Annotated in this window: 44 protein-coding genes (1 of these 44 running past the window's edge); 22 read left to right on the plus strand and 22 right to left on the minus strand. The window is 69.7% G+C overall.

The annotated features are described in order from the left end of the window. Positions 1-297: 297 nt before the first annotated feature. Positions 298-885 carry a DUF4124 domain-containing protein gene (locus M0G41_RS07965; RefSeq protein WP_248207400.1) on the minus strand — a complete coding sequence of 196 codons (588 nt, stop codon included), beginning with the start codon at positions 883-885 and terminating at the stop codon, positions 298-300. Between the two features lie 34 nt (positions 886-919). Further along, on the minus strand, positions 920-1,741 hold the full coding sequence (gene metF / locus M0G41_RS07970; protein WP_248207403.1) for a methylenetetrahydrofolate reductase [NAD(P)H]: 822 nt from the start codon (positions 1,739-1,741) through the stop codon (positions 920-922). 134 nt (positions 1,742-1,875) lie between these two features. Here metF and M0G41_RS07975 point away from each other — a divergent pair, with 134 nt between their 5' ends. The 6 genes from M0G41_RS07975 to M0G41_RS18795 all read left to right on the plus strand — a co-directional run bounded on the left by M0G41_RS07975 (position 1,876) and on the right by M0G41_RS18795 (position 11,436). Next, positions 1,876-3,684, plus strand: a complete 1,809-nt coding sequence (locus M0G41_RS07975; protein WP_248207406.1) for a Kelch repeat-containing protein — start codon at positions 1,876-1,878, stop codon at positions 3,682-3,684. A 278-nt stretch (positions 3,685-3,962) separates the two neighbouring features. Next, positions 3,963-5,792 carry an assimilatory sulfite reductase (NADPH) flavoprotein subunit gene (locus tag M0G41_RS07980; protein ID WP_248207408.1) on the plus strand — a complete coding sequence of 610 codons (1,830 nt, stop codon included), beginning with the start codon at positions 3,963-3,965 and terminating at the stop codon, positions 5,790-5,792. A 160-nt stretch (positions 5,793-5,952) separates the two neighbouring features. Next, positions 5,953-7,641 (plus strand): assimilatory sulfite reductase (NADPH) hemoprotein subunit, encoded by a 1,689-nt coding sequence (cysI, locus tag M0G41_RS07985; protein WP_248207411.1) that lies wholly within the window; start codon positions 5,953-5,955, stop codon positions 7,639-7,641. Next, positions 7,638-8,363 (plus strand): phosphoadenylyl-sulfate reductase, encoded by a 726-nt coding sequence (locus M0G41_RS07990; protein ID WP_248207412.1) that lies wholly within the window; start codon positions 7,638-7,640, stop codon positions 8,361-8,363. The genes cysI and M0G41_RS07990 overlap by 4 nt, the downstream gene beginning before the upstream one ends. Positions 8,364-8,449: 86 nt before the next feature. Then, complete coding sequence (locus M0G41_RS07995) at positions 8,450-9,814, plus strand: GGDEF domain-containing protein (protein ID WP_248207429.1); 1,365 nt, start codon at positions 8,450-8,452, stop codon at positions 9,812-9,814. Positions 9,815-10,284: 470 nt separating this feature from the next. Beyond that, a complete protein-coding gene (locus tag M0G41_RS18795; RefSeq protein WP_248207430.1) occupies positions 10,285-11,436 on the plus strand; it encodes a GGDEF domain-containing protein in 1,152 nt (383 codons plus the stop codon). Here M0G41_RS18795 and M0G41_RS08005 read toward each other — a convergent pair. Next, positions 11,412-11,999: a GNAT family N-acetyltransferase gene (locus M0G41_RS08005; protein ID WP_248207436.1), complete on the minus strand. Its 588-nt coding sequence runs from the start codon at positions 11,997-11,999 to the stop codon at positions 11,412-11,414. The two genes, M0G41_RS18795 and M0G41_RS08005, sit on opposite strands and share 25 nt — an antisense overlap. A gap of 160 nt (positions 12,000-12,159) precedes the next feature. Here M0G41_RS08005 and pyk point away from each other — a divergent pair, with 160 nt between their 5' ends. Genes pyk through M0G41_RS08020 form a run of 3 tightly spaced genes read left to right on the plus strand, consistent with a single transcriptional unit; the run spans position 12,160 to position 15,956 of the window. Continuing rightward, a complete protein-coding gene (pyk, locus tag M0G41_RS08010) occupies positions 12,160-13,626 on the plus strand; it encodes a pyruvate kinase (protein ID WP_248207452.1) in 1,467 nt (488 codons plus the stop codon). Between the two features lie 18 nt (positions 13,627-13,644). After that, positions 13,645-14,745, plus strand: a complete 1,101-nt coding sequence (locus tag M0G41_RS08015; protein ID WP_248207456.1) for an acyltransferase family protein — start codon at positions 13,645-13,647, stop codon at positions 14,743-14,745. Further along, entirely contained in the window at positions 14,742-15,956 is a 1,215-nt protein-coding gene (locus tag M0G41_RS08020; RefSeq protein WP_248207459.1) for a hypothetical protein, read from the plus strand. Before M0G41_RS08015 ends, M0G41_RS08020 begins: the two co-directional genes overlap by 4 nt. On the opposite strand, the gene ilvN is transcribed toward M0G41_RS08020, so the two are convergent. From ilvN to M0G41_RS08035, 3 genes are all read right to left on the minus strand, one after another. After that, positions 15,953-16,495 (minus strand): acetolactate synthase small subunit, encoded by a 543-nt coding sequence (gene ilvN / locus M0G41_RS08025; protein ID WP_248207469.1) that lies wholly within the window; start codon positions 16,493-16,495, stop codon positions 15,953-15,955. The two genes, M0G41_RS08020 and ilvN, sit on opposite strands and share 4 nt — an antisense overlap. Positions 16,496-16,659: 164 nt before the next feature. Then, a complete protein-coding gene (locus M0G41_RS08030; protein WP_248207472.1) occupies positions 16,660-18,423 on the minus strand; it encodes an acetolactate synthase 3 large subunit in 1,764 nt (587 codons plus the stop codon). Positions 18,424-18,549: 126 nt separating this feature from the next. Beyond that, positions 18,550-22,092, minus strand: coding sequence for a hypothetical protein (locus M0G41_RS08035; protein ID WP_248207476.1), 3,543 nt, complete (start codon positions 22,090-22,092; stop codon positions 18,550-18,552). Between the two features lie 184 nt (positions 22,093-22,276). On the opposite strand from M0G41_RS08035, the gene M0G41_RS08040 reads away from it, so the two are divergent. From M0G41_RS08040 to M0G41_RS08075, 8 genes are all read left to right on the plus strand, one after another. After that, on the plus strand, positions 22,277-23,287 hold the full coding sequence (locus M0G41_RS08040; protein ID WP_248207478.1) for a class I fructose-bisphosphate aldolase: 1,011 nt from the start codon (positions 22,277-22,279) through the stop codon (positions 23,285-23,287). A gap of 303 nt (positions 23,288-23,590) precedes the next feature. After that, a complete protein-coding gene (locus tag M0G41_RS08045; protein WP_248207480.1) occupies positions 23,591-24,643 on the plus strand; it encodes an efflux RND transporter periplasmic adaptor subunit in 1,053 nt (350 codons plus the stop codon). Position 24,644: 1 nt separating this feature from the next. Further along, on the plus strand, positions 24,645-27,767 hold the full coding sequence (locus M0G41_RS08050) for an efflux RND transporter permease subunit (RefSeq protein WP_248207481.1): 3,123 nt from the start codon (positions 24,645-24,647) through the stop codon (positions 27,765-27,767). Positions 27,768-27,789: 22 nt separating this feature from the next. Continuing rightward, entirely contained in the window at positions 27,790-28,635 is an 846-nt protein-coding gene (locus tag M0G41_RS08055) for a TrmH family RNA methyltransferase (RefSeq protein ID WP_248207483.1), read from the plus strand. A gap of 304 nt (positions 28,636-28,939) precedes the next feature. Continuing rightward, positions 28,940-30,889 carry a putative bifunctional diguanylate cyclase/phosphodiesterase gene (locus M0G41_RS08060; protein WP_248207484.1) on the plus strand — a complete coding sequence of 650 codons (1,950 nt, stop codon included), beginning with the start codon at positions 28,940-28,942 and terminating at the stop codon, positions 30,887-30,889. Positions 30,890-31,368: 479 nt separating this feature from the next. Continuing rightward, positions 31,369-32,661 (plus strand): phospholipase D-like domain-containing protein, encoded by a 1,293-nt coding sequence (locus tag M0G41_RS08065; RefSeq protein ID WP_425511239.1) that lies wholly within the window; start codon positions 31,369-31,371, stop codon positions 32,659-32,661. Positions 32,662-32,818: 157 nt separating this feature from the next. After that, complete coding sequence (locus tag M0G41_RS08070) at positions 32,819-33,817, plus strand: hypothetical protein (protein WP_248207487.1); 999 nt, start codon at positions 32,819-32,821, stop codon at positions 33,815-33,817. Positions 33,818-34,018: 201 nt separating this feature from the next. Continuing rightward, positions 34,019-34,522: a CIA30 family protein gene (locus M0G41_RS08075; protein ID WP_248207488.1), complete on the plus strand. Its 504-nt coding sequence runs from the start codon at positions 34,019-34,021 to the stop codon at positions 34,520-34,522. 12 nt (positions 34,523-34,534) lie between these two features. Here M0G41_RS08075 and msrA read toward each other — a convergent pair whose 3' ends face one another. The 11 genes from msrA to M0G41_RS08130 form a co-directional block, all read right to left on the minus strand. After that, positions 34,535-35,188, minus strand: a complete 654-nt coding sequence (msrA, locus tag M0G41_RS08080) for a peptide-methionine (S)-S-oxide reductase MsrA (protein ID WP_248207490.1) — start codon at positions 35,186-35,188, stop codon at positions 34,535-34,537. 15 nt (positions 35,189-35,203) lie between these two features. Next, the gene (gene msrB / locus M0G41_RS08085) at positions 35,204-35,710 is read right to left on the minus strand and encodes a peptide-methionine (R)-S-oxide reductase MsrB (protein WP_248207491.1); all 507 of its coding nucleotides are present in this window, start codon (positions 35,708-35,710) and stop codon (positions 35,204-35,206) included. 523 nt (positions 35,711-36,233) lie between these two features. Next, complete coding sequence (locus tag M0G41_RS08090) at positions 36,234-37,430, minus strand: toprim domain-containing protein (RefSeq protein ID WP_248207494.1); 1,197 nt, start codon at positions 37,428-37,430, stop codon at positions 36,234-36,236. Further along, positions 37,430-40,228, minus strand: a complete 2,799-nt coding sequence (locus tag M0G41_RS08095) for an AAA family ATPase (protein ID WP_248207496.1) — start codon at positions 40,226-40,228, stop codon at positions 37,430-37,432. Before M0G41_RS08095 ends, M0G41_RS08090 begins: the two co-directional genes overlap by 1 nt. A 137-nt stretch (positions 40,229-40,365) precedes the next feature. Continuing rightward, positions 40,366-41,034, minus strand: a complete 669-nt coding sequence (locus M0G41_RS08100; protein ID WP_248207505.1) for a hypothetical protein — start codon at positions 41,032-41,034, stop codon at positions 40,366-40,368. Further along, positions 41,031-42,308 carry a hypothetical protein gene (locus tag M0G41_RS08105; protein WP_248207510.1) on the minus strand — a complete coding sequence of 426 codons (1,278 nt, stop codon included), beginning with the start codon at positions 42,306-42,308 and terminating at the stop codon, positions 41,031-41,033. The genes M0G41_RS08100 and M0G41_RS08105 overlap by 4 nt, the downstream gene beginning before the upstream one ends. A gap of 293 nt (positions 42,309-42,601) precedes the next feature. Continuing rightward, positions 42,602-43,090 carry a ribosomal protein S18-alanine N-acetyltransferase gene (rimI, locus tag M0G41_RS08110; protein WP_248207527.1) on the minus strand — a complete coding sequence of 163 codons (489 nt, stop codon included), beginning with the start codon at positions 43,088-43,090 and terminating at the stop codon, positions 42,602-42,604. Further along, complete coding sequence (locus M0G41_RS08115; RefSeq protein WP_248207529.1) at positions 43,087-43,485, minus strand: hypothetical protein; 399 nt, start codon at positions 43,483-43,485, stop codon at positions 43,087-43,089. The genes rimI and M0G41_RS08115 overlap by 4 nt, the downstream gene beginning before the upstream one ends. Continuing rightward, positions 43,478-44,086: an ABC-type transport auxiliary lipoprotein family protein gene (locus M0G41_RS08120; protein ID WP_248207533.1), complete on the minus strand. Its 609-nt coding sequence runs from the start codon at positions 44,084-44,086 to the stop codon at positions 43,478-43,480. The genes M0G41_RS08115 and M0G41_RS08120 overlap by 8 nt, the downstream gene beginning before the upstream one ends. After that, entirely contained in the window at positions 44,083-45,000 is a 918-nt protein-coding gene (locus tag M0G41_RS08125; protein ID WP_248207547.1) for an MlaD family protein, read from the minus strand. The genes M0G41_RS08120 and M0G41_RS08125 overlap by 4 nt, the downstream gene beginning before the upstream one ends. A gap of 86 nt (positions 45,001-45,086) precedes the next feature. Then, positions 45,087-45,530 (minus strand): RDD family protein, encoded by a 444-nt coding sequence (locus M0G41_RS08130; RefSeq protein ID WP_248207550.1) that lies wholly within the window; start codon positions 45,528-45,530, stop codon positions 45,087-45,089. Positions 45,531-45,581: 51 nt separating this feature from the next. Between M0G41_RS08130 and xerD the strand changes: the two genes are divergently transcribed. Then, entirely contained in the window at positions 45,582-46,544 is a 963-nt protein-coding gene (xerD, locus tag M0G41_RS08135) for a site-specific tyrosine recombinase XerD (protein ID WP_248207558.1), read from the plus strand. A 333-nt stretch (positions 46,545-46,877) separates the two neighbouring features. Here xerD and M0G41_RS08140 read toward each other — a convergent pair whose 3' ends face one another. Together M0G41_RS08140 and hemN are read right to left on the minus strand one after the other, a co-directional pair. Continuing rightward, positions 46,878-47,297, minus strand: coding sequence for a VOC family protein (locus tag M0G41_RS08140; protein WP_248207565.1), 420 nt, complete (start codon positions 47,295-47,297; stop codon positions 46,878-46,880). A 234-nt stretch (positions 47,298-47,531) separates the two neighbouring features. After that, on the minus strand, positions 47,532-48,920 hold the full coding sequence (gene hemN / locus M0G41_RS08145) for an oxygen-independent coproporphyrinogen III oxidase (protein ID WP_248207569.1): 1,389 nt from the start codon (positions 48,918-48,920) through the stop codon (positions 47,532-47,534). Between the two features lie 127 nt (positions 48,921-49,047). Here hemN and M0G41_RS08150 point away from each other — a divergent pair, with 127 nt between their 5' ends. After that, a complete protein-coding gene (locus tag M0G41_RS08150) occupies positions 49,048-50,220 on the plus strand; it encodes a phosphoglycerate kinase (RefSeq protein WP_248207573.1) in 1,173 nt (390 codons plus the stop codon). A 42-nt stretch (positions 50,221-50,262) separates the two neighbouring features. On the opposite strand, the gene M0G41_RS08155 is transcribed toward M0G41_RS08150, so the two are convergent. After that, a complete protein-coding gene (locus tag M0G41_RS08155) occupies positions 50,263-51,069 on the minus strand; it encodes a BPSS1780 family membrane protein (RefSeq protein WP_248207576.1) in 807 nt (268 codons plus the stop codon). Positions 51,070-51,240: 171 nt separating this feature from the next. Between M0G41_RS08155 and M0G41_RS08160 the strand changes: the two genes are divergently transcribed. Then, complete coding sequence (locus tag M0G41_RS08160) at positions 51,241-52,266, plus strand: GGDEF domain-containing protein (RefSeq protein ID WP_248207579.1); 1,026 nt, start codon at positions 51,241-51,243, stop codon at positions 52,264-52,266. Here M0G41_RS08160 and M0G41_RS08165 read toward each other — a convergent pair. Together M0G41_RS08165 and M0G41_RS08170 are read right to left on the minus strand one after the other, a co-directional pair. Next, positions 52,263-52,997, minus strand: coding sequence for a glutamine amidotransferase (locus tag M0G41_RS08165; protein ID WP_248207582.1), 735 nt, complete (start codon positions 52,995-52,997; stop codon positions 52,263-52,265). The two genes, M0G41_RS08160 and M0G41_RS08165, sit on opposite strands and share 4 nt — an antisense overlap. Further along, positions 52,994-54,808, minus strand: coding sequence for a GspE/PulE family protein (locus M0G41_RS08170; RefSeq protein ID WP_425511243.1), 1,815 nt, complete (start codon positions 54,806-54,808; stop codon positions 52,994-52,996). The genes M0G41_RS08165 and M0G41_RS08170 overlap by 4 nt, the downstream gene beginning before the upstream one ends. A gap of 143 nt (positions 54,809-54,951) precedes the next feature. Between M0G41_RS08170 and glyQ the strand changes: the two genes are divergently transcribed. Both glyQ and glyS read left to right on the plus strand, forming a co-directional pair. Beyond that, complete coding sequence (glyQ, locus tag M0G41_RS08175; protein ID WP_248207586.1) at positions 54,952-55,851, plus strand: glycine--tRNA ligase subunit alpha; 900 nt, start codon at positions 54,952-54,954, stop codon at positions 55,849-55,851. Continuing rightward, positions 55,851-57,671 carry the 5' portion of a glycine--tRNA ligase subunit beta gene (gene glyS, locus M0G41_RS08180; RefSeq protein ID WP_248207588.1) on the plus strand. Its footprint extends 321 nt past the window's final position, so the window shows 1,821 of its 2,142 coding nt (coding positions 1-1,821); it begins with the start codon at positions 55,851-55,853; its stop codon lies off the right edge, out of view. Before glyQ ends, glyS begins: the two co-directional genes overlap by 1 nt.

The following is a 57,671-nucleotide window of genomic DNA, read 5'->3' on the forward strand; positions in this document are numbered from 1 at the left end:
GTCTCGACGCACACGGTCGAACGCCCGAACAGCAACCGCCACGCCAGACATCAGGAAAGCAAAGAAGCAAGCAACCAGAGGTTGACAGTGGACGGCACATAGAAGGAGCGCACATGGGCGCGAGCGCGGCATGACGTGTTCTCCACAGGCCGTGGCCAGAGCGAAGCTCCGCGGTCGCGGCCATGTCCGCTCCTACGAAGAGCCCGCCCGATCGGGGTCAGTTGCGAAGGTCCGATTTGCGCCCAGCCCTGCCGTTGAACCGCCGGAGGCTGCCTCGCCTTCCCGTCGCCGGCCGAGCTACGGCGGCAGCCAGTAGCAGCCTGCGTGGGCGACCAGGGCGTAGCGGGCGATGGGTCGGTCGCTTGATCTGCCGACGGAAACCAGCAGCTCCGGCGGCAGGCTGCGCGGCCTGTCGGGCGGGGGTTCGCCGGACCAGAGCCAGCTGTCGTCCTGGCGCGAGGGGAGCACCTCGAAGGAGAGCGGCGCTGCCGAGGACAGGCGTCGGGCTTCCGCGAATACCCGGCTTGCGGCGCCTCGGCCGGCCGCCGGCCAGTGGTACATCCCGGCGATGGCATTGAGGTCGCCGCGCCCCGCCGCCGTGGCCAGCGCTTCGCCGAGCAGGGTCGGCGTGGGTCCCGGACAGCCGGATGCCGCCGGCGGCGGGCTCAGGTCCGGCTCCTCGGCTGCGCCGCCGGCCACCGCCGCGGTATCGGCGGAGGGCGGTGGCAGGTCGCGGGCCGAGGGCAGTGGCAGGGCCCCGATGGCCCGGCACGGGCGATCGGTGAAGACCTGCCTGCCTGCGCTGTCCTCGCAGCGATAGATCTCGGCCGCGGAAACGCGCGCTCCCAGGCAGGCCAGCAACAGGAGCAGCAGGATGGGACGCATGGCCCCATTCTGCCCGCGGACAGTGCGATCGGGACTACAGCCGGTCGAGAACCGCGAGGGTCGCTTTGGCGCGATTCAGGGTGTAGAGATGGAGACTGGGCGCGCCGCCTTCGACCAGGCGTCGGCACAGTGCGCCGACCACCTCGGCGCCGAATTCGCGGATGCCGCCCAGGTCATCGCCCAGCGCCTGCAGGCGGCGCGCGATCCAGCGCGGGATCTCGGCGCCGCACATTTCGGAGAAGCGGCGCAGCTGCGAGTAGTTGGTGATCGGCATGATGCCCGGAACGATCGGCACCTTGACGCCAAGCCGGTGGGCGTCGTCGACAAAGCGAAAGTAGGCGTCGGGGTTGAAGAAGTACTGGGTGATGATGCCGTTCGCGCCGGCCTCGACCTTTTCGACCAGGCGGCGGAGGTCGCTGCTGGCATCCTCGGCCTGCGGGTGGACCTCGGGGTAGCCGGCCACCTCGATGTGGAAGAAATCTCCGGTCTCTTCTCGGACGAAGCGCACCAGGTCGCTCGCGTAACGGAAATCTCCGAAGGCTGCCATGCCCGAAGGCAGGTCGCCGCGCAGGGCCACGATCCGACGGCAGCCGATGTCGCGATAGAGGTCGAGCAGCTCGCGGATCTCGCGCCGGGTGCCGCCCATGCAGGACAGGTGCGGTACGGCCTCGAGGCCGTGGTCCTCGTGCAGGCGACGCACGGTGTCCGGCGTGTAGCTGAGCGTCGAGCCGCCGGCGCCGAAGGTCACCGAGACGTACTCCGGACCGCGCTGCTTGAGCGCCGTCGCCGCTGCGTCCAGCTGGGCGCGCTGCTCGTCGGTCTTGGGCGGAAAGAACTCGAAGCTGATGGGAACCATGGGCGGGGCGGTCTCGACGGGGTGGAAACACTAACTATATCGCTTTGTGCGGATGAAGCGATGGATGCCTCCGGGCTGCTGGCAAGACTACGATAGCTGTCGTAGTCTTGACCGGTCGATGGGAGGGCCGTGTCATGCGTGGATCGAGGATGTACCTGGTGGCCGCACTGCTGGCCGTGGCTGGCGTCGGCCTGGCCTGCGATCTGCGGCACCCGGTGGCCCAGCCGCGCCTGAAGCTCGCGGCGGGCGCCTCTGACTACTGGATCGGCCCCGGAGTCAGCGGCTCCTGGTTCGATCCGGCGCGCAGCGGCGAGGGCATCATTCTGCAGGTCCTGCCCGATGGCCGCGCCTTCGCCATCTGGTTCACCTTTCCGGCAACCGGCGAGACCGACCCGGCCGCCTGGCTGTTGGCCACGGATGGCGTGCGGGACGGCAACACCCTGCGTTTCGCCGAGGTGCTGCAGCCACGCGGCGCCCGCTTCGGCGAGGCCTTCGATCCGGACGATGTCGACTACGCCCGCTGGGGCGGCCTGGTGCTGCGCTTCGAGCATTGCGGGGCGATGACCGCCAGCTGGGAGGGACCGGCCGGCTATGGCAGTGGCAGCCGGGCGATGCAGCGGCTTTCTGTGGTCGACCAGATCGATTGCGGCGGCCAGCGCCTGCTCAATGAAAGCGGGTCGCGGGCGGCGGAAGGCCTGCGTTCGCGCAGCGGGGCCTGGTTCGTTTCCGACCGCCCGGGCGAGGGTTGGCTGGTCGAGGACCTGGCCGATGGCCAGAGCCTTGTCTACTGGTTTTCCTTCGATGGCGAGGGCCGGCAGGCCTGGCTGGTCGGCCAGGGGCAAAGAGCGGGCAGCCGGATCGAGGTCGAGCAGATGCTTCTGGGCGGGGGTACCCGGTTCGGCGACGACTTCGATCCCGACGCGGTGAGCCTGACGCCCTGGGGCAGTTTCACCCTCGAGTACGACCACTGCGAGGGCGGACGCGTCCGCTATGCATCGACCCTGCCCGGCTTCGGCTCCGCCGAGCGGCCGATCCAGCGGTTGACCCGCCTGGGTGGAGCGCCCTGTATCGATCCTTCCACCGCCAGCCCGGCCGGCGCCTGGCAGGAGCGCCGCACCTCGCCGCTGCCGGCTCAGTCCGAGCACGCGGTCACCGCGAACGAAGGGCTGCTCTATGCCCTCGGCGGGTTCGGGGCGCCGCGGGCCTTCCGCCGCTATGACCCCTCGGGCGACGTCTGGAGCGTGCTGCCCGATCTGCCGGCCGGGCGCGACCACCTTTCCGCCTTCGCCCTGGATGGCGCGATCTACATGGCCGGCGGGGCACCGCTGGGCGGTGGCAACCAGGACACGCCGGCCTTCCGCTATCGGCTCGCCACGGGCAGCTGGGAGCCGGTGCCGGCCCTGGCCAGCAGTTTCGGCAGCCACTCCACGGTGCTCGGCGGCTATGCCTATGTCGGGGATGCGTCGGGCCGCCTGCAGCAGTTCGACCCCATGGGCGATCGCGTGCGGATCATCGACGCGCCGGATTTCACACCCCGCGACCACTCCCAGGTGGTCGCCTTCCTTGATGAGATCTGGGTCATCGCCGGACGCTCACCGGAGAACACCGCAGTGCGGATCTACGACCCGGTCAGCGAGCGCTGGCGGGTCGGGCCCCCCATACGCCACCCACGTGGAGGCTTCGCAGCCGCGGCGGGCGATCGCACCTTGGTGCTCACCGGCGGCGAGGTCATCGGTGGCGCGCTCTACAACGAGCCACGCAGCGAGTGGATCCGCGCCGGCGAGGCCAGCTGGAGCAGCGCACCGGAGTATCCGGTCGCCGTCCATGGCACGGCGGGCGCGGTGGTCGATGGCCGCTTCATCGTGGTCAGCGGCTCGACACGGCCGGGCGAGATCGCCGGGGCCAGTGGCCGCACCTTCGCGCTGGATCTGGGCGAGGATTGAGCCTGAGCCTGTGCGCGTCGGGCGCCATGCCGCCACCACCACCCCCGCCGCAGGAGGGCAGGCCTTGCCGTTCAAGCTTCTGACGGGGCTCGGGAAAGCGGCGCATCCGCCCGCGCGGCGATGCTGACCTGCGCGGAACTTGCCGGCTCCCGGCGTCCTGAACGACACGCTTCGCCGTGCGCGGACCGGTCGGCCCGCATGACTGCATAACCGCTGGTTGTTTCCGTCGCCGCTCGGCGATGACCATGATCGACGGCGTCTTCCCAGCGAGCGACGCCATGTCCGCCCTGCCGCGACTGCCCGAACTTCTACCGGCCGAGAATGCCGAGGCACTCTCCCGTGCGGTGGCCGGGCTGGAGGCGCCGGCACTGTGGTGGCTGTCCGGCTACGCCGCTGGTCTGGCCCACGCCCGCGGCGGCGCGCACGCCGCGCTGCCGGCGCCGGGCGCCGCCGAGCTGCCGCTGGCGGCCGAGCCCCAGGCCGAAAGCGTCCCCAGCCAGCGGCTGAGCATCGTCTACGGCAGCCAGACCGGCAACGCCAAGCGCGCCGCCGAGGCCCTGGCCGCCGAGGCCGAGGCCAGTGGCCTTGCGGTTCGGCTGTTCCGCGCCGACGCCTATCCGCTGCGCGAGCTCAAGGATGAGCGGCTGATGAGCTTCGTGTTCAGCACCCAGGGTGAGGGCGACCCCTCCGATGACGCGCTGGGATTCTTCGAGTTCCTCGACGGGCGCCGCGCCCCGCAGCTGCCGCAGCTGAAGTACTCGGTGCTGGCGCTGGGCGACTCCAGCTACGCCAAGTTCTGCGAGATCGGCCGGCGTCTCGACGCGCGGCTGGCCGCGCTGGGCGCGAGCGCCGTGCTGCCAAGGGCCGAAGCCGATGTCGACATCGACGCGGTGGCGACGCCCTGGCGCGGCGAACTGCTCGGCGCACTTCGCGCGCTGCAGCCCTCGGGCCTGGGCCCCGCGCGCGCCACGGTGACCCCGCTGCGCCGCGCTGCGACGCCAAAAGCGTCCCGCGAGGCGCCTTTTGTGGCCGAGCTGCTCGCCAACCAGCGGATCAGCGGCCGCGACAGCGAGAAGGACGTCCGTCATGTCGAGCTGGACCTCGCCGAGTCCGGCCTGCACTACGAGCCGGGCGACGCGCTGGGCGTCTGGGCCGAGAACCCGCCGGCCCTGGTCGAGGCGGTGCTTGCTGCCAGCCGGCTGGACGGCGAACAGGTCGTTTCGCTGAAGGACCGCAGCCTGCCGCTGCGCGACTGGCTGGCCAGCCAGCGCGAGATCACCCGCAGCGCGCGCGGCGTGCTGGCCGCGCTGGCCGAGCGCAGCGGCGATGCCGGACTGGCCGACTCGTTGGCCGTACCTGAGCGGACCGCGGCCCTGCTCGGCGAGCTGCCGCTGGTCGAGGCGCTGCGTCGCTGGCCGGTGGAATGGGATGCGCAGGGCCTGGTGGAGGCATTGAAGCCGATGAGCCCGCGCCTTTACTCGATCGCTTCCAGCCGCGCCGAGGTCGGCGAGGAGGCCCACCTTACCGTCGACGTCCTGCGCTACGCGGTCGGGGAGGGCATCCATGTCGGCGCGGCCTCCAGCCATATCGCACGGCGCTCGCCTGGCGGGTCGCTGCGGGTCTATGTCGAACCCAACGAGCGCTTCCGCCTGCCGGCCGATGGCGCCCGCGACCTGATCATGATCGGGGCCGGTACCGGCATCGCCCCCTACCGTGGCTTCCTCCAGCAGCGCATTGCCGAAGGCGCCCGTGGGCGCCACTGGCTGGTTTTCGGCGCCCAGCGCTTCGCCAGCGACTTCCTCTACCAGGCCGAGTGGCTGAAGGCGCGCAAGGACGGTCGGCTGGCCCGCATCGACCTCGCCTTCTCCCGCGACCAGGCGCAGAAGGTCTACGTGCAGCAGCGCCTGCGCGAGGAGGGCAGGGTCCTGCTCGACTGGGTCCGCGGCGGCGCTCACCTCTACGTCTGCGGTGCGATCCAGATGGGCAAGGACGTGCATGCCGCGCTGGTCGAGGTGTTCAGCACCCATGGCGGCCTGTCGCGCGAGGACGCCGAGGCCGAGCTGCGCGCCCTGCAGCAGGCGGGGCGGTATGCGCGGGATGTTTATTGAGGCAGGGCTCAGGGACTAGGGCTCAGGGCTCAGAAGGGCAGGTCGAGGCAAGCAGTTGCTCTCCGCCATTCCTGAGCCCGGGTCCCTGAGCCCTCGCTTCCAACCTCTGAGCCCTAGCCCCTAGCCCCTGAGCCCTTTGAAATAAGCACCGGACCGAAAAGTGAGCGCATCCATACCCGTCGAAGACATCAAGCTGGCCAGCCGGCATCTGCGTGGAACGCTGGTGGAAAGCCTGGCGGATCAGGCGACGGGCGCGATCGCCGAAAGCGACCAGGTCCTGATCAAGTTCCATGGCAGCTATCAGCAGGACCACCGCGATCTGCGCGAGGAGCGTCGCCAGCAGAAGCTGGAGCCGGCCTACAGCTTCATGATCCGCACCCGCACGCCGGGCGGCGTGGTCAGCCCGGAGCAGTGGCTGAAGCTGGACGCCATCGCCACCGGTTTTGCCAACGGAACGCTGCGCATCACCACCCGCCAGGCCTTCCAGTTCCACGGCGTCATCAAGCGCGAGCTCAAGGCCACCATGCAGGCGATCAACGCCGCGCTGATCGACACCCTGGCGGCCTGTGGCGACGTCAATCGCAATGTCATGGTTGGCGCCAACCCGCTGCAGTCGGACGTGCATGCCGCGGTGCATGCGGATGCCGCCGCGCTCTCCGAGCACCTGCTGCCGAATACCCGCGCCTACTACGAGATCTGGCTGGACGAGGAGAAGGTTGCCGGCAGCGAGGACGAGCCGATCTACGGCGAGCGCTACCTGCCGCGCAAGTTCAAGACCGCGTTTGCCATCCCGCCGATCAACGACGTCGACGTGTTCGCCCACGATCTGGGCTACATCGCCGTCATCGAGGACGGCGATCTGGTCGGCTACAACGTCACCGTTGGCGGCGGCATGGGCGCCACCCACGGCGATCCTGAGACCTATCCGCTGCTGGCCCAGGTGCTCGGTTTCGTCCGCTGCGATCAGGTGCTGGCCGTGGGCGAGGCGGTGGTCACCGCCCAGCGCGACTTCGGCAATCGCGAGGTGCGCAAGCGTGCGCGCCTTAAGTACACCATCGACGATCGTGGCCTCGACTGGTTCCGGGACGAGGTCGAACGGCGCGCCGGATTCCGGCTGGAGCCGGCGCGTCCGTTCGGCTTCGAGCACAACGGCGACCGCTACGGCTGGGTTGACGGCGAGGACGGCCGCGCCCACCTGACCCTGCAGGTGCCTGCCGGGCGCATCGCCGACACCGCCGAGGCCAGTTTCCTGCTCGGTCTGCGCGAGATCGCCCGGGTCCACCGCGGCGAGTTCCGTCTGACCCCGAACCAGAACGTGGTCATCGCCGGCGTGCCGGCCGGTGAGCGCCGACGGATCGAAGCACTGGTGGTCAAGCACGGACTGGATGGCTATCGCCACGGCAGCGCCCTGCGCCGTCTGGCCCTGGCCTGCGTCGCCCTGCCGACCTGTGGCCTCGCCATGGCCGAGGCCGAGCGCTACCTGCCGGACTTCGTCGGCCGCGTCGAGGCCCTGCTCGAGCGCCATGGCCTGCTGGACGCTCCGATCCTGCTGCGCCTGTCCGGCTGCCCGAACGGCTGCTCGCGGCCTTATTTTGGCGAGATCGCCTTGGTCGGCAAGGCCCCTGGCCGCTACAACCTGATGCTCGGGGCCGACCATCGCGGACAGCGCCTGAACACCCTGTTCCGCGAGAACATCGATGAGGCGGAGATCCTTGCCGAGCTGGATCCCCTGTTCGCCGGCTACGCCGCCGAGCGCGAGCCGGACGAGGGCTTTGGCGACTACCTGATCCGCAGCGGGCGGGTCAGCGCCAATCCGCGGCAGATCGCGTCCGTGCTGGTGGCGGCATGAGCCTGAGCGAGACCACCGCCGAGGCCGCCCGCGATCCGCGGGCCCTGTCCGAACTGAACCGCTTCCTCGAGCGGGGCTCGGCGGAACAGCGGGTGGAGTGGGCGCTGGCCCACTGCGAGGGGGCCCACGTGCTCTCCAGCAGCTTCGGGGCCCAGGCCGCGGTCTCCCTGCACCTGCTGTCCAGCCTGCGTCCCGACATCCCGGTGATTCTGGTCGACACCGGTTATCTCTTTCCCGAGACCTATGCCTTCGTCGACCAGCTGACCGAGCGACTGCGGCTCAACCTGCACGTGGTCCGCCCGGGCCTGTCCCGGGCCTGGATGGAGGCCCGCCACGGCCGGCTCTGGGAGCAGGGCGTCGAAGGCATCGAGCGCTACAACCAGCTGCGCAAGGTCGAGCCGATGCAGCGCGCCCTGAACGAGCTTGGCGCTGGCACCTGGTTCTCCGGCCTGCGCCGGCAGCAGGCCGAGACCCGCGCCGCCACGCCGATCGCCGAGCGCCGCAACGGGCGCTGGAAGATCCATCCGATCGCCGACTGGAGCGATCGCGAGGTTGGCCATTACCTGACCCGCCATGAGCTGCCCTATCACCCGCTCTGGGAGCAGGGCTTTGTTTCGATTGGCGATGTGCACACCACCCGGCGCTGGGAGCCCGGCATGCGCGAGGAGGACACGCGCTTCTTCGGCCTGAAGCGGGAGTGCGGTCTGCACCTGGACGTCTGAGGATGCAGCGCCAGGGTGATTCGGCACCATCGTTGCATCGCCCCGGCGCTTTGCGCAGACTCGGGCCTTTCCTGTCCCTTGATCCCATGCGCCAGGCAGTGGTCCCGACGTCGCTGGAACCGTCTGATCGCGAGGTGCTCGACGCGCTCCCGGCCGCCGTGCTGGTCTGCGATGCCTCGGGCCTGGCGCTGCGCGGCAACGCTGCGGCCGAAAGCTTTCTGGCCGCCCGGCATTGCGCCCTGGACGGCTTGCGCCTGTGGCAGGGAAGTCCCTATGCCTCGGCTGACGGGCGCTTCTGCTGGCGCCTGCCGGACGGCCGTGAGCAGGCGGGGATCGCCCGCCCCCTGAGCGACGGGGGCTGGGTCGTCCAGCTGCTGCCCGGCGGTGAGCCGGTGGACGGCGCCGCGGTGCTCGAACGGCGCCTGGAGTTCGAGCGCACGGTGGTCGCCATTTCCGCGGCCCTGATGCGCGCGCAGCGCGGCGCCCTCGATGCCTGTATCGACAGCTGTCTGGGCGCGCTCGGCCAGTTCTTCGAAGTCGACCGCTGCTACCTGTTCCGCATGTCCGACGATGGCCAGCGGATGAGCAACACGCATGAATGGGTCGCTCCCGGCATCTCGCGCGAGATGGCCAACCTGCAGCGGGTGCCGGCGACGCGTTTTCCCTGGTTGATGCGCGAGCTGCAGGCCGATCGCGCGGTCATCGTGCCGCGGGTCGCAGACCTGCCGCCCGAGGCCGCCTCCGAGCGCCTCGAGTTCGAGCGCGAGCAGATCCAGTCGATTGTCCTGGTGCCGATCCCCAGCGGCATCTCGCTGTGGGGCTTCGCCGGCTTCGACGGCGTGCGGCGCCCCGTGGACTGGACCGAGGATTTCGAACTGGGCCTGCGCCTGGCGGCCAAGATGCTGGCCAGCGCCCTGCAGTCGCGCGAGCTGTCCGACCGGCTCACCAATTTGGCCTTCCATGATCCGCTGACCGGCCTTGCCAATCGGGCTCTGCTGGAGGATCGCCTGCACCGCGCCCAGGCCCGGGCCCGGCGCAGCGATGGCTGGATCAGCGTGCTGCTGATCGACCTCGACGATTTCAAGCAGGTCAACGATGATCTGGGGCACGCCGCCGGTGACCAGCTGCTGCGCGAGGTCGGTCAACGGCTGCAGTCCGTGGTGCGCGACAGCGATACCGTCGTCCGACTTGGCGGCGACGAGTTCGTGCTGCTGTTGGAGGAGGCCGACGAGCCCACCGCCGCCGAGATCGCGCGCCGCGCCCAGGAGGCCCTGGCGCGCCCCTGGACCGCCGAGGGCGAATCCGAGCCGCGACATATCGGCGCCAGCATCGGACTTGCCTCGGCCCGCGCCGATTCCATCGACCCCGGCACGCTGCTGCGCGAGTCCGACCGCGCCATGTACGTCGCCAAGTACGGCGGCAAGAACCGCATCGCCCGGCCGCCGGCCTGAGCCAGCGGTTTCGCCGCGGGCCTGAGTGCTGCGAGTCCTGCAGATGGCGGGCCATCGGCCGTTCCGGAAGGCGCGTGGTGGGCGCAAGGAAGACATCCATAGGGTGCGGCTGGCTGCACCGGGCGTGCCGTCCGAACGCCCGTTTCGGCGCGTCCAGGACGCACCCTATGGGCCTTCGCCGACGTGCAGCGAAGCCCGACTGTGGGAGCGCCCTTGGGAGCGACCGCAGCGCTACGGATTCACCACAGACCGCGGCCAGAGCGAACCTCCACGGTCGCGGCCATGTCCGCTTTGAGGAGCCTGCCTATCCGAGGCCGCTGCGAACGGCCAGTTCCCGCCCTGAGGGCGCTTCCGGGCCGCGCCCCGAGGGGCCGGGCATTTTCCGGTCATCGACATGCCCGGGCCCGGCACGATTGACGCTGGGCTCCGGCCTGCCCAGCATGGCCCGCAGTTCACGAGGTCGAGTTGCCGTGCCACAGTCTGCCGAGCGCGTCGCGCCGGATGTCGAATCGCTGCGCATCGAGGTCGCGGCCATGGTCTCGCGCAGCCGGGTGGGAGGGCTGTTCTACCTGGCCGGCTGGTTGCTGGTCGCCGCCGCCAGCCAAGGCTTCGTCCGGTTCCCGATGGAGAGTGTCCTGCTGGCGGCGGGCTTTGCCGTGCTGGCGGTGCTGCGGTTCGTGCTGCGTCCGGCCCTGGGCGCGGGTCGAGAGGTGCTGCTGCAGCTGCGCCGGCTGCATTGGGGCATTCTTCTGCTTACCGCGGTGCTCTGGGGTGGCGGCCTTGGCTGGGTGCTGGTCGAGCCCGCCTTCACTGCCACCCGTCCGGCGGCCGTGGTCTGCAGCATTCTGTTCGCCACTGCCTACGCGCATTCGTACCCGATGAGCCTGGTCGGCTCGCTGGTCTGCATGAGCTTCGTGTATCTGCCGGCACCCCTGCTCGTCGATGAGGGTGAGGGCGGGCGGCCGGTGCAGTTGGCGCTCGGCATCTATGCGCTCTACCTGATCGCCACCGCGCTCCGGGCGCACCGTGAGTATCGGGAGCACCTGGCGCTGCAGGGGGCCCTGCGCGGACAGCGCGACCGCTTCGAGCAGCTCAGCCAGCATGACGGCCTGACCGGGCTGCTGAACCACGCCGAGTTTGCCGCCCAGCTCGCCCGGGTGGCAGAGCAGTGCAGGCGCAGCGGGCGGGGCGCCTGCCTGCTGCTTCTGGACATCGATCATTTCAAGCAGGTCAATGACCGTCTCGGGCATCTCGTCGGTGACGAGGTGCTGCGCGCCTTTGCCGCGCGCCTGCGCCGGCATTTCGCCCCGATCGACCAGGCTGTGGTGGCGCGCTGGGGCGGCGAGGAGTTCGCCGTGCTCTGGACGGGCGCCGAAGCCGGGGAGGCCGCAGCGCAGGCCGAGTCGTTTCTCGAAGGGCTCCGCACTGAGCCGCTGCTGGGGGATGGTCCGCGGGTGCGGGCCAGTGCCGGCGTCGGTCAGCTGGTGCCGGGCGGCGCGCCCTCGGCCCTGCTCGCCGCGGTGGATCGGGCGCTCTACCAGGCCAAGGCCGAGGGGCGTGACCGGGTTGTGCTGGCCGCGAGGGGGGCGACGCAGGCTCAGGAAGGGGCGAGCAGCCCGTAGAGCTCCGAATCCTGGATCTCCTGTGGGGTGACGAAGCGCTGGCGCAGCAGGCCTTCGCGCTGGAAGCCGGCCCGTTCGAGCACCCGCCGCGAGGCGTGGTTGTCGGGATGGATGTCGGCCTCGACCCGGTGCAGGTCCAGCCAGCCAAAGCCCCAGGCGCAGGCCAGCCCGACCGCCTGGCTGGCGATGCCACGACCCTGTTCTGCCGGCAGTACCGCATAGCCGATGCCCGAGCGCAGATGCGAGGGCTGGATGTCGTAGAAGGTGCAGGTCCCCGACATGCGGTCGGTGTCCCGCTCTGCGATGATCCAGTTGATGAACTCGCGCTTGGCGAAGCCCTCGCGGATGCTGGAGACGTAGTCCACCGCCTCGTCACGATGCTGCATCGCCGGCCGCGACCAGTAGCGCATCACCTCGTGATCGGAGAACAGGGCGAACAGCGGGTCCACATCGGCTTCACCGGGCGCCCGCAGCCGGATCATGTCGTCCTCGATCACGGGAAAGCCGGCGAGACCGTGCAGGCGCGCCGCCAGGGCGGCGATCCGGTCGGTCAGGAGGGTCATCGCGTGGACTCCGGCCAGCGGCAGAACCGACATCGCAAAGCCGGCGCCGCGGCGTGGGCTGCAAACGTTTGCAGGCAGGGTCTTGGATGCATGGCGGTGTCCGGTGGCTGTGATAGCGTGGCGGGCTGTTGGGCCCGGAAGATTGCCGCAAGGACGTGCCATGGTCGACCAGCTTCGCCGCACCAAGATCCTCGCCACCCTCGGGCCGGCGTCCGATCGCCCCGGGGTCACCGAGGCCCTGATCGCCGCCGGCGTCAACGTCGTCCGGCTCAATTTCTCACACGGCAACGCCGAGCAGCACGCGCAGCGCATCTCCCAGGTTCGCAATGCGGCCAAGCGGCTGGGTCACGAAGTTGGCGTGCTCGGTGATCTTCAAGGCCCGAAGATCCGCATCGAGTCCTTCGCCGGCGACAAAGTCGAGATCAAGGCTGGTCAGCGCTTCACCCTGGACTGCAGCGAGCAGCCCGCGACGGGCGATGCGAGTCGCGTGGGCTGCAGCTACCGCGGCCTGCCCGGCGATGTGCGTGCAGGTGACACCCTTCTGCTCGACGACGGCCTGGTCGCCATGCGGGTAGAGGAAATTGCCAACGACCAGATCCACTGTACGGTGCTTACCGACGGCGCGCTGTCCAACCGCAAGGGTCTCAATCGGCTGGGCGGCGGCCTCTCGCTGGGCGCGCTGACCGACAAGGACCGTGCCGACATCGAGCTGGCTGCCAGCCTGGGCTGCGACTTCCTCGCGGTGTCCTTCTGCCGCAGCGCGGCCGATATCGAAGAGGCGCGTCGTCTCGCCCGCGATGCCGGCAGCCAGGCCGGTCTCGTCGCCAAGATCGAGCGTGCCGAGGCGATCGCCAATCTCGGCGAGATCATCGATGCATCGGATGCGGTGATGGTGGCGCGCGGCGACCTCGGCGTGGAGATCGGCGATGCCGAGCTGCCCGGCCTGCAGAAGAAGATCATCCGCGAGGCGCTGGAGCGCAATCGGGTGGTGATCACCGCGACGCAGATGCTGCAGTCGATGGTCGACAACCCGATTCCGACCCGGGCCGAGGTGCTCGACGTCGCCAACGCGGTCATCGACGGCACCGACGCGGTGATGCTTTCCGCCGAAAGTGCCGCCGGCCAGTACCCGGTCAAGGCGGTGGAGGCCATGGTCCGGGTCTGTCTGGGCGCCGAGCGCCAGTTCGACCACGACACCGACTTCGAGGCGGCACGCCGCGACCTGACCCGGGCCGACGAAGCCATCGCGATGGCCGCCATGTTCCTCACCGAGCACATCAGCGTGCGCGCCATTGTCGCCATGACCGAGTCCGGCGGCACCGCCCGCCAGCTGTCGCGCTTTCGCGCGCTGGCGCCGATCTACGGCCTGTCCCGGCACCCCGAGGCACGCCGGCGCATGGCCCTGATGCGCGACGTCTTTCCGATCGACTTCGATTCCCGCGGCCTGGCCCCGCGCAAGGCGGCCCGCGAGGCGGTGAAACACCTGTTCCAGCTCGGCCTGCTCAGCGTCGGCGACCGGGTGGTGATTACCTCGGGCGACCACATGGAAGAGCAGGGCTCGACCAACACCCTGCGCCTGCTGAAGGTCGGCGAGGGCGGGATGGCGGAAGGCCTGGGCGAGCTCTAGGCCGGCTGTTCCGTCGTCATGGGCACGCTGCGCCTGCTGCTGGCGCTATCGGTGGTGCTGTTCCACTCCGGGCCATTCTGGCTGACCGGGACGCACTTCGTTGGCGGCGTGCTGGCCGTGGAAAGCTTCTTCGTGATCTCCGGCTTCTACATGGCCCTGGTGCTCGGCGAGCGCTACCGCGGCCGGCTCGGCGCCTTCTACTGGAACCGTTTCGCACGCCTGTTTCCGCTGTACTGGGCGGTCTGGCTGCTGTATTTCCTGGCCGGCGAGATCGAGCCATCGATCGATCGCTTCGCTGCGCTGGCCGCCAGCGATCCGAGCCCCGGTACCGTGGCCCTGGTCCTGATCGCCAACTGGTTGCTGATCGGCAGCGACTGGCTGCTGCTGCTGTCCAGCGGCAGCGAGGGCCTCTACTTCACCGGCAATTTCCTCGCAGAGCCAGTGTGGCTGTTCAAGTTCCACTATGTGCCGCAGGCCTGGTCGCTGCCCATCGAGCTGGCCTTCTACGCCATCGCGCCCTTCCTGGTGCATTCGCCGCGACGCCTGCTTGCGCTGGCCATGGCCTCGTTCGCGGCCAAGTACGCCACCCTGGCCCAGCTCGGTCCGGTCGACCCCTGGTACTACCGCTTCGCGCCCTTCGAGCTCTGGCTGTTCTGCCTGGGCGCCCTGGCCTGGCACGGCATGCAGCGCTTTGACACGGGCTCCCTCGTGCGCTGGCGCTGGCCGGTGCTGCTCGCCATGGTCCTCGCCATCCTCGGCTTCGAATGGCTGGGCGATGCGCCGCTGCACTCGATCACCTCGCCCGGCTACGCAGCCTTCCTCGTCGCCCTGTGCATCGCGCTGCCGGTCCTGTTCCGCGCCTTCGGTGACAGCCGTTGGGATCGCCAGCTGGGCGAGCTGTCCTATCCCATCTACCTGTCGCACCTGCTGGTGGTCGGCGTGGTCGTGCATTTCGGTCTGAGGATCGGCGACGATGCCTCGGGGCTGATCGTCATCGGCAGCCTGCTTGCCGGCGGCGTGCTGGCCTTCTGGGTGGCTCGGCCGCTGGAGCGGGCCCTGCGCCGCACCGCCAGGCACGATCCCGGCGCGTCCCGCTCGGCAGAAGAAGAAAGACGATGAACGAACTCCCATACCCCGGCCCGGCCTCGCCCGCTTCGATCCGCTCGGCAGCGCTGCTGGCCGGATTGCTCGGGCTGCCCAACCTGGCCGTGCTGGACCGCGTGATCGCCGTGTGGAGCGGCGGAATGGCCGCCGCCAGCCCGGTGTTCTGGGCATGCGCCTTGGTCTACCTGATCGCCCTTGCCGCGCTTCTGGCGTGGCTGCGTTCGCCGCAGGGGCTCGGGACGGGCGGGCGCTGGGGCGCGGCCGCGATGATCGGCGTAGCCGTGCTGGCCACGGCATTAGCCTATCCGGAAGTGGACAGCGGCCGCTTCGGCTTCACCAGCGATCGCGACGAGGCGCTGGATGTCGGCGTGCGCCAGATGCTGGCAGGCGGCAATCCCTACGACTGTCGCGTGCTGCCGGGGGAGCACCGTGCCTGCCTGGACACCGGCAATCCGATCGGTCCGCTGCCCGGCGCGCTCCTGCTGGCCACGCCTTTCGTTCTCGCGCTGGGATTCTCCGCCTGGCAGACGCCGTTCTGGCTGGCGGCCTTCGTCGTCCTGGTACGGCGGCGCAGCGGCGCAGACGCCGCAAGCCGGGCCGGCTGGCTGATGCTGCTTGCCCTGCCGATCGTGCTGGCCGAACTGCTGACCGGCGGTGACCTGCTGGCCAATGCGCTGTGGATAGCCTGCGGCTGCCTGCTCCTGCTAGAGCTTCGCCGCGGAAGCCGCTGGCTGTATCCGCTGGCCGCCCTGTTCGGCCTGATGCTGGCCGGGCGCAGCGTCTTCGTCCTGGTGTTGCCCGTGCTGTGCATGGCCCTGCAGCGACGACATGGATGGGCGCCTGCAACTGGCGCCGCGCTGCTCATGCTGATTGCGTTCGGTGCGCTGGCGGCCTGGTTCTATCCGGCCGCCGACGGCAGCTTCGGACCGCTGGACGTGCAGCAGAAGCTGCGCGCGGCGGGTGGCGACTGGGGCCAGGCCCTGGTGGGCATCCTCAGCGTGTCGGTCGCGGTCGGCCTCGCCCTGTGCGGTGGCCACTGGCCGCGCGACATGGCGATCTCGCTGATCGTTCCCGGCCTTGGCGCCGTGGTCCTGTATTCCCTGCAGGTCGGCCTGCCGACGTTCTCGTTCTACGGCTGGTACCTGCTGGCGGCGACCCCCTTTGCGCTGCTGGCAGCGATGGGGTCGAGTGGCGCGTCCCGGAGCACACCGCCCGACCCTGGTTAGGTCAGGTCGCCGCCCCGGCTGATTGCAACCACGCCCGTGCGGGCCAGTTCGACCAGGCCCAGGGGTACAAGCAGTTCGATGAAGCGCTCGATCTTGCTGTTGTTGCCGGTCAGCTCCAGCACCAGGCTGTCGAGGGTGATGTCGATCACCCGCGCCCTGAACACCTCGGTCAGTCGAAGGGCCTCGGCGCGCTGTTCGCCCTGGTTGCGGACCTTGACCAGGACCAGTTCGCGCTCGATGCCGGGGGAGTCCAGCGACAGGTCGACCACCTTGTGCACCGGCACAAGGCGGCCCAGCTGGGCCTTGATCTGCTCGATGATCCGCGGCGTGCCCGAGGTGACGATGGTGATCCGCGAGGTGTGCTTCTGGTGGTCGGTCTCGGCCACGGTCAGCGACTCGATGTTGTAGCCGCGGCCGGAAAACAGCCCGACCACCCGCGCCAGGGCGCCGGCCTCGTTGTCGACAAACACCGCCAGCGTGGCGCGGACGATGCGCGGCGAGGCATCGGCAAGGAAATAGGCGGAGGCGGGTTGGTTCATTGGGGATCCGTGATTCGTGATTCGTAGTTTGTGATTGGTGATTCGTGATTGGTGATTCGTTGGAGGCCCAAGCGGGAAGCCCGAGCGTTCCCGGCGCCTCCAACGCCCATGTCTTCGATTTCCCGCTCTTGCGAATCACGAATCACAAATCACCAATCACGGCTCTAGACAAGCACCTTCCCCGCCTCGCTGACCTCGGCGCTGTCGGCGGTGTCGGGCAGGATCATCTCGTCATGCGCTGCACCGCTGGGAATCATCGGGTAGCAGTTCTCCATCTTGTCGACCACGCAGTCGACGATCACCGGGCCGTCGTGGTCGATCATCGCGCGGATCACATCGTCCAGTTCCGCCGGCTTGGTGGCGCGCAGGCCCTTGGCGCCGTAGGCCTCGGCCAGCTTGACGAAGTCGGGAAGGGCCTCGGAGTAGGAGTGCGCATAGCGGCTGCCGTGAAGCAGCTGCTGCCACTGGCGGACCATGCCGAGGTACTCGTTGTTGAGGATGAATATCTTGATCGGCAGGCGGTACTGCACCGCGGTGGACAGCTCCTGCATGGTCATCTGCGCGCTGGCCTCTCCGGCGATGTCGATGACCAGGGCATCCGGGTGCGCGGCCTGCACCCCGACCGCCGCGGGTATTCCATAACCCATCGTTCCGAGACCGCCCGAGGTCATCCAGCGATTGGGCTCCTCGAAGTGGTAGTGCTGGGCGGCCCACATCTGGTGCTGGCCGACTTCCGTAGTGATGTAGGTGTTGCGCTGGCGGGTGAGCTGATAGAGCCGCTCGACCGCATACTGCGGCTTGATGGTGTCCTCCGAACGGCGGTAGGACAGTGACTTGCGTCCGCGCCACTCGCCGATCTGGGTCCACCAGGCGGACAGCGATTCGGCGTCGATGCGTCGCTCGCCCTCCTTCCACAGGGCGAGCATCTGCTCAAGCACCGCGCCGCAGTCGCCGACGATCGGCACGTCGACGATCACGTTCTTGTTGATCGAGGACGGATCGATATCGATGTGCACCTTCTTCGAGCCGGGCGAGAAGGCGTCCAGGCGGCCGGTGACCCGGTCATCGAAGCGCGCACCGATGCAGACCATCACGTCGCAGCGGTTCATCGCCAGATTGGCCTCGTAGGTGCCGTGCATCCCGAGCATGCCCAGCCACTGGGCGTCGCTGGCCGGGAAGGCGCCGAGGCCCATCAGGGTCGAGGTCACCGGCACGCCGGTCAGGGCGGCGAGTTCGCGAAGCCGCTCACTCGCTTTCGGGCCGGCATTGATGACCCCGCCGCCGGTGTAGAACACCGGTCGTTTGGCCTTGGCCAGCAGCTCCACCGCCCGGGCGACCTGGGCCGGGTCGCCGTGGGTGGTCGGCCGGTAGCGGCGATGGACCAGATGCTCCGGGCCTTCATAGCGTGCGGTCTTGAACTGCACGTCCTTGGGAATGTCGACCACCACCGGTCCCGGGCGGCCGCTGGTCGCGATATGGAAGGCGTCGTGCAGCACCCGGGCGAGGTCGCCCACGTCGCGGACCAGGAAGTTGTGCTTGCTGCAGGCGCGAGTAATGCCGACCGTGTCGCACTCCTGGAAGGCGTCGGAGCCGATCAGGTGGGTCGGCACCTGGCCGGTGATGCAGACCAGCGGGATCGAGTCGAGCAGGGCATCGGTCAGCCCGGTCACCGCATTGGTCGCGCCGGGGCCGGAGGTGACCAGCAGCACGCCGGGCTTGCCGGTCGAACGTGCGTAGCCTTCCGCCGCGTGCGCCGCCCCCTGTTCATGGCGGACCAGGATGTGTTCGACCTCGTCCTGCTGGAACAGGGCGTCGTAGATCGGCAGTACGGCGCCGCCTGGGTAGCCGAAAACGTGCCGCACCCCGTGATCGCGCAGGGCGCGGACCACGATCTGGGCGCCGGTCAGGGGCAGCGGGGCATCGGTCATGGCGTTGGGGCCTGTTGTTGCAGTGCTTCCATACGCCATGGAATGGCAGCCCGGCGGCGCTGTCAAATGGTTCTGTTGCAACTGATTGGGCCGGCCCGAGGCGGGCCGGCCCGGCGCCCTCCCGGATTACTCGAAGCCGGCCTCGAAGAGGAATCCGGCCGCCAGCGCGTTGCTGCGCAGATAGACCGAGGACTGAGCGGCATTCGAGTTGGCGGTCACATCCGTGGCGGCCGAGTCGAAGGCGATGAAGCGGCCGGTGTAGGGCAGGGAGGGCGTGCGGCTGGCGCCGCTCACCTGCAGGCCGGACGGATTCTTGGCCAGCCTCGCCAGCCGGTTGCCGCGCAGGTCGGCCACGTAAAGGTCGCCGCTGTCGTTGTTGTCCGGCTCGCGGATGTCGAGATTGGTCGCTGGGCTGGTGAAGACGACCGTGCGTCCGTCGCCCGAGATGCGCGGACTGGCTACCTCGTCCGAGGCAGAGCCCTGCTCACCCCGGCTGATCTGGCGCAGCTGTCCGCCGGCGTCGAACAGGTAGACATCGTTGCCCGAATTGTTGTCGCCCGAGCCCAGCGGTTGGCTGCTGACGAACACAACGTTCCGCCCGGCATAGTCCAGGGAAGGCTTGGTCGCGCCACCGTTGCCGCAGCTGCCACCGATCGGGGCGGAGGCCGCCCGACTGGCTCCGGTGAGCATGTTGCGCATGATCACGGTGCTGCTGGCTGCCGGGCAGGGCTGGCCGCCCGCCAGGTAGTTGCTGGAGCTGGTCTGGAAGGCCAGCCATTTGCCATCCGCCGAGACCACGGGATCGCTGCTGGTTCCGTTGCTCGGCGTGGCGCTGGTCTGGCCGTTCGGCAGCACCGACTTGCAGGACTGGCAGTCGGCCGGGCCGACGCTGAGCTCGCCTCCGATGGTCGGGGTCAGCAGCACCCGGAACACATTCATGCTGCCCGGATTGCCCTCGGCGGCCTCGGCCTCGCGTCCGAAGACGATGGCGTTGCCCGATGCCGAGATCTGCGGGCGGGTCCCTGCGCCGGCCGCGGCTGCGTTGGCTACCGCGGTGGTTGACCCGGTCAGCATGTTGCGCATGTAGATGCCGAATCCGCTGGCTCCGCCGGCTTTCGGCCAGGCGCCGCGCAGCTTCGCCGACTTGGCGCTGATCTTCGGCGCGACGAAGACCACCAGCTGGCCATTGGCCGATACCGAGGGCTCCATGGCGTCACCGCCCAACGGATCGCCGGCCCCGTCGACGCTGACCGGCTCGACCGCCCCGGTCAGTCGGTTGCGCCGCAGCAGGCGCTGCGGACCGGGCGGCATAGCCTTTCCGGTGGCCGGAGTACGGGCGGCGTAGACCACGAAATCACCGCTGCCACTGACCTCCGCTCCGGATTCTTCTTCGCCAGCGCCCATGCCACCGGCATCGGACACATCCTCGACTTCGCGGGCGAGCACATCGATCAGCACACGCTCCGGCTCGGTGGAGAAGGACTTCTCGCCATTGCCGACCTGGCCGGAGATGTTCCACCCCCAGCAGTACAGCGCATTGCTGTCGGATCGGGCGCAGGTGTGCAGCTGGGTTTGCGCGATCTGCACCAGAGTCACGCCGGGCAGGAGGATCCGGGCAGCGCGATGCCGGATTCGGCTGGTGCCGTCCCCGACCGGCCCATGCAGGTTCCAGCCCCAGCACCAGCCCTCGCCGGCGACCAAGGCGCAGCCACCAAAACTTGAGACCGTCAGCGCCGTGGCCGCTCCGGGCAGGCCCAGGACCTGGGTAGGCGTCGGGGTGTTGTCCGCCGAGTCGCCATTGCCCAGGGCCGCAAAGCGGAAGTTGCCACCACCCCAGCACCAGATGCTGCCGTCGGCGCGGCGTGCGCACGTGTGGCTGTCACCGGCGCCCACCTGCTCGACATCCGAGAAGGCGGTCTGGATCTGCGGAGCGGGGCTCTGGCTGAGCGACGTTCCGTCGACGCCCAGCTGGGCGCTGAAGTTCGCTCCCCAGCATGCCACCCGGCGGTCGGCGAGCAGGGCGCAGCTGTGCTGGCTGCCGCTGGCGACGCCGATCGCCGCCGCAGGCAGGCCCTGCACCGCGACCGGAACAGCGGATTCGGTGCCGGCCGAGCTGTTGCCCAGCTGGTCGATCGCATTGTCGCCGAAGCACTCGACGCTGCCGTCCTGCAGCAGGGCGCAGAAGTGCGAAGCGCCTGCGCTGATCGATGCCACGGGGCCACCGAACGCGATGGGCGGATCACCGGGGCTGCGCTCGCCCCCCAGGATGCTGCCCCAGCAGCGGACTTCGCCCAGCGCGTTCCGCGCGCAGATCGACGAGAAGCTGGCCTGTGCCAGCTGGACCTGGCCCGCCGCGGCGCCGACCACATCGGCCGGAGTGGCCTGCAGGACGCCTCCGTTGGCCAGTGCCCCGCCCTCGCCCCAGCACCGCGGTCTGCCCGACCCGTCGAGCGAGCAGGAGCTCTGTGAGCCGAGCGCCATCTCGATGGCCTGTTCGGTGCCGATACGCTGCGGCAGCAGCACATCCGTGGTCGCGGTGGTGCCCAGCTGTCCGTTGTCGGCCCGGCCCCAGCATTGCAGGGCGTCTTCCGCATCCAGCGCGCACATATGCTGCATCGACAGCTGCAAGCCTCGGAAGTCGGCGCGCCCCAGCAAGGATTGCCGTGCCTGCAGGGAGGATTCGGTATCGCTTGTGGCGAACTCGCCAAGGCTGTTGGCGCCCCAGCAGAACACCCGTCCGTCATCCCACTCCGCGCAGCTGCCATTGATGCCGGCGACCAGGCCGCGGGCGGTACCGCTGGTCGGCAGTCCGACCACATCATCCGGAGTGAACTCAAGCTCGCTACTGCTGCCCCGGCCCAGTTCACCGTTGAAGTTCTGCCCCCAGCAGCGGACCTTGCCGCTGGAGAGCGCCGCGCAGCGATGGAACCAGCCGGCGGCGATGTGGGTGACCGTCGAGTCGGACAGTCCGGGCACCGTGCGGGCTTCCACGCGGAAGTCCTCGACGGAAGGGTCGTAGCCCAGCTCGCCCGAACTGCCATTGCCCCAGCATTTGACGCTGCCATTGCCGAGCAGCGCGCAGCCGCCGAACGCACCGACCGCGATGCGGTCGACACCCGACAGGCGGTCGGGTGTCTCGTGGTTGTTGATGCCGGTGGGGCCGCCGAACGGGCTGCCCCAGCAGGTGACCTGGTCGGCATTGTCGACGACGCAGGTACCGCGGCCGGCCGAAGCGGCGCGGATCATCCGGACGTTCGTAACCCCGGGCACGTCGACCGGGGTCGGCGACTGGAAGGTGCTTGGCTGGCTGGGCAGGCCCAGCCCGAACGACGTGTTGGTGCCCCAGCACTTCACCGCGCCGGTGTCCATGACCGCGCAGCTTGAGCGGTCGCCCGCCGCGATCGCCCGCACGCCGCTGTCCAGCCCGACCACCGGCACCGGGGAGAAGCGGTCATCGAACTCGCCGTCGCCGATCTGGCCATCCGGGCTGCCTCCCCAGCACCAGGCGGCGCCGGCGGTGGTCACGGCGCAGCTTTGCCGGCGGCCGACCGAGTAATCAGCAAGGCCGGTCAGCGGCGCATTGCCGGACTCGTCGAGCTGGGCGTGGCCGGGTGCCGCCGCCAGCAGCGCCGCGCCCAGCGCAAGGATAAGGAGAAGACCAGATCGCACGATTGCCCCCAGGGCGCGCGGCGCCTCATCGCCGCCAAGCGGGCGGCATGGGCAGCATACGCCGCCCGGATCGCGGCGGATGCGGAGACCGGTCCCGCCGGCGGCGGGTATACTTGACGGGTTTTCCTTGGCGTCGGGCCGGCGGGCCCGGGCGCCACTCTTTTTACGCACTCTGGAGAGACGGATGAGCATCGAGCAGCTGCAGGACATCGCCCAGGCCATGGTGGCCCCGGGCAAGGGAATCATCGCCATCGACGAATCGAACGCGACCTGCAAGAAGCGCTTCGACGGCGTCGGCATCGAGTGCACCGAGGAGAATCGGCGCGCCTACCGCGAGCTGCTGCTTTCCACCCCGAACCTTGGCGAGCATATCGCCGGCGCCATCCTCTACGACGAGACCCTGCGCCAGTCACAGAAGGACGGCACCTCCTTCATCAAGCTGATGGAGAAGCAGGGCGTCATTCCGGGCATCAAGGTCGACAAGGGCACCGTGGCCCTCGCCGGTTTCCCGGGTGAGCTGGTCACCGAGGGCCTCGACGGCCTGCGCGACCGGCTGAAGGAGTACGCCAAGATCGGCGCCAAGTTCGCCAAGTGGCGTGCGGTCATCACCATCGGCGAGGACACCCCGTCCGGCACCTGCATCGAGGCCAACTGCCACGCGCTGGCGCGCTACGCGGCGCTGTGCCAGGAGCAGGGCATCGTGCCGATGGTCGAGCCCGAGGTGCTGATGGATGGCGACCACGACATCGAGGTCTGCTACGACGTCACCGAGGCCACCCTGCGTTCGCTGTTCGGCGCGCTGTATGAGCAGAACGTGATGCTCGAAGGCACCATCCTCAAGGCGAGCATGGTCATCTCCGGCAAGGGCTGCTCCGAGCAGGCCTCGGTGGAAGAGGTGGCCGAGTACACCCTGCGCTGCCTGAAGAGCACCGTGCCCGCCTCGCTGCCGGGCATCGTGTTCCTGTCGGGCGGTCAGAGCGACGAGGCGGCCACCGCCCACCTCAACGCCATGAACCAGATGGGCCCGAACCCGTGGCCGCTGTCCTTCAGCTATGGCCGCGCCATGCAGCAGGCTGCGCTGAAGCTGTGGTCGCAGGACATGAACGCGAATGTCGCAGCCGCCCAGCGCACCGTCGCCCAGCGCGCCAAGGAGAACGGTCTGGCAGCGCTTGGCAAGTGGACCAAGGCCGCCTGATCGGCTGATCCAGCCCCGACCAGGTCCGGCCGCGCGGCCGGGCCTGATCGCTCCGGCGGGCGTGGCGGAAGCCCCGCCCGTCCCGGCGGCCGGGTCGCGCAAGGCGATCCGTGTGAGGTGGCGCACCGGCCGCTGCCCGGTCCGGCGTATATTCGGCTCGCCCCGTCGACGCTTGCGTGAAATTGACACCGCGGGAACATCAGCCCGGCCATCCTTCACATTGACATTTGTGATGGTCGGGCGCAGCGCTCCCTTTCCGGTTCCGGCAAGGAGCGGAGGCGCCTTCCGAATCCAGGAGACATCGTGAACATCGGACTGCGTTTTCCTGCGGCGGCGCTGGCCGCCCTGCTTGTCGCCTGCTCGGGTGAAGAGCCGTCTCCATCCCGCAGCGGCGGCCCCGCGCCGGTCAAGGTCGTGACCGAGAGCGTCGTTCGCGGGCCCTGGATCGACACCCTCGAGGCCCTGGGCACCGCTCGCGCCAACGAGTCGGTCACGCTCACCGCCAAGGTCACCGAAACCGTGGTCCGGGTGAACTTCGAGGATGGCCAGCGCGTCGAGGAGGGACAGCTTCTGGTCGACCTCTCCGGGCGCGCCGAGGTCGCCGCACTGGAAGAGGCCCAGGCCGCCTACACCGAGGCCCTGAAGCAGTACGAACGACAGGCCGACCTGGTCGAGCAGGGCACGCTCTCGCGCAGCACGCTGGATTCGCTCGTGGCCACCCGCGATGCGGCCAGGGCGCGCATGGAGGCGATTCGTGCCCGCCTCGCCGACCGGGTGATCGCTGCGCCCTTTGCCGGGGTGCTCGGCTTTCGCCTGGTCAGCCAGGGCACCCTGGTGACCCCGGGCACGGCGATCGCCACGCTGGATGACATCGATCCGATCAAGCTCGACTTCTCGGTGCCGGAGACCGCAATGGCCAGCGTCGCCGAGGGTCAGACCATCCGCGCCCGCAGCGCCGCCTTCCCGGAGCGTGAGTTCAGCGGCGAAGTCCAGGTGGTGGGATCGCGCGTCGACGCGGTCACCCGTTCGGTCACCGTGCGCGCCGAGATCGCCAATCCGGACGGCGCGCTACGTCCCGGCATGCTGCTGACCGTCAAGCTGGAGCTGCCGCAGCGCGAAACGATCGCCATCCCCGAGATCGCCCTGATCCAGGTCGGCACCAGCCAGTCGGTGTTCACCGTCGATGCCGAGGGCCGGGCCAGGCAGACCGAGGTCCGCGCCGGTGCGCGCAAGGCCGGCCGGGTGGAGATCATCGAGGGCCTGCAGCAGGGCGACCGGCTGGTCACCGAGGGCATCGTGAAGCTCCGACCCGGTACGCCGGTGGTGGAACAGCCGGTTCAGGTGGCGGGAGGCTGAGATGAGGCTGTCCGACCTGTCGATCCGCCGCCCGGTTCTGGCGGTCGTGATGAACCTCCTGCTGGTGGTGGTCGGCATCATGGCCTTCCGCCAGCTCACCGTCCGCGAGCTGCCCAATATCGATCCGCCGGTGGTCTCGGTCGAGGTGCGCTACCCCGGCGCCTCGGCCGCGGTGGTCGAGACGCGGATCACCCAGATCGTCGAGGATGCCCTGGCCGGCATCGAGGGCATCGAGACCATCGAGTCGCGCTCGACCAATGGCCGTTCCGACGTCACCGTCGAGTTCTCCCTGAACCGCGAGATTGAGGCGGCGGCCAATGATGTCCGCGATGCCATCTCGCGGATCGGCGACCGCATCCCGCCGGAGGCCGATCCGCCCGAGGTGGAGAAGGTCGAGTCGAACGCCGAAGTGGTGATGTGGCTGAACCTCAATTCGGCTGGCATGAGCACCATCGAGCTGTCGGACTATGCCGAGCGCTATGTGGTCGACCGGCTGTCCTCGATCGACGGTGTCGCCCAGGTGCGCGTTGGCGGCGGCCAGCGCTATGCGATGCGCATCTGGCTGGACCGCACCGCGCTGGCCGCCCGCGGGCTGACCGTCAACGATGTCGAGAGCGCCCTGCGCCGCGAGAACGTCGAGCTGCCGGCCGGGCGCCTCGAGGGCGCCCAGCGCGACTTCACCCTGCGCGTCGAGCGCGGCTACCAGCGCGCCGAGGACTTCGCCGCCCTGGTCCTCGGCAAGGGCGAGAACGGCCATCTCGTGCGGCTCGGCGAGGTGGCCCGCGTCGAGCTGGCCTCGGCCGAGCGGCGCGCCTATTTCCGCGGCAACGGGCAACCGAACATCGGCATGGGCGTGGTCAAGACCTCGACCTCGAACGCGCTGGACGTGGCCCGCGCCGTGCGCGAGCGCCTGCCCGAGCTGCAGCAGAGCCTGCCGCCGGACACGCGGATCTTCGTCGCCTTCGACTCGACCATCTTCATCGAGGCCGCGGTCGATCGTGTCTACCTCACCCTGATCGAGGCGGTAGGTCTCGTTCTGCTGGTGATCTTCGTCTTCCTCGGCAGCCCGCGCGCGGCCCTGGTGCCGGCGGTGACCGTGCCCGTCTGCCTGATCGCCGCATTCATCGGCCTGTGGATTGCCGGCTTCAGCATCAACCTGCTGACCCTTTTGGCCCTGGTGCTCTGCATTGGCCTGGTCGTCGACGACGCCATCGTCGTGCTCGAGAACGTCCAGCGCCGGATCGACCTCGGCGAGCCGCCGCTGGTGGCGGCTGCCCGCGGCACGCGGCAGGTGGCCTTCGCCGTGATTGCGACCACCGCGGTGCTGATCTCGGTGTTCCTGCCGGTGGGTTTCATGGAAGGGGATTCCGGACGCCTGTTCAGCGAGTTGTCGGTGGCCCTGGCGGGCGCGGTGGCGATCTCGGCATTTGTTGCCCTGAGCCTCACCCCGATGATGTGTTCCAAGCTGCTTCGTCCGGCGCTGGCGGCGGACCAGAAGCGCTCGCGCCTGCACCAGCTGTTCGAGCGAATCGGCGACTATTACCGGCGCCAGGTGGCCTGGTCGGTCGGCCATCCCGGCAAGATGTTCCTGCTGGTGCTGGCCTCGGTCGGTGTGGCCGTCCTGCTCTACGGACGCATTCCGCAGGAGCTGGCGCCGCCGGAGGACCGCGGCGCCTTCTTCATCTCGGTGCAGGGACCGGAAGGTGCCGGCTTCGACTACACCGTCGGCCAGATGCAGAAGGTCGAGTCGGTGATTGCGCCCTATGTCGGCGAGAACGCGCCGATCATGCAGGTGAACTCACGCGTGCCCGGCGGCTGGGGCGCCAGCGAGGAAATGCACACCGGCCAGGCCATCGTCCTGATGTCGCCCTGGGACGAGCGCACGGTTTCGACCGCCGATCTCGTCGAGACGCTGCGCGCCGAGCTGGGCGAGATCCCCGGCGTGCGCGCGCTGCCGATCGTCCGCTCGGGGCTGGTCCGCTCTCGCGGGCAGCCGGTCTCCGTGGTGCTCGGCGGGCCCAACTACGAGGAGCTGGCCGAGTGGCGTGACCGCATGCTGGCGCGCATGGAGCAGAACCCGCGGCTGTTCGCGGTCGACTCCGACTACAAGGAGACCCGGCCGCAGATGCGCGTCGAGATCGACCGCGCCCGCGCCGCCGACCTCGGCATCTCGCTGAGTGAGCTGGGCCGGACGCTGGAAACCATGATGGGCGCGCGACGGGTCACCACTTTCGTCGACGACGGCGAGGAGTACGACGTCATCCTGCAGGCGCGCAGCGAGGATCGCGCAACGCCGAGCGACCTCAACAACCTCTATGTGCGCTCGATGACCACCGGCCAGCTGATTCCCGTGGCCAACGTGGTCAGCCTGCGCGAGCTGGCCGAGCCGGGCAGCTTCAACCGCTACAACCGCCTTCGTGCGATCACCCTGTCGGCCGGCCTTGCACCGGGCTACACGCTCGGCGAGGCGCTTGCCTGGATCGAACAGGTTGCCGCCGAGGAGCTGCCGCCCACAGCCCAGCTCGGCTACAAGGGCGAGTCCCGCGACTACCGCAACGCCGGCAGCGCCGTCCTGTTCACCTTTGCCCTGGCCCTGCTGGTGGTCTATCTGGTGCTGGCTGCGCAGTTCGAGAGCTTCGCCCATCCTCTGGTGATCATGCTGACCGTGCCGCTGGCCGTGCTCGGCGCCCTGCTTGGTCTGTGGCTGTTCGGCAGCTCGCTCAACCTGTTCAGCCAGATCGGCATCGTCATGCTGGTCGGTCTTGCGGCGAAGAACGGCATCCTGATCGTCGAGTTCGCCAACCAGCTGCGCGACGAGGGCAGGGAGGTCATCGACGCCGTGGTCGAGTCCGCCACCACCCGGCTGCGGCCGATCGTGATGACCTCGATCGCGACCGTGGCCGGCGCCGTGCCCCTGCTGCTGGACGACGGTCCGGGTTCGGCCTCGCGGCGCACCGTGGCCATCGTGGTGATCGCGGGGGTCAGCTTCTCGACCCTGCTGTCGCTCTACGTGGTGCCAGCCTTCTACGCGAAGATCGCTCCGTACACGCGCTCGCCCGAGGCCCTGGCCCGCAAGCTCGATCAGCAGGAGCAGGACGTGACGCCGGTCGGTGGCCACGCCTGATGCGGCGGTCCGGAGTTCGCCGATGAGGTCGACCGGCGGGCGCCAGCGTGGCGAGGGCGGCGGTCGGGCGCGTGGGCGCGGCGACGCCGATCGGACGGCGCCGAATCCGGGCCCGGGCGGGTCCTCCCGGCCGGTGCGCGATCCCGAGATGCGCCTGTACGGCCTCAATGCCTGCCTGGTGGCCTTTGCCCGCCGCCCGCGTGACCTGCGCAAGGTCTATCTGTCCGAGGCGCGCATTCCCGCCCTGCGCGAGGTGCTGGCCTGGTGCGTGGCCCAGCGCATCGGCTACCGCGTCGTCGGCGAGGAGGATCTGCGCAAGCTGGCCGCCTCCTCGCATCACGAGGGCGTGGTCTTCGACATGCGCCCGCCGGCGGTGCCCGGCCTGGAAACGCTGCTCCAGTCCGTCCGTGGGCGACCCAGCCTGCTGCTCTGGCTGGATGGCGTCGGCAATCCGCACAACCTCGGCGCCGTGCTTCGCTCCTCCGCCCATTTCGGCGTCGACGCGGTCCTGGTTCCGCCCGGCTCGGGCCTTGCGCTGAGCGGCGCCGCCTGCCGCGTCGCCGAGGGGGGCGCCGAGGCGGTGCCCCTGCTGCGCCTCGTGAATGCCGATGCCGCCATGGACTGCCTGCGCGAGGCCGGTTTCCGCTTCGCCGCCACCCTGCCCACGGGCGGAAACGACCTGTTCAGGGCGGAGCTGCCCGAGCGCATGGTCCTGGTTTTCGGTGCCGAACAGCAGGGCATGAGCCGCGCGCTCGTGGAGGCCTGCGAGCTGCGCCTTGGCATTCCCGGAAGCGGCGCAGTCGAGAGCCTCAATATCGCCAGCGCAGCGGCGGTATTTCTGGGTGAGTGGCGCCGGAGACGCGGCTGACGCGCTGAGCAGCGGGCCTGGCGCATCAGCGCCGCCCGATCGTGTGGCGTGGGCGCTCGCGCCGCGCTGATCTGCGTCTGGCGAGCCGGCAGCGCGGCCCGCCTCGAAGCTTAGATCCACCCCGTCTGTGGGTCGGGCGCTCTGCATGATCATTCGAGCTACCCGGTGCGCGTCCTGGTCACCGGCTGGTTACTTCGCCCGCAGGGCGTGATCTGCGTCGGGAAACGGGCCCCCGACGCTGGACCCGGGGCCGCTGTGGACGCTAGCGTTGGCGGTTGCCCCCTGTCCCGTGTGAGCCGCTTAGATGGCGTATCCCGACATCGCCACCCTGCTGCTCGTGACCATTACTCTGAATGGTCTGGTCGCTGCGTTCATGTGGCTGATGCACCGTACCAAGCCGCGTGCCCGCTACTTTCGCCTGCTGGCCGTGGGGGCGGCGGGTTCGGCCGTAGGCTGGACCCTGTACGCCACGCGCGACCTGGGCTGGCCGTCCGGGCTGTCCTACGTCGCGGCCTACCTGCTCGTCGCCCTGTATCCGGGACTGCTGATCCTGGCGGTGCGTCGTTTCCTGAAGCTCAAGCCGCCGGGCCCCTGGCAGGCGGGCCTGTGTGTGGCTTTCGTGGTGCTTGCGCTTGGCCTCGCCTGGGCCGCCGGGCAGCGGCCGCACTCCATGGCGGTCGCCACCGGGGCGAACGCGCTGCTGTTCAGTGCCTCCTGGTTGATCCTGCTGCGCCATGGCCGGCCGTTCTCGCCGCCTGTCCTGACCATGCTGGTGACGATCGGGCTGAGCGCCATGGTCCTGTGGCTGCGTCTGGCCAGTGGCCTCTGGGCCCACGCCTCCGGCGGCGCGCCGGAGTCGGCACTGATTCTGATGGCGCTGCTGATTCCGATGCTGGCCAGCATCATGCTTGCGCTGGCGTTCTCGGTGGCCGAGTTCCGCCGCGACGAGCGCAAGCTGCGCGAGGCCTTCGAGCGCGATGGATTGACCGGTCTGCCCAATCGGGTGCCGGCGCTCGAGCACCTGCGCATCGCCCTGGAACGGAATGAGCCGCTGTCGCTTGCCTTCATCGATCTCGATGGTTTCAAGCGCATCAACGACAGCCTGGGCCATGCCACCGGAGATCTCCTGCTCGCCGCGGTGAGTGAGCGCCTGAGGCCGATGCTGCGGGAGGGGGAGTTGCTTGCCCGCTTCGGAGGGGACGAGTTCCTGCTGCTGCTGCCCCTGCCCCCCGGCCCGTCCGAGCATCGTTGTCGCGAGCTGTTGCAGGCGCTGTCGCAGCCCTTCGAGATCGAGCAGCGCCACGTGTTCGTCGGCGGCAGCGCAGGGCTTTGCGCGTTTCCGGAGGATGCCCGCGAGCCGCGGGAACTGCTGCGTCTTGCCGACACCGCGCTCTATCAGGCCAAGCTGCACACCCGGGGCGATGTGTCCCGCTACACCGCCCGCATGGGCGACGCTGCGAGCGCCGAGCTTGCGACCGAACTCGAACTGCGTGCGGCGCTGGAGGATCAGCGCGTGCAGATCTTCCTGCAGCCGCGGCTGGATCTGGTCGACGGCGTGTGTCGCGGCGCCGAGGCCCTGATGCGCATCCGTCGCGCCGATGGCAGCCTGATCCTGCCTGGGGACTTCATCGCCGTGGCGGAGCGCTGCGGCCTCATGCCGCGGTTGGGCGCGGTGGTGCTGGAGCAGTCCTGCCAGGCGCTGTCGACCCTGCGTCGTTCGTCGCTGGGCGAGGACTTCCGGCTTTCGGTGAACCTCTCCCCGCTGGAACTGCATGACGAGGCCCTGGCTTCGCGGGTCGAGGCGGCCCTGTGCCGCCACGGTCTGCCGGCCTCGGCGCTGGAGCTGGAGCTGACCGAGACCGCCCTGGTCGATGATCCGCTCGCCGCCGAGCGCCGGCTGAGCGAGCTGCGTGCCCTCGGTGTGGCCATCGCCCTCGACGATTTCGGCGCCGGGTTCTCCGGGCTGTCCCACCTGCTTCGCTTCCCGATCTCGGTCCTGAAGATCGATCGCAGCTTCATCGAACGCCTGCGCAGCGACCGGATCGCCGATGCCCTGGTCGAGGGGCTGGTCGGCATGGCCCAGCGTTTGGGCCTGCGTGTGGTCGCCGAGGGCATCGAGCGCCACGCCCTGATCACCGCCCTTCAGGCCATGGACTGCGATGAGGCGCAGGGCTACGCCATCGCCAAGCCGATGCCGCTCGAATCCCTCGTCGGCTGGCTGGACAGCGCCCGCGAGCCCCAGCTCACGGCCTGACGCAGGCGGGACGGGGATAGCGCCAGCCCCGGCCTTACGCGGTCCTGATCCGCCTGAACTGATAGGGCGGGGCAGCAGGCTGGCGTCGGGCGAATCGCCCTGCGGCGTGCGGATCGCCCGAAGGCCTCTCCTGTAGCGCGCGCGCAAAGCCCGTTGGATCAAGGCGCCGTGATTGGCATGTCGCTTGCTGGGTGACGGGTATCCCCACTGCCTGCCATGCCCATGCGCCCGGACTCCCCACCCTTGCTCGTCAGTCGCCAGCCGCCTGCCTCGGGGGGCGCCGATCCGATCGACAGCGGAGAAATGCTGCACAACGAGCGCACGGCGCTCGAGGATGAGGCGAGGCAACGCGAGGAGGCGCCCCGCGCTCGGCCTGAGCAGAACACCAGTGAGCTTCCCGAACCGGGCGGAGAGCCCCTGCCGAGGCGGCAAGGCCCGTCGCCTCGCGCCTCCCGTCCCCGTTGACCGAGGGGGACGTTGTGTCGAGGAAGCGCTACCGCAAACCGCTTTTCTGGACCCTGTTCGGGACCGCCGCCGCCGCGGCCCTTGTCGTGATCCTGGGGTTGAACTTCGTGACTCCCGAGAAATCTCTTGATCAGACCATCCCCCACCGTCACCCGGTGGACAGCCTGCAGTTCCGTCGCGAGCTGGGCGTGCTGCTGGGCCCCAGCCTGCTCGGCGGCAACCGGGTCGAGGCGCTGCAGAACGGCGTCGAGATCTTCCCCTCCATGCTCGAGGCGATCCGGTCCGCCAGGAGGACCATCACCTTCGAGACCTACATCTACTGGTCGGGTGAGGTCGGCAGGGAGTTTGCCGACGCGCTGTCCGAGCGCGCCCGTTCCGGGGTGGAGGTGAATGTTCTTGTCGACTGGGTCGGCAGCCTGAAGATGGACCCTGAGCTCATCGAGCGCATGCGCGACGCGGGCGTCCGGGTTGAGCGATTCAGGCCGCTTCGCTGGTACCACCTCGGCAAGCTCAACTATCGCACCCACCGAAAGCTGCTGGTGGTCGATGGTCGGGTCGGGTTCACCGGTGGCGTCGGTATCGCCGACCAGTGGCAGGGCAATGCCGAGGACGAGGATCACTGGCGCGACATGCACTTCCGCGTCGAGGGACCGGTGGTCTCGCAGTTCCAGGCGGCCTTCAACGACAACTGGATCAAGACCACCGGGGAGGTGCTGGCCGGAGACGGATACTTCCCGCCGCAGCCCGAAGCCGGTGATCTGCACGCCCATGTCTTCGTCGCCTCTCCCTCCGGCGGCAGCGAAAGCATGCACCTGATGTACCTGATGTCGATCGCCGCGGCCGAGCGGACCATCGACCTCCAGGCCGCCTATTTCATCCCCGACCGGCTGATGCGTCGCGCCCTGGTCGAGGCTCTCGAGCGCGGGGTGCGGGTGCGGATCATGGTTCCCGGGAAGAAGATCGACGCGGGCGTGGTGCGTCTTGCATCGCGCGCCGACTGGGGCGAGCTGCTCGCCGCAGGGGCGCAGATATACGAGTACCAGCCGACGATGATGCACAACAAGCTGCTGGTCATCGACGGCTACATGGTCTCCGTCGGATCGACCAACTTCGACGAGCGCTCCTTCCGGCTCAACGAGGAGGCCAGCATGAACGTCTACGACCGCGAGTTCGCGCAGGAGATGCTGCGCGTCTTCGAGGCGGATCTGGAACACACCGAGGCCTATGACTTCCAGCGCTGGAGGGAGCGGCCATGGCGCGAGAAGTTCGTCGAGAAGGTGGTGATTCCGATCCGCTCGCAGCTTTAGGTCAAGCGGAGCCGACCCAGCGGCCGTCGAACGGCCCCGGAGCCGGGTCTTCCGCGCTTCCCGTCGGGCGGGCACTGCGGCGGCTCGTGCCTCCTCCCCGATTCGCCGACGTGGACAGGTCAGGATAAGGTGCGGGTTCCCGGCAAGGAGACCCGCCATGAGATGGACCGATCTGTTCAGGGCCGCGCTGCTCTGCCTGCTCTGTTCGCAGGCGCTTGCGGGGCCAAAGCCGTCGTTCCTGCTGACCGCCGACGCGTGGATCAATCTCCATCACTTCCTTTACCACAGTGCCAGACACGCGCTGGAGCCGCCTGCCCGTGGCAACCGGCTGCCGCCGAGGTCGGTGGATGCCGCGGCGGAGCTGGATGACGAGGAGGCGAGGATCTGGCGCAAGGCGCTGGATGTGTATGCGCGCGCCGCGCGCCGCGACCTGCTTTTCGATGGGCGCATGCGGAACTTCACCCAGGCGGTGGCCGCGGGTGAGGCAGGCCAGGCCGGGGCGTCGGACGAGGCGGGTCTCTTCACGGCGTTGCGCGAAGCGATGCTGGTGTACCGCCGGCACTGGTGGCCCGAGCACGAGCAGTGCGCTCGACGCAGGATCGAGGAACTCGAACCGAAGCTTGCCCGGTACGGGGTACAGATGCGGCAGCGGATGGAGTCGCGCTACGGCGCGGAGTGGCCGCGGGACGGCATCCTCGTTGCGCTCACGCCCTATGCCGACGAGCGCGGCGCCTACACGACCTCCGGTGGCGCGGTAGGCAACCTCATCGTGTTCTCCTGCGAGGATCCACGCTACGTGGACATGGCCGGGTTCGAGATGCTCTTTCACGAGGCCGGCCATGCCGAGCCGTTCTCGACCCGGATTGGACGCGCCTCGCAACAGGCGGCAGAGCGCCACGGCGTCGCCGAAGGACGGCTGTGGCATCACTACCTGTTCCACGCCACCGCCGCGGCCCTTCGCGAGCTGGTAGGCGACGGCTACCGCAGCTACGCCGACGCGCAGGGCCTGTGGCGCCGGCCTTCGACGGCCCGCTTGCCGGCCTGGTTCGAGGCTGCCTGGACCCGCCAGCCCGAGCTGGACGCGCTGTTCGACCACGTCCATGCCCGGCGCGCGGCCGCCGCCGCAGAGGAGGGCCCGCCGCCGGGCGGGCCTTGAGCTCGCCGACACTCTCTCGAGGATTCGCCAACGGAGGCAGCGGCGGGCACCTCTCGGGCAGCACGGCGCGCTCACGACGTGGCGCCTAGGCTGGGGGCATGTCCGAACCGGTGTACGAGCATGCAATCGAGCACGAAGCGCCGGGGAACCGGCCCAGCGCTCCCGGCACTCTGCTGCGCTCTTGTGATCGGACTCAGCGGCGTGGCTGAGTCGGGCGCGGTCGAACGGCTGCCCGCGGTCGAGTTCGACTGGGCCGTGGTCAACGACGGCGTGATGGGCGGCCTCTCGCGGAGCGCCGTGGCCGAGCGCGATGGACTGCTGCAGTTCCGCGGGGTGCTGTCACTCGAGAACAACGGCGGCTTTGCCTCGATCCGCAGCCGCGGCCTCGCTGGCCTCGACCTGGCCGGGTCCGGGGCGCTGCAGCTGAGGGTCCGGGGCGACGGCCGCCGCTACCAGCTGCGCGCCTATGGCAGCGCCCGCTATCGCGGGCGCGAGGTGGCCTATGTTGCCGAGTTCGATGCGCCGGCGGACGTCTGGCATGAGGTGAGCATCGATATTGGCTCAATGCAGCCACGATTTCGTGGCATGGCGCTCGAAGGGCCCGCGCTCGAGGCCTCGGACATCAACGGGCTGGGGCTGCTCATCGCGGACAAGCTCGAGGGGCCTTTCGCCCTTGAGGTCGACTGGATCGGGCGCGGGCCCTGAGCGGGGACGCCCCTATTCGGCCTTGCCCCAGAGGGCCTCGAGTCGCGCGTCGCGACCGCAGGCGTAGCGGTAGTAGCGATAGCGAACCGGATTCTTGATGTAGTAGTCCTGGTGGTAGTCCTCGGCCGGGTAGAACCGTGTCGCATCGAGGATTTCAGTGGCGATCGGCGCATCGAAGCGACCCGATTCAGCCAGCGCCTTGAGGCTGGCCTCGGCCGCGGTGCGCTGCCCGGCGTCGAGCGGAAAGATCGCGCTGCGGTACTGCGGCCCGCCGTCGCAGAACTGGCGGTTCACCGCGACCGGGTCGATATTGCGCCAGAACACCTCAAGCAGCCGTGCGTAGCTGATCTTCGTCGGGTCGTAGCGGACTTCGACCGCCTCGATGTGCCCGCTGCGTCCGGAGGAGACCTGTTCGTAGGTCGGGTTCTCGACATGCCCGCCTATGTAACCGGATGTGGTGGAGAGCACGCCGTCGAGCTTGTCGTAGGGCGGTTCCATGCACCAGAAGCAGCCGCCGGCAAAAATGGCCCTGGCCTCGCCCTGGCTTGCGGCTGCTTCGTCGCTGCTGCCGCGCGCGGCGCTGGGCGACCAGGCTCCGGCGAACAGCGCGGCAAGGGAGACCGCGCACAGCGCAGCAAACAGCAGTCGGTGGAATGTCCTGTTCATGGATCGGTCCTCCGATCAGGTGCGCAGCGCGGGAATCGACTCGCCCTCGGGCACGAAGCGCAAGGCCAGGCCATTGTTGCACCAGCGCTGGCCGGTGGGCGGCGGGCCGTCGTCGAACACGTGGCCCTGGTGGCCCTTGCAGCGTATGCAGTGGTACTCGGTGCGCGGCCAGAGGATCTTGTAGTCGACCTTGGTCCCGACCCGCCCGGCAATGGGGCGGGTGAAACTGGGCCAACCGGTGCCCGACTCGTACTTGTCGGCGGCATCGAACAGGGGCAGGAAACAGGCTGCGCACAGGTAGGTGCCCGGGCGCTTCTCCGCATTCAGCGGACTGCTCCCGGCACGTTCGGTGTCTTCCTCGAAGAGCACCCGATAGGCCGGTGCGGACAGCAGCGCCCGCCACTCCTCTTCGGTCTTGCGCAGCGGAGGGATCTCCTTGGCATCCTCGCTGGCGCCGAGTCTCGATAGCGCCAGCGCGGGCACGGCAAGCCCCAGCGCGGCAAGCAGGCGACGTCGATTCATGGGCAACCTCCGGTTTTCGGCATGCGACCACTGTGGACCGTGTACCGGTACGGAGGCGTGCAGGGCAGGTAAACGGTTCGCCTACACGGGCCCCGGGTTTGGCTGGGCTTCAGGCTGGGAGCGCGGACAGGCGCCAATGGGCGCGGAGAAGACATTCATAGGGTGCGGCTGGCCGCACCGGGCGTACCGTCCGAACGCCCTTATCGGTGCGCCCAAGGCGCGCCCTATGGGTCTTCGCCGACGCCCAACTTAGTTCGACTGTGGGAGTGCCCTTGGGCGCGACCGCGAAGTTCCGCTCTGGCCGCGGTCTGAGGTGTATCCGTAGCGCCGCTGTCGCGCCCAAGGCGCTCCCACAATCTGACTGCGGCAAGGCCTGTTTGGCGGCGCAAACCGGACCTGGCAACGCCCCTGCACGTAGGAGCCAGCTTGCTGGCGATAGGCGCCCCGGAAGGGACGATCGCCAGCAAGCTGGCGCCTACGTTCGGGTATTGCGGAAGGTCTTCCTTGCCCCCACAACCCCAGCTCAGAGCCAGCCTTCCTGCTCACCCTTCATGCCGCGCTCGGCGAGGTCGATGCGCAGGGCCTCCAATGTGGCGTGCAGGGGGCGCTGGGCGAGGGTGTCGAGCAGTTTGCGATCCCAGTCGCTGAGCGGCTGGAGGGCAGGCAGCGCGGCGAGCGTGTCGGGGTCCATGCCCTGCGGTTGCCAGTCCTCGCCGTGCGACTGCCACAGCGCGCCGACCTCGCTGGCGATGGCGATGCCGGCGGGGTCGGGGTCGCAGGCGACGAAGGCCGGGGCCGGGGCGAGGTCGAGCAGGTGCGAGACCGCGTCGCGCCACCATATCGGCGGTCGGCCCGGCACCCAGAGCACCGCGGTGTCGGCGGCGGCCGCGCGCGCTGCGCGCTCGAAGCTCGTCCGGTTCTCGACGACGCGCCAGACGCGTGGTCGAGGGCTGATGCCGGTGGCGGCGAGGAGCGTGGCGGGAGTCAGGGCCAGCGGCTCGGAGGTGATACCCAGGTCCAGGATTCCTTCCGGCAGGGCCAGTCGGAACCTGCCGCGCAGCCACAGCCCTGGCGCGTGGCCGCTGATGCCGAGCGCGGCCAGATCCAGCACCTCGCGCAGCCACTCCCATTCCGGGCCGCTGAGTGATTTGGTGGCACCACGGGCGAGCAGCTCGAAGTCGCGATGACTGCCGTGGCGCGCCTCGGCCGCCCAGCGTTCGACCGCCTCGACCAGGTCGATGCGCCGGGTCCACAGGGCTTCGGGCAGCTCGAGCAGGGCGGCGTGCGCGGCCTCGGCCTCGGGCTGGCTGAATCGCCGTGCTGCAATGTCCGTGCGCATCGCATCGCGCATGTCGAGCCGTTCGAGGCCCAGGGCCTGCCGCAGGCCATCGGCGTCGCGCCAGGTCAACTGCCGGGGCGACCAGACGCCGCCGCGCTCGTGGCGCTCCTCGAGGAAGATCCAGCCGGACTGGAGCAAGGCTTCCAGCAGCTCGCGGCCTTCGGCGAGGGCCGGGGCGTCGAGGCCGCGGAACAGGGCGTCGATGCGGCGTGACTGCGCCGCGCTGCGCAGCCAGCCGCGGAGCTGGCGGCGCCAGCCGTCCGGCCAGTGCGCGACCTGTTCGGGCAGTGGGGGGCCGTCGAGCACACGCCGCCGCGTGCCGCGAAGGCTGGCCCGATCACCGAGCCCGCCTTCGACCACCACGCGGCCGCTGCCGGCCATCAGGCGACGGCGGTGTCCGCCCGGCGGCGCAGCACGGCCACCGGCTGCGCCCAGGCGCTGCCGGGTCGGCGCTTGCTGGTCACCAGGGTCAGCTCCGAGGGCTGGAACACGTTCACGTTGTGGGTAACCGGGGTGGTCAGGATGTACTGCGCGCGGGTGCTCTTGAGGAAGGCGCCGACCTTGTCGATGTTGAAGATGTCGAGATGGGCGAAGGGCTCGTCGATGAAGACGAAGCCGCCCGGTCGGGTCTCGTCGCGCATCAGCGCCACCAGCAGGAGCAGGGACTTCATCACCTGCTGGCCGCCGGAAGCCTCGCCGTCGTCAAGCCCGATCCAGCCCTTCTGGTCGAACTCGAAGCGCACCACGAGGCCGGCCTGGGCGACGCTGAGATCGTCGTTGGCGAGGTCGGGAAGGTCGAGATCGACGCCGATCCCGGCCAGCTCGGCGAGATGCCGCAGGTTCTTCGCATACTGTTTGAGCGTCGCCCGCAGCACGTTGAGGTAGGCGCCACGCGCCTCGGTGGTGCTGCGCCGGCTGCGCTCCAGATGCAGGCCACGACGGTCGAGGTCGGCCTTCTGCGCTGCATGGTCGCCGGCCAGCTTGTCGCGCAGGGCGAGTACCGATTCATCGGTCTCGAACTGGCCTTCGGCCAGCCGCCGCTCGATGCGCTCGATCTCGCGGCGCACCGCCTGCGGGCTGTCCCATTGCTCGCGCAGGGCGGACAGCGCCTGGCGGCTGCGCAGGGCAGGGGCGATGCCGCGGCGCTTGCGCCGCCAGACCAGCGCGCGCTGCACCTGCTCCTGGCGCTGCTGGCCGAGGTTGCCGACCAGATCGCGCAGCTGGCGCTCGCTGTCCTCGATGCGCCGGGCGGTGTCGTCGCGACGGCGCGAGTTGGCCTGGCGCTGCTCGCGGATTGCATCGAGATCGGTCTGCGCCTCGGCGAAGGCCTCGGCCTGGCGGGCGACGGCGGCCTCAAGCGTGGGCTGCTGCTCGCGGGCCAGGGCGAACTCCTCGGCGCGCGCCGCCAGCTCGTCCAGCGCGCGGCTGCCGCGCAGCTGGGCCTCGGCATCGCTGATCTTCTGCCCGAGGGCGCGACGCTCGGCGGCCCAGTCGGCCAGCTGGGCCTCGATCTCGGAGCGGCGCTGCTCGCCGCGTTCGCGCTGGCGCTCCAGTGCGGCAGCGCCGAACCAGACGTCGTCGACGCCGAGATAGCGGCCGCCACGACGCTCGCGGAAATAGCCCTGCGGGGTGATCCAGTCCTGATCGCGCGCCAGCCGCGCGCCGCCGGCAACGTCCTCGACGCGCTGCACCCGGTCCAGCTGCTGCAGCAGCCACTGCGGCGGCTCGGCGAGGAAACGCACCACCTCAAGCATCGAGCCCGACGTCGGGTTGCCGCGCGGGGCGCGGTCGGCGACCACGAAATGCTTGTAGCGCAGGGTTTCACCGATCTGCCAGGCGTGTTCGCGGTCGCGCGGATCTTCCAGCAGTAGGACGTGGCGGTAGCCCGCCAGCAGGGCTTCGAGCGCGGCCTGCCAGGCCGGATCGCTGACCTCGACGATCTCGCTGAGCAGGCGGTGGCGGATGCCGGCCTCGTCCAGCGCGGCGCGGAAGCGCGACTCCCATTCGGGCGTGTAGCGGCGGCCGCTGCGCCAGGCGGCGATCCTAGCGTTCAGCTCGCCCAGTTCCTGCTTCGCGGCGTGCTCCTGCGCGGCCAGGGCGGCCATGGCTTCGCGCCAGCCCTGGGCCTGCTCGGCGAGCCGGGCGAGGTCGGTCTGGCCCTGCTGCGCGGCCATCTCCACCAGGCGTGCCTCCTGCTTCATCAGCACGGCGTTCTCGGCCTGTGCCTCGCGGGCCCGGTTCATCGCCTCCATCGCCGCTTGCAGGCGAGCCTCGCCGGCGCGCTGGCGCTCGCGGAACTCCGTTTCGTTGGCATCGAGCTGGACCAGCTGCTCGCGCAGATCGGCCGCGCGACGCAGCAGCTCGGCGCCCTGCCGCTTGCGCTGCACCAGCTGTGGCCGGGCGCCGCGGATCGACGCCGCCAGCTCGGCCAGCTCCATCGCCGGCTGCACCTCGGCCACCAGCCGCGCACGCTCGGCCTGCAGGGATTGCCCTTCCTGCAGCGAGCGGACCCGCAGCTCGGCCTCCTGCAGCGACAGACCAAGCAGGCTGAGCTGCTGGTTGAGGGTGGCCAGCTCCTTCTCGGCCTCCTGCTGCTCGCTGCGCGCGCGCTGATAGTCGTCCAGCACCGCCTTGTCGCCGAACACGTCGAACACCAGGTCCAGCAGGGCCCGCGGTGGCAGCTGGCAGAGCTTGTCGGTGGCGCCCTGCTCCAGGGTCAGCACGCGGCGGATGGCCTGCGACAGCCCGGCGCCCTCCAGGCGTACGCGGTACTCGCGAAGCCCGATCCACTCCGCACGCCGTTCCACTTCCTCGACCGGCACATCACCTGCCATCACCGCGTACTGGCGCTGCCACTCGCCGCCCTTCTTCTGGATGCGGCAGACCAGGGTGGCCTGGGTGTCCATGATCGGAAAGAACGGCCGCGCCCCGGTCGGCCCCGGCGGATTGCCGACCACGGCCCGCAGCCAGGCATAGGGTTTGCCGTTGTGGCGCAGGTAGGACTTGAAGTCGCGATTGCCCGCGCAGTCGATGGTCAGCAGGGTGCGCAGCGCGTCCAGCAGGGTGGTCTTGCCCGAGCCGTTCGGCCCGACCACGGTGACGATGTTGGCATCCAGCGGCAGGGAGAAGCGCTCCCAGTAATCCCAGTGGACGACTTCGAGGGAGCGGAACTCAAACATGGTGTGGGGATTTCTTGTCGTGTACGCAGCGCGAGGCCTGGCCCGGCGTCGCGCGTGTAGGAGCCAGCTTGCTGGCGATGGATGCGCTGCAGTCGCCAGCAAGCTGGCTCCTACAGGGAACCGGTGCAGCGGACGGGTCAGCCATCGGTGCCGCCCTCGGTTGCGGGCTGCGGCTGGCTGCCGAGCAGCTCGGACAGCGCGCCATCGAGGATGCGCCGCGAGGTGCGCTCGTAGTCGAACAGCAGGTCGAGCAGCGGTCCCTCGCTGATCTCGCCGCCACGGCGCTGGATGAAGCCGTGCCGGGCGAGCACTCCGAGGTTGAAGTTGATCCGGGTGCGGCCGCCCAGACGGTCGCCGAAGTCGGCCAGCAGGGTGCGCTCTGCTATGACCGGCGCGACGTCGTGCTGCAGGGGAATCGGCTGGCTGTCGGCGAACATCTGCTCCTGCTGCGCAGCGGCGCTCTCGGCGTCGAGTCGTTCGCGCTGGCGCTGGCGCTTGGGCAGCACGATCTGTGCCCAGAGCACCACCAGCAGGGCGACGGCGTCGCGGTCGAGCTGCAGGGTGTTGGACAGCCAGGCGTTGTCCTGGGCGAACACCGCGCGCTCCTGCGGCCGGGCCACGGCGAGGGTCAGGTGGGCGGCGTAGGGATGCTCGCGCAGGGTGAGCCCGACCGCGGCTAGTCGCCGGTCGAGTTCCTCGCGGAAGGGCTCGTCGAGCAGGGCTCGGCGCGCGAGCTCGTCATCGCGTGGGATCACACGCTGGGCGAGCAGGCGGGCGACCAGGTCGGCGATCGGGTCTTCGATCATCGTGAGCGTTCCAGGGGTTCGATGCGGCCTTCGCTGATCAGGGCGATGGACGGATGGTCGAGCGCGCGCAGGCCGGTCTCCACCTGCAGCTGCAGCGCGAGGCGGGCGAGCTCGGCGGCGGGCCCGTCGAGGGCGGCGGATTCGGGGTCGCCGATCAGGCCGAGCAGGGACAGCCGGTAGGCGGATTCGGCGTAGTCATCTGCCGGCACCAGGTCGGGCAGGGCGGCCGGGCGATCGAGCGCGGCCAGCTGGTCGCGCCAGCCGTGCAGCGGGCCCAGGTCCTCGCGCTCGACCGGCAGGCTGTCGGTGGCTGGAGCCTCGCTGGCGCCGGGCAGGGGAGCCTCCTCGCTGGCGGCGCGCTCGCGCTCGAGCAGTTCGAACTCGGCGACGTCGAGGCTGATGCCATCCTGCAGGAACTGGCCGCGCAGCGGCAGCGCGTGGTGATCCCCGGCCAGGGCGCAGAGCCGGTCGATGGGCTGCTCCCGAAGCCAGGCGACCAGGTCCGAGGAGGACAGGCCGCTCTTGCCAAGATGCACGCGGTCGCGGTCGAGCTGGTTCAGCGCCCGCTGGAAGATGCCGGCCTGGCGCAGCATGGCGCTCTGCGCGCGGCCGACCGCCTGGGCCAGGCGATGGGTGGCCGGATCCAGCTCGGCGACATCGGTGATCGCGCGGACCACCTCGGTGCCCTTCTCGACCCAGGTCCAGACCGAGTCGAGGGTGTCCGCGGCGCGCCGGATGCGATGCTCGGAGCCGGAGAGCACGGCGCGGTCGAAGTCCTCCTTGAGCTCGGCAAGGCGCGAGAGCAGGTGGCCGAGCTCCTCGGCGCCGACCCGGCCCATCGCCTGGCCGGCGGCCAGCTGGGCGGTGAGATAGCCCAGGCCGTCGCCGTCATCGGCCTCGAACTGCAGCAGGGTGCTGAGCGCAGCCAGCGCCTTGCGACCGGTCGGGCTGATCCGGTAGAGGTGGCGTTCGCCGTCCCAGGCCAGCAGGCCGTGTTCCTTGAGCCGGCCGAGCACGGTGTCGAGCTTGACCGGGTCGATGAAGGCCAGCTGCTCGCGGATCTCCTGCGGGCTCCAGTCCGGCGCCTCGCTGCGCGCGCCGAGGGTCCGCAGCACCAGCAGGCGCACCGTGACATTGGCCTCGCCGCCGTGGAACAGCGCGGTGAAGGCGCGCAGCAGCTCGCGCCCGCGAAGCAGCGGAAACAGCGCCGGCACGTCCTCGGCGCCGATGCCGGGGGCAAGGAAGTCGGCCAGCTTGTCGTCGGATTCGCTCATCAAGAGTGCGCCGGCAGGCCGCGGCGTGGGGGGAGGGCATCGGACATGGGGGGCGGGAGTGTCGGGCATGCCCGGGCCCGGGGCAAGCCGCCGGGCGCGACCGTCTGTCCTGCGCGCAGACCCTACAGCGGTGATGACCCGTGCCCTGAGGAGCGCGCCGTCCGGGCGCAAGGCGATCCTTCACCGGGCGCGGATTGGCCGCACCGGGCATACCGCCCGAACGCCCGTATCCGTGCGCCAAGGCTCACCCTGCAGGGCTTTGCCAGGACGACGCCGCAGGCCACGGTGCCGGCCTAGTCGCCGTCGAGCAGCTCCTGGGCCATGACGATGGCGTCTTCGCGGCCGCCGTGGGCGGGGTAGTAGCGGGGCCGGCGGCCGATCTCATTGAATCCGAGACTGTGGTACAGGGCGATCGCCCGCGGGTTGGAGGGACGCACCTCGAGGAACACCCGCTCGGCGCGCTGCCAGCGCGAGAGGTCGATCAGGCGGCGCACCAGGTGCCGGCCATGGCCCTCGCCCTGGGCCTGCGGGCTGATGCAGACGTTGAGGATGTGTGCTTCGCCGGCGGCAACGTTGAGGATGCCATAGCCGATCACGACGCCTGCCTGCTCGACCACCCAGCAGCCATAGCCACCGCGCAGGCAGTCGCGGAATATGCCCGGTGTCCAGGGGAAGTCGTAGGCTTCGCGCTCGATCTCGAGCACGCGGTCGATGTCGTGTTCCTGCATGGCGCGCAGCCGCGGGCCGGCGGCCTCGAAGTACTCGCGCGCCTGCGCGTTCATCCCCGGCTCGCCAGGCGCCTGCGCAGCGCGCGCAGGGTCTTCCAGAGTGCGCGCTTGGCCTGAGGCTGGCGGCGCAGGGCGATCGGATTGATCCGCAGGGTCGGTCCGTCGAAGTCGAAGGCCGGACCCTCGAGTCGTTCTTCCCAACCCAGGGTGGCCGGATCGAGGTGGGCGGCGCCGGCGGCCAGCAGCAGGGCCTGCCAGAGCGGGTCGGAGGCGGCACCACCGCGATGCCGCGCAGGGGCAGGGGTGCGCCCGGACGCCTGCGTGGCAGGCGCCTCGGCCGCCCTCGTGGCCGCGCCCGGCAGCGCACGCCCCCGCCAGCGCAAGGGCTGGTAGCCCATTTCCGCCAGCATGCGCAGGCGCAACGAAGGCGACAGCGGAGACTCAGCCATGGGGCAGGGCGCGCAGATCGGCGACCAGCTCGGCGTAGATCTGGTCGACAGCCGCCCCCAGCATGCGGACCGACTCGCGAACGCTGCTGCCGGCGACCTCCAGCTCGCGTCGGTAGTCCTTCTCCAGCAGCGGGCGACCGGCGTCGCTGCCGTCGAGGCGGGCGCGCAGTGCAACGCGCACCGCCCAGGCGTTCTCGCCGCGGGGCAGGCGCTCGAAGGCTTCGATGCGCATCTGCAGTCGGTACTGGCGGGTCTTGGGCGGCAGCCGGGCGGTGACCAGCGGGGCAACCTCGGACTGGTCCAGGGCCCGGATCAGGCGCCGCTGCAGCAGGCGGGTCGGCGGGTCCACCCACATCTGGTAGTGGTAGGCGCGCAGCCGCTCGCCCTCGGCGTCCAGGCCGTATAGCAGGGACTGGTCGGCGTGCACGCCATCGGCGAAGAAGGCGTCCACCACCAGCGGCGCGTCGAAGCGCGTCGGACCGGCCGCGATATCGGCGGCCGGGGGCAGGCGGAAGTAGGTCGTCTCGGGAATGCCCGGGCCGCTGGCGCAGCCGGTCAGGCCGAGCACGAGGGCGAGCAGCGCGGTGCGTGGCAGATTCATTCTTCCACCTGGTCGGCGGGTGGGGTGAACAGCAGCCGGTTCGGGCTGCGCCGGATCTCGCGGCTGAACTCGTCGAAGTTGCGGCTGGAGGATTCGAGGTTGCGGGTGATCGCGTCGATCCGCTGGGCCACGGAGCCGACCGTGCGCTCAAGGTCGAGCACGGTCTGCTGCAGCGCCGGCCGGTTCTCGTCCACCGCACCCTTCAGCGAGTCCAGCAGCGCATCGGCATTGGCCCGCGTGGTCTTCAGTTCGGCGGCGACCGTGCGCACGTCGGCGAGCAGTCCGGCGATGGCCTGCTGGTTGGGTTCGTCGAGCATCCGGTTGGCGCGGTCGGCTGCCACGTTCAGCCGCTCCAGCAGCTGCTGCGCCTCGGCGAGCAGGGCCGGCGCGCTGGCGTCCACGGTACCGGCAATGGACTCGACCCGGGTGGCCAGGGTGTCGACCAGCGGCCGCAGGCGCTCCTGCGAGAGCACGGTCAATTCGGTGGCCAGGTCGTTGACCGCGCTGAACACGTCGCCTGATTCGATGCTCGGAATGGTCGACCCGGGCTCGAGCATCTGCGCGCTGGCGCCCTCGCGGATGCCCACCGTCATGTCGGCGAGCAGACCGCTGGCCTGGCGCTGGGCGATGCTGTCGGCCGGAATCTTCCAGTCCTCACGGAGGGACAGCGTGACCCGGTAGCGGGTGCGCCCGTCGACCCGGCCCGGCTCGATGCCGCTCACCTGGCCGATCCGGAAGCCCTCGTAGAACACCGGTGCACCGTGGCCCAGCCCGGCGACGTTGTGGAACTCGACCCGGTAGTCGACGGTGTCGCCGCCGCGTCCGGTGATGGTCAGCAGGGTGAAGAAAAGCAGCACGAGTGCCGCGATGACTGCCGCGCCGACCAGCACGTAGTTGACGTTGTCGCGTCGCATCGATGCCCTGCGCGGCCCCGGAAGCAGGCGACATCATAGCGAGGATGGAGCGCCACCCGGCAACCCGGGCCGCTGCCGCGACCCGCTCAGGCGGCCGGAAGGCGTAGCAGGCGGGTCCCGCTGAGACGGTCGTGCAGCGTCCGTCGGCGGCCGTCCGCAAGACTCATGAGGAAACCCAGGCCTGCCGGCAGCCAGGCCAGCGTGGCCCAGAAAAACCGCTGCCACAGGCGCGCCCGGGTGGCGGTGCAGCCGGCGGCGTCGAGCACCTTGAGCCGCCACGGCCGCATGCCGAGGGTCTGCCCGCCGCGATGCCAGGACTCCACTGCATACAGGCCGGTCAGTGCCCACAGACCGAGGCACTGGGCGAACCAGGCCAGGCTCCAGGGCTCGACCGGCGTGCCGCCGCGCAGGGCCAGCACCAGGACGCTGGCGAGAAACCACAGGGCGATCACCGGCAGGCTGTCATAGACCAGGGCGAGCAGGCGCCAGCCGAGGTGCGCCGGCAAAGTGGGTGGAAGGTCGTCATTCATGGCGGCGCAGTGTACTGGGAAGCGCCGTCGGCGCCGTGCGAGCATGTAGGCATGGCCAAGAGCACGCCCCGAACCCCGGCCGAACGTCGCGAGCGTGCCAGCGCGCGAGCGCCCCTGAGGCCGGAGGATGCCGCCCTTATCGAGCACTTCCTCGATCAGGTCTGGGCCGAGCAGGGACTTGCCCGGCATACTCTCGACGCCTACCGCCGCGACCTCCAGGGGCTCTCGCGCTGGCTGGCGTCGCGGGCAGTGGGGCTGGCCGCGGTCGACAAGTCCGACCTGCTCGCCTACCTGGCCGAGCTGGCCGATCTGGGCTACAGCCCCCGCAGTACCGCCCGCCTGCTGTCGTCGATGCGCACGTTCTTCGCCCAGCAGGTGATGCGCGGCGCCCGGGCGGATGATCCCAGCGCAGGGCTGGCGGCGCCGAAGAAGACCCGGCCGCTGCCCAAGGCGCTGTCGGAATCACAGGTCGAGGCCCTGCTCGGCGCGCCGGATCCGGCCGCGCCGCTGGGACTGCGCGACAAGGCCATGCTCGAGCTGATGTATGCCACCGGACTGCGGGTCAGCGAGCTGGTTGGCCTTGCCAGCACCCAGGTCAACCTGCGGCAGGGCGTGCTCAGGGTGCTGGGCAAGGGAAGCCGCGAACGCCTCGTGCCGATGGGAGAGGAGGCCCAGCACTGGCTGGAACGCTATCTCGCCGAGGCCCGGCCGCTGTTGGCCGGCGGCGAGCGGCTCGATGCCCTCTTTGTCTCGCAAAAGCGCGGCCCGCTCGGACGCCAGCAGTTCTGGACCATGGTGAAACGGCATGCCGCGAAGGCGGGCATCGACCCGGCCCAGGTGAGTCCGCACCGACTGCGGCACAGCTTCGCCACCCACCTGCTCAACCACGGTGCCGACCTGCGCGCCCTGCAGATGATGCTCGGCCACAGCTCGCTCAGCACCACCCAGATCTACACCTTCGTCGCCCGCGAGGCCCTCAAGCGCCTGCACGCCGCGCATCATCCGAGGGGGTGAGCCTGGCGGCCGACAGGGTGCGGCCAGCCGCACCGGGCGTACCGATCGAAACTTGGTATCCTCCCGCGGATGCGGGTTTCGGGCGCGAAGCAGACCTTCCGCAAAACCCGAATGTAGGAGCCAGCTTGCTGGCGATAGGCGCCCCGGACGGAACGATCGCCAGCAAGCTGGCTCCTACACGCAAGGGCGCCGATAGGTCCGGTTTGCGCCCTTTGTTCGCCTCGACGTGTTGCCGGCGTCCTTGCGGCGGTATGACCGGCGTGGCCAGCCGCACCCCATGTTGGGGGGCGCTTCGGGCGCCGCCGATCTTGCGTGGGGACGGGCAGGCGCGGGCTACCAGCTGCCAACGTTCGGCATCGAACTCCATGGCTCGCGCGGGGGCAGCGCCTCGCCCTTCTGCAGCAGTTCGATGGAAATGGCATCGGGGGAGCGCACGAAGGCCATCCGGCCGTCGCGGGGCGGGCGGTTGATGGTGATGCCCTGCGCTTGCAGGTGCTCGCAGGTGGCGTAGATGTCGTCGACGGCGAAGGCGAGGTGGCCGAAGTTGCGGGCGCTGCCGTAGTCCTCGTCGTCGTAGTTCCAGGTCAGCTCGACCTCGGCTTCGGGATTGTCCGGGGCGCCGAGGTAGACCAGGGTGAAGCGACCCTGCGGATAGTCCTTGCGCCGGGTTTCGACCAGGCCCAGGCCGTCGCGGAAGAAGCGCAGGGAGGCGTCGAGGTCGCGGACCCGGACCATGGCGTGGAGATAGCGCATCGGGGTGTTCCAATCGGGGGTCGGCGCGGAGGATAGCGGCGCGGCGATGAACGGGGCGTTCCATGACCCGCCGCGGGCTGTGCTCCAACGGCCGCGGAAGCACCTTGCCGGGATCGCCACCCGGGTGCGTCGACGAGCCGGGGCAGGGGTGAGGGCGGCACGGCGGCGCCATGGCGAATGCGAAGAAGGCAGCCTCGGCGGCGCCGAGCGGGTGGGTCTGACAATCGCAGTTCGCTAGACCGCGCGCGAGAACCGGGTGGGTTCGTGCTGGCCAAGGTACCGGTCGAAGCACATCGCCACATTGCGCAGCAGCATCCGGCCGCGGGGCGAGGCGACGATCCGCCGCCCGCGACAGCTGACCAGCCCGTCGTCGAACATCGGCTGCAAACGTTCGAGCGCGTCCTTGAAATAGTCCTCGAAGCGGACGGCGTGGTCGGCCTCGATCTGCTCCACGTCGATCTCGCCCTGGCACATCAGGCGCTGGATCAGCGCCGCCCGCAGCTGGTCGTCGTGATCCATGCGCAGCCCCCGCCAGATCGGCAGTCGACCCGCTTCGACCGCGGCGGACCAGGCCGGCAGGTCGCGGTGGTTCTGTGCAAAACACTCGCCGACCCGGCTGATGGCGCTGACCCCGAGCCCGATCAGGTCGCAGTCTCCGTGCGTGGTGTAGCCCATGAAGTTGCGCTGCAGGCTGCCGCAGCGCTGGGCCACCGCGAGCGGGTCGTCAGGCAGGGCGAAATGGTCCATGCCGATGTACTGGTAACCGGCCACGTCGAGCCGCCGGATGGCGAGACCAAGCAGCTGCAGCCGCGTCTCCGCGTCGGGCAGATCCGAGGCCTCGATCTGCCGCTGCGGACGGAACAGCTGCGGAAGATGGGCATAGCCGTAGATGGCTATCCGGCTGGGCCGCTGTGCGATCACGCGGTCGAGGGTGAGCGCGAACGTGCGGGGCGTTTGCTTCGGCAGGCCGTAGATCAGGTCGATGTTGATCGAGGACATGCCCGCCTGCCGGCAGGCATCGAGGACCGCCTCGGTCTCCTCGATGCCCTGCACGCGGTTCACCGCACGCTGTACGTCGGGGTCGTAGTCCTGCACACCCAGGCTGGCGCGGTTGAACCCCATCGCCGCCAGCTCGGCGACCTCGGCGGGTGCGATGGCGCGGGGGTCCAGTTCGATGGAGAAGTCCCGATCCGGCACGTCGGCGAGACCGAAGTGCCGGGAAAGATGGCCTACGACGTCCCCGAGCTGCGCCGGACAGAGGAAGTTGGGCGTGCCGCCGCCGAAGTGGATCTGCACGACCTGGCGGTCGCGATCGATCAGCGAGCCGCTTGCTTCGATCTCGCGCTTGAGCAACTGGACGTACTCTTCCCCACGCCTGCGGTCGCGGGTGATCACCTTGTTGCAGCCGCAGTAGAAACAGGGGCTGGTGCAGAACGGTACATGCAGGTACAGCGAGAGCCGCCGTGGGATCGGGTCGTCGTTGCTGTCGCGCAGCGCCTGTTCCCAGTCGTGGCGGCCGAAGTCGGCATGGAACTGCGGCGCCGTCGGGTAGGACGTGTAGCGCGGACCTGGCCGGTCGTAGCGGCGCAGCAGCTCGGTATCGAAACACGATGTCAGGCTCATGGGCCGCAGTCTGCTGCGCGCGACCGGCGCCGGCCTTGACCTTGATCAAAGGGGCGGGCCGGGCGTTTGAAACCGCGGCGGCTTGCCCGGACAATGCGCGCCTTTCCCGCCCCAACAGGAACCCCGCATGCCCATCCTGCGCATGAGCGAGCTCGACCTCTCCGCCAAGCGGGTGCTGATCCGCCAGGACCTCAACGTGCCGGTCAAGGACGGTCAGGTCACCTCCGACCAGCGCATTCTTGCCTCTCTGCCGACGCTGAAGGCCGCGCTCGACCAGGGCGCGGCGGTCATGGTGATGTCCCATCTCGGGCGACCCAAGGAGGGCAGCTGGAGCGAGGAGGATTCGCTAGCGCCGGTCGCCGCGCGCCTCGGCGAACTGCTCGGCTTCGAGGTCCCGCTGCAGCGCGACTGGATCGACGGCGTCGAGGTCGCGCCGGGCAAGCTGGTGCTGCTGGAGAACTGCCGGATGAACGTTGGCGAGGGCAAGGACGATCCGGCGCTGGCGGCGAAGTACGCGGCGCTCTGCGACGTCTTCGTCATGGACGCCTTCGGTACCGCGCATCGCGCCCAGGCCTCGACGCATGGGGTGATCCGCGCCGCCGGGATCGCCTGCGGAGGCCCGCTGCTGATGGCCGAGCTGGATGCCCTGGCCAAGGCGCTGGAGCTGCCGGCACGGCCGCTGCTGGCCATCGTCGCCGGCTCCAAGGTGTCGACCAAGCTGGAACTGCTCGGCAACCTGATCGGCAAGGTCGATCAGCTGATCGTCGGCGGCGGCATCGCCAACACCTTCCTCGCCGCCGCCGGGCATCCGGTGGGCAGGTCGCTGTGCGAGCACGATCTGGTCGACACGGCCCGGGAGATCCAGGCCAAGGCCGAGGCCCGTGGAGCGTCGATTCCGCTGCCGCTGGACGTCGTGGTCGCGCCCGAGTTCAGGGCCGATGCGCCGGCCACGGTCAAGGACCTCGGTCAGGTCGGCGAAGGCGACATGATCCTCGACATCGGGCCGAAGACCGCGGCTCACTACGCCGAGCTGATCGAGCGCGCCGGCAGCGTCATCTGGAACGGCCCGGTCGGCGTCTTCGAGTTTGATGCCTTTGGTGAGGGCACCCGGGCGGTGGCGCAGGCCATCGCCGGCTCGAAGGCCTTCTCGATCGCCGGCGGCGGCGACACCCTGGCCGCGGTCGACAAATACGGCGTGGCGGACGGCATCAGCTACATCTCGACCGGCGGCGGCGCCTTCCTCGAGTTCTGCGAGGGCAAGACGCTGCCGGCAGTGGCGGCCCTCGCCGAGCGCGGCTGAGGCGTGTCGGGGCGGCCGGCGCGGCCGCCCCGCAGTTCTGGATCAGGCCTCGACCGAGGGCGGCGGAGCCGGCGGCTCGCCGGTGGGGCCCTCGTTCGACGGCGCTGCCGGCGGCGCGGCGCCGGTGCCGAACACCTCGCGGCTGGCAAAGAAGATGGCCGTGCTGACCACCGGCACCAGGACCACCGTGATCAGCAGGTGTCCGAGCAGGGGCACCCAGCCGAGCAGCAGGCTGGCGACGATCGCCACCACCGCCAGCACGACGACGAACACCAGCACCGCTGCCCAGTTGGCCAGGCAGGCGCGCAGGCTCTCCTTCATCGCGGTGATCGGTTCGATTCCGTCCAGCATCACCCGCGGCGTGGCGAAGAAGACCAGGGCGTAGGCAAACAGGCCGACGGCGAGGGCGAGCAGTACAAAGACCAGCCCGCCCGCGCCCAGCGATGCGCCGGCCAGGGCGTCGGCATCCGCTGCGGCCGAGACGCCAGCGGCGAGCAGGGCGCTGCCGATGAAAACCACGCCGAGCACGAGGACGGTAAGACCGGCGACCACGCCCGGCAGGCAGAGGGTCAGCATGGGGCCGGCCTTGCCCGGCTGCTGGAAGGCGGCGAACAGATGCTGGAAGTCGGCCTTGCGCCCGGCCGATTCCTCGCGGGCCGCGAACATGATGCCGCCGTAAAGCGCGGGCCCGGCGATCGCCATGGCCAGGCTGCCCAGCAGGGGCACCAGCAGAACCGCAGCGATCACCAGACCCATCAGGGCGAACGGGGCCGGGTTCTTCAGCAGCAGCTGGACGGATTCGGTCAGCCAGGCGATGCCCTGGCCTGCGTCGACGCGACGGATGTTCATGACGGCTCCCTGTGTGGCCTGGTTACCCTTCACGGACGGGGCAGGCCGCCGGCCGTGACGCGGGACCCGCGGGAATTTCCCACGGGACGAAACGGCTGGCATTGTGCCCCACTATGAAGGGGGCATGGACGAGATGTCCGCCTCGCCGGGACGGAGCAGGAGGTGCCGAGCGTGGTCAATCGACTGAGCGCTGCAGGATTCATCCATCGATTGCGCACCGATTTCACCTTTGCCTCGGTGTCCTCGCTGGCGCTGACCGGCGTGGTCGCCGTAACTCCGTTCGCGGTCTACCGCTACCTGCGGGGCGAGTGGATGATCGGCACGGTAGACCTGCTGCTGGTCCTGTGCATCCTCTCTTCGCTCGGTTACGCGCTGGTGACCGGACGCAACCGGGGCGCCTTCAACCTGATCATGGCGGGGGGAGTCGCTGCCTGTCTTGGCGTCACCTACCTGGTCGGCCTGGCGGGCAACTTCTGGACCTTCCCGGTGCTGGTCGGGCTCTACGCCGTGCTGCCGATACGTGCCGCATTGGGTCTTGGCTGCGCCCTGACCCTGACCGTGGTCTGGGTGGGCAAGGGACTGCCCACCGTGGTCGAGGTGCTGAGCTTCGCGGTCACCGGCGTCCTGGTCTCGGGGCTCGCCGCGATCTCTGCCTACCATGTCGGCCGGCAGCGCCAGGCCCTCGAGTTGGCAGCGGCCACTGACGCCCTGACCGGGGTCGGCAACCGCCGGCGGATGTCCGGCGATCTCGAGCAGTCGGCGCGCCTGGCCTGCCGCGGCAGCCCGCTGCCGGCGCTGATGGTGCTCGACCTCGATCACTTCAAGCGGATCAACGACGAGTGTGGCCACGAGATGGGCGACCGCGTGCTGATCGAGTTCGCCAATGTCGTCGGCAAGACGCTCCGGCAGACCGACAGCCTGTACCGGATGGGCGGAGAGGAATTCCTGGTCCTGCTGCCGATGGTCGAGCCGACCGGTATTGCCCTGGTCGCCGAGAAGGTCAGGGCCCGGGTCGAAGAGCAGTTGCGCTCGCCACTGGGGCCGGTGACGGTGTCGATCGGCGCGGCGCTGTACCGCCGCGGTGAATCCGTGGCCGAATGGATTCACCGCGCCGACACCGCGGTCTACGAGGCCAAGGCGCAGGGCCGCAATGGCTGGTCGATCGCGCCGCGCATCGACGGCCGTGAACGGGACTAGCCCGGGCGCTGGCTGCCCGCGCCGCGGGCATGGGCGCAGAAGCGGCGCAGCACGCGGCGGGCGATCGGCGCTGCGCTGACGCCCTGCAGCATCGCCGCCGGCGATCGGCCTTCCTGCACCAGGGCCGGCTGCCGGGCCAGGATGTAGCCGCGCATGTGTCCGGCAGAGAACTCCGGATGGAACTGCACGCCCCAGGTCTGCCCGCCGAGGCGGAAGGCGCCGTGCGGCTCGTGCTCGCTGCGGGCCAGCAGCACGGCGCCCGGCGGCGGCTCGATCACGCTCTGCAGGTGCGACATCTGGGCGCGGAAACGCTGCGGCAGGCCGCGCATCAGCGGGTCCTGGCTGGCTGCTTCCAGCGGCGTCATCTCGACCGTGCCCATCTCGCGACCGGCCGGGTGATAGTCGACGCGGCCGCCGAAAGCGTGTGCGATCAGCTGGTGGCCATAGCAGATGCCGAGCAGGGGAACGCCCTGTTCATGGGCGCGGCGCAGCCAGTCGGCGGTGCGCTCGCTCCAGGCAAGGCGCTCGCTGACCATGGCCGAGGACCCCGAGACGATGACCCCGGCCCAGCCTTCCGCGGTCGGCAGGGCCTCGCCCTGTTCGACATGGCAGGACGCCGCTTCATGGCCGCGCAGGCCGGCGGCGACGCGAATCCAGTGGCCGAAACCTCGGTGCCGGCGCAGCGGCGCCACCGGGCTGCCGGTCTCGATGATCAGGAAGGGCGCGTTCATTCGTGCGTCGGCAGGACGGTCAGGACTTCGGGAATCGTGGTGACGCCTGCGGCGACCTTCTCGGCGCCGGCCAGGCGCAGCGGACGCATGCCCTCCTCGACCGCGGCGCGGGTGAAGGGCGCGAGCTCCATGTCGGCGCGGATCATCGCGCGCAGGGCAGGCGACAGGGTGAGCAGCTCGTAGAGGCCGACGCGGCCGCGGAAGCCGGTCTTGCGACACTCAAGGCAACCCACCGGGCCCATCGGTGTCGCGCCCGCGGGAAGCGGCATCAGGCGGCCGGCGAGGTGGCGCCATTCCTCGGCATCCAGCTCTGCGGGCGCCTTGCACTGACTGCACAGGGTGCGCGCCAGACGCTGCGCCAGCACGCCGTTGAGGGTGCTGGCGATCAGGTAATGCGGCGCGCCGAGGTCGAGCAGGCGGGTGATGGCCGCCGGCGCGTCGTTGGTGTGCAGGGTGGACAGCACCAGGTGGCCGGTCAGCGCGGCCTGGATGGCCATCTGCGCGGTCTCCAGGTCGCGGATCTCGCCGATCATGATGATGTCCGGATCCTGTCGCAGCAGGGTGCGCACGCCGGCGGCGAAGGTCAGGTCGATATTGGTCTGCACCTGCATCTGGTTGAACTCGGGCGCGATCATCTCGATCGGGTCCTCGATCGTGCAGACATTGACGTCCGGCGTTGCCAGCCTTTGCAGGGTCGAATACAGGGTAGTGGTCTTGCCCGAGCCGGTCGGCCCGGTGACCAGCACGATGCCGTGCGGACGCTCGGTCAGTTCGTTCCAGCTTTCCGCCTCGACGTGGTTGAAGCCGAGCTGCTCCAGCGGCTTCAGCGCGGTATCCGGGTCGAAGATGCGCAGCACGCACTTCTCGCCGAAAGCGGTGGGCATGGTCGACAGGCGCATTTCCACTTCACGGCCGCCCGGCGAGCGGGTCTTGATCCGGCCGTCCTGCGGGCGCCTGCGCTCGGCGAGGTCCATGCGTCCCAGCACCTTGATCCGCGCCACGGCGGCGGTCATGACCGGGGTCGGCAGCTCGAATACCTTGTGCAGCACGCCGTCGATGCGGAAGCGCACCTTGCTGGTATCGCGGCGCGGCTCGAGATGGATGTCCGAGGCGCGCTGCTCGTAGGCGAACTGCATCAGCCAGTCGACGATGTGGACGATGTGCTGGTCGTCGGCGCCGACCTCGCCGCTGCTGCCGAGCTCGACCAACTGCTCGAAGTTCGGCAGCCCCGGGCCCTCGCCCTTGGCCTCGCGCGCTCCCTTGACCGAGCGGGTGACGCCGAAGAACTCCATCGTGTAGCGGGACAGGTCCAGCGGATTCGCGACCCGCAGCGAAATCTCCCGGCGCAGCAGCTTGCGCAGGTCGGGCAGCCAGTCCAGCGCCAGAGGCTCGGCGGTGGCGATGGTCACCTCGTTGGCGTCGACCGCCACCGGCAGGATGCGGTGGCGCTGGGCATAGGCGAGCGAGATCAGCTCGGAGACCTTGCCGACCTCGATCCGGGTCGGGTCGATGCGCAGGTAGGGCAGCTGGCAGCGCGCGGCCAGCCATTCGGTCAGAGCCTCCATCTCCAGCGCCACCGGGGCTTCCGTGCTGCCCTGGTCGGCACGTGGCAGCTTGAGGTCGGCCAGCAGGACCAGGGGATGCAGCTCGCGGGTGCGGGCATCGGCCGCTGCGCTGCGCGCCCGCTGGGCACTGGCCGGGCTGAGGATGCCGTCGGCCAGCAGGGCCTGGAGAATGGGCACCAGCTGCAGCCGCCCGCTGGGCAGTGTGACGGCGCGCGATGCCGGAGGAGAGGGGTGGGCGCTCAAGATTGCATTTCCTGGCACGGCGGACCCGCGCCGCACGGCTATACTAGCGCGCCCCGCCACAGCGCCACGGCGATTGCCTCACCGGACGTTTCCCCGCGGTGCGGCGATCCGTGCAGCCGGCGCTGCCCACCCAGTGACGAGGCACCATGTCCGCACCGACCTTCCAGCAGCTTATCCAGACGCTCAACCAATACTGGGGCGACCAGGGCTGCGTGCTGATCCAGCCGCTCGACCTCGAGGTCGGCGCCGGCACCTTCCATCCCGCCACCTTCCTGCGCGCGCTCGGGCCCGAGCCGTGGAATGCGGCCTACGTGCAGCCCTCGCGGCGTCCCACCGACGGCCGTTACGGTGAGAATCCCAACCGCCTGCAGCACTACTACCAGTACCAGGTGGTGATGAAGCCGAATCCCGACAATATCGTCGAGCTGTACTTCGGCTCGCTGAAGGCACTGGGCATCGATCCCCTGGTCCACGACCTGCGCCTGGTCGAGGACAACTGGGAGTCGCCCACCCTCGGCGCCTGGGGCCTGGGTTGGGAAGTCTGGCTGAATGGCATGGAGGTGACCCAGTTCACCTACTTCCAGCAGGCCGGGGGCATCGAGTGCAAGCCGGTCACCGGCGAGATCACCTACGGCCTCGAGCGTCTTGCGATGTACCTGCAGAACGTCGACAACGTCTACGACCTGATCTGGACGGTCGGGCCGCAGGGCACCGTTACCTATGGTGATGTCTACCTGCAGAACGAGCGCGAGCAGAGCGCCTACAACTTCGAGCATGCCGATGTCGAGGAGCTGTTCCACCGCTTCGACGCCTGCGAGAAGGAGGCGCTGAAGCTGGTCGAGCTGGGTCTGCCGCTGCCGGCCTACGACCAGGTCTGCAAGGCCTCGCACAGCTTCAACCTGCTCGACGCCCGGCGCGCCATTTCGGTCACCGAGCGGCAGCGCTACATCCTGCGCGTGCGCACCCTGTCGCGCAGCGTCGCCGAGGCCTATTTCGCCCAGCGCGAGAAGCTCGGCTTTCCCGGACTTGGCAAGGAGGCCGCGTGATGAGTCCGCTCAGTCTGGAACCGCAGGCCCACGAGCAGGCCCAGCCCGGCGCCAAGCGCGAGAAGGAGTCGCTGTTCAACAAGCCGCTGCTGATCGAGCTCGGCACCGAGGAGCTGCCGGTGAAGGCCCTGCCGGGCCTGGCCCGAGCGCTGGCCGACGGCATCGTCGCCGGTCTCGACAAGCGCGAGGTCATGCACGGCCCGGCCAAGCTGCTTTACACCCCGCGTCGGCTGGCGGTGATGATCGATGCGGTGGCGCCGACCCAGCCCGAGCAGCGCAGCGAGCGTCGCGGCCCGGCCATCGCCCAGGCCTTCGACGCCAAGGGCGAGCCGAGCAAGGCCGTACTCGGCTTTGCCGCCTCCTGCGGGGTCACCGTCGACAAGCTCGAGCGCCTGCATACCGACAAGGGGGCCTGGTTCGTGCACCGCTCGGTGAGCCCGGGTGCGCCTCTGCATGAGCTGGTGCCGGAGATCATCGCCGAGGCGGTGCGCGGCATGCCGATTCCCAAGCCGATGCGCTGGGGCGCGCACGAGCACGCCTTCGCCCGGCCGGTCCACTGGCTGTTGGTCCTGCACGGCGAGCGGGTGATCGATACCGAACTGCTTGGCGTCAAGGCCGACCGCATGACCCGCGGCCACCGCTTCTACAGCGACAAGGCGCTGTGGGTGGCGGCGGCGGGTGATTACCTGGACACCCTGCGCGGGGCCAAGGTGATTGCCGACCCCGACGAGCGTCGCGACCGCATCCGCGCGGAGATCTCCCGGGTGGCCGGCGTCAGCAAGCAGCGCCCGCGCATCGATGCGGGCATTCTCGAGGAGGTCAACTGCCTCACCGAGTGGCCCTGCGCCGTGCTCTGCAGCTTCGAGGAGCGCTTCCTGCGGGTGCCGCAGGAGGCGCTGATCCTGACCATGGAGTCGAACCAGAAGTTCTTCCCCCTGCTCAAGGGCGACGGCGGCCTCGCCGAGCAGTTCATCGGCATCGCCAACATCGACAGCAAGGACGTCGCCGAGGTGCGTAAGGGCTATGAGCGGGTGATCCGACCGCGCTTCGCCGACGCCGAGTTCTTCTACAACGAGGACGTCAAGCAGGGCCTTGCGACGATGAACGAGGGTCTGGCCCAGGTCACCTACCAGCAGAAGCTCGGCAGCTACGCCGACAAGGTGCAGCGGGTGGGCATGCTGGTCGATCCGCTGGCCCGTGCGGCCGGCGTCGATCCCGAGCTGGCCCGGCACGCGGCACAGCTGTCCAAGGCCGACCTGCAGTCGCGCATGGTCGGCGAGTTCCCCGAGCTGCAGGGCGTGATGGGTCGCTACTACGCGGTGGCCGCAGGCCTGCCGCCGGAGCTCGCCAACGCCATCGACCAGCAGTACCAGCCCCGTTTCGCCGGCGATGCCATCGCCGCTTCGCCCATGGGTCGGGTGCTGGCCGCCGCTGAACGCATCGATACGCTGGCAGGCGGCTTCGCCGCGGGGCTCAAGCCTTCCGGCAACAAGGACCCCTTCGCCCTGCGCCGGGCCGCGCTGGGCCTTGCCCGTACGCTCATCGAGGGCAAGCTGGAGATCGGCCTCTCGCCGCTGTTCGCCCGCGCCAACAGCCTGCTGCCAGGCACGGCCAAGCCGGTCGAGGTGGACGAACTGATGGACTTCGTCTACGACCGCCTGCGCGGCTACCTGCAGGACCAGGGCGTTCCTGGCAGCCACTTCGAGGCCGTGCTGGCCGTGCGTCCTGTCTCGCTGTCCGACTTCTCTCGCCGGATCGAGGCGATCGGCAGCTTCACCAAGCTCAGCGATGCCGAGGCGCTGGCCGCGGCCAACAAGCGC

Source organism: Pseudomarimonas salicorniae (assembly GCF_023156535.1).
Lineage (GTDB): Bacteria > Pseudomonadota > Gammaproteobacteria > Xanthomonadales > Xanthomonadaceae > Pseudomarimonas > Pseudomarimonas salicorniae.

Excerpts from the sequence above, each read along its gene's own strand:
- M0G41_RS08155 (WP_248207576.1), bottom strand. The coding sequence starts at position 51,069 with ATGAACATCCGTCGCGTCGACGCAGGCCAGGGCATCGCCTGGCTGACC.
- msrB (WP_248207491.1), bottom strand. The coding sequence starts at position 35,710 with ATGAATCGACGTCGCCTGCTTGCCGCGCTGGGGCTTGCCGTGCCCGCG.
- M0G41_RS08030 (WP_248207472.1), bottom strand. The coding sequence starts at position 18,423 with ATGACCGATGCCCCGCTGCCCCTGACCGGCGCCCAGATCGTGGTCCGC.
- M0G41_RS08095 (WP_248207496.1), bottom strand. The coding sequence starts at position 40,228 with ATGTTTGAGTTCCGCTCCCTCGAAGTCGTCCACTGGGATTACTGGGAG.
- M0G41_RS08005 (WP_248207436.1), bottom strand. The coding sequence starts at position 11,999 with ATGACCCTCCTGACCGACCGGATCGCCGCCCTGGCGGCGCGCCTGCAC.
- M0G41_RS08165 (WP_248207582.1), bottom strand. The coding sequence starts at position 52,997 with ATGAACGCGCCCTTCCTGATCATCGAGACCGGCAGCCCGGTGGCGCCG.
- M0G41_RS08015 (WP_248207456.1), top strand. The coding sequence starts at position 13,645 with ATGGGCACGCTGCGCCTGCTGCTGGCGCTATCGGTGGTGCTGTTCCAC.
- metF (WP_248207403.1), bottom strand. The coding sequence starts at position 1,741 with ATGGTTCCCATCAGCTTCGAGTTCTTTCCGCCCAAGACCGACGAGCAG.
- M0G41_RS07980 (WP_248207408.1), top strand. The coding sequence starts at position 3,963 with ATGTCCGCCCTGCCGCGACTGCCCGAACTTCTACCGGCCGAGAATGCC.
- M0G41_RS08115 (WP_248207529.1), bottom strand. The coding sequence starts at position 43,485 with ATGGCTGAGTCTCCGCTGTCGCCTTCGTTGCGCCTGCGCATGCTGGCG.
- pyk (WP_248207452.1), top strand. The coding sequence starts at position 12,160 with ATGGTCGACCAGCTTCGCCGCACCAAGATCCTCGCCACCCTCGGGCCG.
- M0G41_RS08130 (WP_248207550.1), bottom strand. The coding sequence starts at position 45,530 with ATGAATGACGACCTTCCACCCACTTTGCCGGCGCACCTCGGCTGGCGC.
- M0G41_RS08060 (WP_248207484.1), top strand. The coding sequence starts at position 28,940 with ATGGCGTATCCCGACATCGCCACCCTGCTGCTCGTGACCATTACTCTG.
- M0G41_RS08050 (WP_248207481.1), top strand. The coding sequence starts at position 24,645 with ATGAGGCTGTCCGACCTGTCGATCCGCCGCCCGGTTCTGGCGGTCGTG.
- M0G41_RS08125 (WP_248207547.1), bottom strand. The coding sequence starts at position 45,000 with ATGCGACGCGACAACGTCAACTACGTGCTGGTCGGCGCGGCAGTCATC.
- M0G41_RS08020 (WP_248207459.1), top strand. The coding sequence starts at position 14,742 with ATGAACGAACTCCCATACCCCGGCCCGGCCTCGCCCGCTTCGATCCGC.
- M0G41_RS07965 (WP_248207400.1), bottom strand. The coding sequence starts at position 885 with ATGCGTCCCATCCTGCTGCTCCTGTTGCTGGCCTGCCTGGGAGCGCGC.
- M0G41_RS08105 (WP_248207510.1), bottom strand. The coding sequence starts at position 42,308 with ATGAGCGAATCCGACGACAAGCTGGCCGACTTCCTTGCCCCCGGCATC.
- M0G41_RS08055 (WP_248207483.1), top strand. The coding sequence starts at position 27,790 with ATGAGGTCGACCGGCGGGCGCCAGCGTGGCGAGGGCGGCGGTCGGGCG.
- M0G41_RS08040 (WP_248207478.1), top strand. The coding sequence starts at position 22,277 with ATGAGCATCGAGCAGCTGCAGGACATCGCCCAGGCCATGGTGGCCCCG.
- rimI (WP_248207527.1), bottom strand. The coding sequence starts at position 43,090 with ATGAACGCGCAGGCGCGCGAGTACTTCGAGGCCGCCGGCCCGCGGCTG.
- M0G41_RS08150 (WP_248207573.1), top strand. The coding sequence starts at position 49,048 with ATGCCCATCCTGCGCATGAGCGAGCTCGACCTCTCCGCCAAGCGGGTG.
- M0G41_RS07990 (WP_248207412.1), top strand. The coding sequence starts at position 7,638 with ATGAGCCTGAGCGAGACCACCGCCGAGGCCGCCCGCGATCCGCGGGCC.
- M0G41_RS08070 (WP_248207487.1), top strand. The coding sequence starts at position 32,819 with ATGAGATGGACCGATCTGTTCAGGGCCGCGCTGCTCTGCCTGCTCTGT.
- msrA (WP_248207490.1), bottom strand. The coding sequence starts at position 35,188 with ATGAACAGGACATTCCACCGACTGCTGTTTGCTGCGCTGTGCGCGGTC.
- M0G41_RS08140 (WP_248207565.1), bottom strand. The coding sequence starts at position 47,297 with ATGCGCTATCTCCACGCCATGGTCCGGGTCCGCGACCTCGACGCCTCC.
- M0G41_RS08100 (WP_248207505.1), bottom strand. The coding sequence starts at position 41,034 with ATGATCGAAGACCCGATCGCCGACCTGGTCGCCCGCCTGCTCGCCCAG.
- M0G41_RS07995 (WP_248207429.1), top strand. The coding sequence starts at position 8,450 with ATGCGCCAGGCAGTGGTCCCGACGTCGCTGGAACCGTCTGATCGCGAG.
- ilvN (WP_248207469.1), bottom strand. The coding sequence starts at position 16,495 with ATGAACCAACCCGCCTCCGCCTATTTCCTTGCCGATGCCTCGCCGCGC.
- M0G41_RS08120 (WP_248207533.1), bottom strand. The coding sequence starts at position 44,086 with ATGAATCTGCCACGCACCGCGCTGCTCGCCCTCGTGCTCGGCCTGACC.
- M0G41_RS07975 (WP_248207406.1), top strand. The coding sequence starts at position 1,876 with ATGCGTGGATCGAGGATGTACCTGGTGGCCGCACTGCTGGCCGTGGCT.
- M0G41_RS08090 (WP_248207494.1), bottom strand. The coding sequence starts at position 37,430 with ATGGCCGGCAGCGGCCGCGTGGTGGTCGAAGGCGGGCTCGGTGATCGG.
- xerD (WP_248207558.1), top strand. The coding sequence starts at position 45,582 with ATGGCCAAGAGCACGCCCCGAACCCCGGCCGAACGTCGCGAGCGTGCC.
- glyQ (WP_248207586.1), top strand. The coding sequence starts at position 54,952 with ATGTCCGCACCGACCTTCCAGCAGCTTATCCAGACGCTCAACCAATAC.
- hemN (WP_248207569.1), bottom strand. The coding sequence starts at position 48,920 with ATGAGCCTGACATCGTGTTTCGATACCGAGCTGCTGCGCCGCTACGAC.